Source organism: Neisseria sp. 83E34 (genome assembly GCF_001308015.1).
Taxonomy (GTDB): domain Bacteria; phylum Pseudomonadota; class Gammaproteobacteria; order Burkholderiales; family Neisseriaceae; genus Neisseria.
In genome coordinates this window covers 57,672-114,962 of the sequence record NZ_LGYH01000007.1, presented here as the reverse complement: position 1 = coordinate 114,962, position 57,291 = coordinate 57,672, and the positions used below count along the sequence as shown (strand labels likewise).

Genomic DNA, 57,291 nt, shown 5'->3' with positions numbered 1-57,291 from the left:
CCAATTCTTCTAAAACACCATAGCCCAAAGCCGCCGCCCGTGTGCCGCCGCCCGAAAACACCATAATCATATAGATGTTGTCGTTATTGCGTGCCTCCCAGTTTTTTTCCAAACGGTAGCCCTTGCTAGTGTCGATTTTGTTGATGCCGGCTAAAGGTTGGTATTGCACCAGTGTACAGGCAGACAAAAAAGAGGTGGCGGTAAGCGGTGCAAGGTATTTGATGAATCGTTTAATCAGTTTCTTTCGCATGGTGTGCAAAAATATGTCGGATAATCATGGAATCATTGTAAATCAAAAAATATTTGAGCGGCAGCCCGGCATCCGGTATTTTCAGACAGGCATTCTGAGAATTTTAAACTTTGCAAAGATGTTATCCCTATTGCCACATTAATGGTGTGTTAAATGTAAATTGAATAGATAAGTCATTGGGCTGTATTTGAATTCCTAAAGCATAAATTTCCCAGATATATCAATATAAGACCGATTGTTTTTGATAGGAAACAGGGTGAAAATGTTTTGATAAAATTTAGTTAACTTGCAGATAGTCAAGCAATTGTAAAGCGCATCATAAATGCATTTATATTAGGGAATTCTTTAATCATTTAAAATAATCAATAAAAACAATATGCTCACTTTACTTATACTGGTCTCGCTTACCGGCTTTCTGATGTCTAAATATCGGAAACTCGGTGCGTTTAATCCATTCACACTCTTTTTCGGCTTGTGGTCGGCGATTTTTATCGCATATAGTTTCTTTCAGGATATTTATTATCTGGTTTCTTCCGAATATCTCTTGATTCAGATATGCGTTCAGCTTGGCGCGCTATTTCTTATGTTGTTCGCGCGCCCTCCGGTTTATTCGCCGAATGCAGCGCTATTACCTGTGTATAAAGTGAATAAGCCGGTGTTTTTTATCGTGCAGCTTATCTTGCTGATAGGTCTTCCGCTGATTTATCAGAGGGCTACGGACCTTGCCGGCGGCAATATCTTTACCAGTATCGGCTACACGCGCTTGCGTTATGCTTTTAATATGGAAGGCGCCAGCGTGGGCTTTTTGCGCTACTTTACGCCGCTGTCGTTTGTTGCTTCAGCCATTGCGGTGTATTTCGCTTCCAAAAAGCAGATAAGCAAGTTCAGCGCGCTGCTGACGGTACTTTCCGGCTTGTGTTATGCGTTTCTTGCGACAGGCAGAACCTTTTTCCTGCTGATTTTTATCCTGATTGTCGTTCCGTTGGCGGTGAGTGGGAAAATCAAGACGAAAACCATGGCTCTATTGGGTGCTTTGCTGATAAGCGTATTCTTTTTAATCGCCTGGTTAACGTCGAAAGGCACGTCGGTAAACGCTTCATTCGGAGAAAACGTAGCCGGGTTTGTCGACAGTATGCAAAGCTATTTGGTGGCGCCTTTTGTGGCTTTGTCGATGTTGTTTGATAAGCTGTCCACCATGCACTACGGCGACTATTCTTTGCGTTTTGTGCTCAGCCTACTTTCCTCTCAAGGCCTTACAGACCCGCCCGCCCCGATTGTGAAAGGCTATCAGTTTACGCCCATTCCGACCAACCTTTACACGGTTTATGAGGTTTATTTCAGGGATTTCGGCGTGTTCGGCTTTTTCATTCCGCTTATTTTCCTGCCGGTGCATTGGATCATGTATAAATCAGCAAAGCGCAAGAATGATTTCTTTGTGATTGTTTATGCCATATCGGTGTACCCTTTGCTTACTCAGATTCTGCAAGACCAATATATGACTTTGATTTCAACTTGGATTCAAATGGCGCTGGCGTGTATTCTGTTGATTAAAAAAGACCGGTTCAGGTTGTAACATTAATAAAGTAAATGCCTGTCTGAAAAGTGTGTAAGATTTTTCAGGCAGGCATTTTTTATTGGCGGCTATATTTTGAAATGCGCCCAAACCGGTTGGCAGATGTCAGGCAATTCGGGGCAGGTGCCTAGAATGCCGCCGCTGAAATCGCCGAGGCGGTGGAAGTCGCTGCCGACGCTGGATAATAAGCCGTAACGCTGGGCGAGCAGGGCGTAATTTAAGCGGTCGTTTTTATCGCAGCTGCCGCTGTGTATCTCGATGGCGTGTCCGCCCAGCGTTTTGAATGCTTCAAACAGATTGCGCTTGGCAGAGGCGGAAAAACCGTAGCGCATGGGATGGGCAATCACGGCCAGGCCGCCGGCGCCGAGTATGGCGGCAACGCTTTCTTCCAAGCTTGCCCATTCGTGTTTAACCGAAGCGGGCTTGCCTTCACCCAGATATTTGGTAAATGCCTGCTGTTTGTTTCTGACATGGCCTTGGCTGATTAAAAATTCTGCCAGATGCGTGCGTGAAACCATTTCAGGGTTGGCGGCCAAGGCAAGTGCGCCTTCGTATACGCCGCTTATGCCTTTTTTCGCCAGCTTGCCGGCGATGGCTGCCAGTCTTTCTAATCTGCCTTGCCGCACTCGGGCAAGCAGGGTTTGCAGGGCTGTGTCGTGTTCGTCGAAATCCAAGCCCACAATGTGCACGGTACGGCCGCGCCAGGTTACGGAAATTTCTACGCCGTTGATGAAGCGGATGCCGAGCTTTTCAGCTTCCGCACGCGCTTCGGCTAAGCCGCCCGTATGGTCGTGGTCGGTGAGTGAGAGCATGGTGCAGCCGTTTTGTGCGGCCAGCCGAACCACTTCGGCAGGACTTAATGCGCCGTCGGACACGGTGGAGTGGCAGTGCAGATCAATCATGCGGTTTTTCATCGGATTGTTGCGCGGCGCGGGCTGCTTTCAGGCGCTGCTGTTGTGCATCGTAAGCGGCTTTTTCGTTGTAATAAATCGTTTGGATGCAGGCTTCGCCGCATTCGCTGCCGCAGCATTCCCACGCTTCAGGCTTTACCGGCTCCGGAAGCAAGGGTTCAGACAGGCATTCATGCTCAGGCTTCAGAGTCGTATCCATCGCAAATCTCCAAAGTGCAGCCGTTGAATTCAATGGTTTCCCCGCCGCGGATTTTGGCGGTTTTGCGCGTTTCTACCGCACCGTTGCGCAATACTTCGCCGGCAGCAATCAAGGCTTTGGCCTGACCCCCGCTTTCTACCAATCCGGCGAGTTTCAGTAAGTCACATAAAAGGAATGTATTCGTCGTTTTCCAGATAGACGGTTGCTTGCATGATGTTTTCTTTAAAAAAATAGACTTGCAGCTTCATGCTGCTTTTCAGACAGGCATATTTTACACGAATGTTTTTATTTAATCTTTTAAAACAAGCACAATGATGCTTTGTTCAATATATCCGGATGCCTGTCTGAAAAAGTCGCCGGAGATAATGGCTGTATCTGATTTTTCAGAAAGGCATTGCTGTATTTCAACCCTGTTATAATATCCTTTTACGTTTCCCATCACCTTCCCGCCATGACCGACCCCATCTACATCCCCCTGCGCCTGCACACCGAATTTTCGATTACCGATGGCACGGTGCGCATCAAAGATGCCGTAAAAAAAGCCGTTTCAGACGGCCTGCCTGCATTAGGCGTGAGCGACCTGATGAACATGTTCGGCTTGGTGAAATTCTACAAAGCCTGCCGCGGCGCGGGCATCAAACCGGTGGCGGCAGCGGACGTGTGGATCGAAAACCCCGCCGCGCCCGACAAACCGTTCCGCGCCATGCTGATTGTAAAAAACAACAGCGGCTACCTGCGCCTGAGCGAGCTGCTTACCGCCGCCTATGTGGGCAAAGACCGCAACGTCGATCATGCCGAACTGCGGCAGGCGTGGCTTGCCGAAGGCGACAACAGCGGCCTTATCTGCTTATCAGGCGCGCATTACGGCGAAGTGGGCGTCAACCTGATCAACGGCCACACCGATGCGGCCAAAGCGGCCGCGCAAAAATACGCGGCGTGGTTTCCCAATGCTTTTTACCTTGAACTGCAACGCCTGCCCGAACGCCCGCAATGGGAAACATCGGTTTCCGGCAGCTTGGAAATCGCCGCGGAATTGGATTTGCCCGTAGCCGCCACCCATCCGACCCAGTTTCTCAACCAAGAAGACTTCAGCGCCCACGAAGCGCGGGTGTGCATCGCCGGCGGCTGGGTGCTGGCCGACAAAAAACGTCCGCACGAATTCACGCCGAGCCAGTATTTCGCTTCGCCGGAGCAGATGGCGGAGCGTTTCGCCGACGTGCCCGAAGCGTTGCAAAACACGGTGGAAATCGCCAAACGCTGCAACCTCACCCTCACGCTGGGCAAAAACTTCCTGCCGCTGTTCCCCACGCCCGACGGCATGTCGCTCGACGACTATCTGACCCAGCTTTCCAACGAAGGCCTGCAAGAGCGCATGGTGCAGCTTTACCCCGACGAAGCGGAACGCGCCGAAAAAATGCCCGAGTATCAGGCGCGCTTGGATTTTGAATTGGGCATCATCATCCAGATGGGCTTTCCGGGCTACTTCCTCATCGTACAAGACTTCATCAACTGGGCGAAAAACAACGGCTGCCCGGTGGGGCCGGGGCGCGGTTCGGGCGCAGGCTCGTTGGTAGCCTACGCGCTGAAAATCACCGACCTCGACCCGCTGAAATACGCGCTGCTGTTCGAGCGGTTCTTAAACCCCGAGCGCGTTTCCATGCCCGACTTCGATATCGACTTCTGCCAAAGCAACCGCGGCCGCGTGATTGAATATGTGCGCGAAAAATACGGCGCCGATGCCGTGAGCCAGATTGTTACCTTCGGCACCATGTCGTCGAAAGCCGTAATCCGCGACGTAGGCCGCGTGCTGGAGCTGCCGTTCGGCCTGTGCGACCGTTTGTCGAAACTGATTCCGCTCGAAGCCAACCGCCCCGTGAGCTTGGATAAAGCCATGGAAATGGAACCGGAAATCAAAGAGCTGATTGAAAGCGAAGGCGCGGAAGATTTGATGGTGCTGGCGAAAAAGCTGGAAGACCTCACGCGCGGCCTCGGCATGCACGCGGGCGGCGTATTGATTGCTCCGGGCAAAATTTCCGACTTCAGCCCCGTGTACCAGGCCGACGAATCCGCTTCGCCCGTGTCGATGTATGACAAAGGCGACGTGGAAGACGTGGGCTTGGTGAAATTCGACTTCTTGGGCCTGCGCAACCTCACCATTATCGAAATGGCGCAGGAAAACATTAAAAACATCGTCGGCGAAGAAATCGACGTCAACACCATTCCGCTCGACGACCAAGCCGCCTATAAAATTTTCCGCGATGCCAACACCACCGCCGTATTCCAGTTTGAATCGACCGGCATGAAAAAAATGCTGAAAACGGCGCACACCACCAAGTTTGAAGAGTTGATCGCTTTCGTATCGCTCTACCGCCCCGGCCCGATGGACAACATTCCCGATTTCGTCGCCCGCATGAAAGGGAAAGAGTTTGAATATATCCACTCGCTGCTGGAGCCGGTGCTGGAGCCGACTTACGGCATCATGGTTTACCAAGAGCAAGTGATGCAGGCGGCGCAGGTTATCGGCGGCTATTCGCTCGGCGGCGCGGATTTATTGCGCCGCGCCATGGGTAAGAAAAAACCCGAAGAAATGGTGAAGCACCGCGAAATCTTCGCCAAAGGCGCGGAAGAGAAAAACATTTCCCGCAAAAAAGCCGACGAAATTTTCGACTACATGGAGAAATTCGCCGGCTACGGCTTCAACAAATCGCACGCCGCCGCCTACGCGCTGATTTCCTACCAAACCGCATGGCTGAAAGCCCATTATCCCGCCGAATTTATGGCCGCCACTATGTCGAGCGAGTTGGACAACACCGACCAGCTCAAACATTTCTACGACGACGCGCGCGCCAACGGCATCGAATTTCTGCCGCCCGACATCAACGAATCGGATTACCTGTTCACGCCGAACAGCCAAAAACAAATCCGCTACGCCCTCGGCGCAGTCAAAGGCGTGGGCGAAGGCGCGGTCGAAGCCATCATGCAGGCCCGCAAAGAGAGCGGCAAATTCAAAGACCTGCTCGATTTCTGCGAACGCGTCGACAAAGCCCACCTCAACAAACGCACGGTGGAATCGCTGATACGCGCCGGCGCGTTCGACCACCTCAACCCCAACCGCGCCATGCTGATCGCCAATATCGACTTAGCCATCAGCAACGCCGAACAAAAGGCCGCCAACGCCAATCAGGGCGGGCTGTTCGACTTCGTGGAAGATGCGATTGAAGCCGTGCAGTTGGTGCATGTTCCCGCCTGGGGAGAAGCGCAAAAGCTGGCGGAAGAAAAACAAGTAGTCGGTTTTTACCTTTCCGGCCATCCTTTCGGGCCGTTTGCCGGAGAGGTGCGCCAGTTTGCGCCGGTTAAACTGAATAAGCTTAAACCGCAAGAAAGCGTGCGGGTAGCGGGGTTTGCCACGGTTGTGCGCTCCATGATGGGCAAGCGCGGGCGGCTGGTGTTTGTAACGCTGGAAGATCCTTCCGGAAGGGTGGAAGTGATGGTAACGGGGCAGGCTTTGGAGCAAGGTTCGGCCGAATTGAAACCCGACCGGGTGTTGATTATGGAGTGCAAAGTCAGCCGCGACGATTATGGCGGCGAGGGTGGTTTGCGTATCATTGCCAATAGTGTGATGACATTGCAGCAGGCACGCGAACGGTTTGCCCGCAATCTGACCCTGCGTTTTAATCCTCAACATGATATAGAAGCGACGATAGCGGTTTTGCAATCTTACCGGGCTGCCGATACACACATACCAACCGTGCCGGTGCGCATATTCTTCCGTAACGACGGTGCGCGAGGCGAACTGAATGTCGGAAGGCAATGGCATGTTGCCCCGAAGGCTGAATTGTTTGACCGGCTTACCGATATTTTAGGCGAATATCATTTGACGGTGGGTTGGTAGCAGTCTGTATAAACTTGGCAGAGAAAACAATGCCTGTCTGAAAAGCTTTAATTTCTTGCTTTTCAGACAGGCATTTTGTTTAAAAACAGAGAAATATCAGGGGAGTATAGTGAAATTATACGGTGATTGTAGAAAATAATGTATGACATTAAAGTAATTTCATTGTATTATTGCATATGATTAATTATCAAAAGTGTCTGTAAGTTAGTTGATTATTTCATAATATATAAACCCTATAGTTGTTTACTTATTTATAATTCATACCGTTTATTTGGTTATGTACTCGTCATTGTTCGTTATGTGTTTATATTACGGACGCAATATTTTTTGAACCTTTTGACGCGTATCCCCTCAATAGACGAGTGCAAAATTTAATCAATCAAAATAATGCAATTTGAATAAAAAGTAAATAACAAGTCATAAAAAACAACACATAAACCGATTGTCGAGTTTTTGAGCCGATTATCTTTAGTTTTGTGGTGAAATAATAACGGAAGTGTTGTACTATTTGGGAGCTTTGTAGATTATGAAATCAGAATCGACAACCATGAATAAGACCAATATAAAGGCTTTTGAATTAAGCCAAAATCACATTACAACTGATGAAGACATTCCATTTTTTACTGCTTTCGAGCCTGATCTGGCATTAAGTCTGCCGCAAGAGGGGCCGGAAGCAATTGAAGCCATGCCGGCTACGAAGTTTGACGGTACGACATTATCGGGCAACGAGTATGCGGCTAATGAGCTGAATGCAGCCGTGATTGACTTGCCGCAAGAGGCGCAGATAGAGGCAACTGAAATACAGACGGCAGAAGCTGCCGGTTTTTCGCCTTATCCGTGGCTGGCCGGTTTGGGCTTGGGCGGGGGCTTGATTGCAGGCCTTGCTTCTGCCGGAGGCTCCGGTTCGGACGATAAAAATACGGATGCAGCAGATGGCAGGAAGCACAGAGCTGCCGCAGTTATACCTGACAGACCGGCAGCAACCCTGTCTGAAAATATTGCTGCCCAACCTCAAGCAGATACAGAGGTTCCTGAAAATCGTCCGGCTGATGAAGCAATTAATCCGCCAGGCGTGGAGGAAAGCAAGCAAGAAGCTGCAATTGCAGAGAAAACCATGCAAGCAAATGCGCCGGAAGAACCGGCTCATCCGCAAGGTAACGCAGAGCAGCCGGCTGCCGAGCCGGCGCTTGCTGAAGAACAACCGCAAGAAACGGTTCAACCTAATAACAATGAAAAGGATGCGCCTGATTCTGTTGAATGGAAATCGGAAACAGATTCAAGCAGCAAGCCCAGTATTACTGAAGAAGTAGCCCAACCTAGCGGAAAAACCGAAGTGGTTGAGGAAACTTCTGATGAAGTAATACACAGTACGCTTCAAAACAACGAGAAGGTTGTTGCAGAACCTTCCATCAACGGCAGTGTAGCAATTGCTGCGTCGGAGGCGGAGGGCCTGACCGGCAGCCCTGCCAACACACAGAATGAAGGAAACTCAAATACTCTTGCTGGAATACCCAAAAAACAGGAGATCGATTTGACTACTACTGGCCCAAAAACAGTAACCACGAGTGCATTCGTAAGCAGCAATGTACCATCAGGCGCTTCATATACTGTTGTGAAAAATGCGGCGGAAGCAGCAAAAGCTGCCGCAGGCAACAGCGGTTTGAAACATATTGTGATCAGCGACGGCAGCCACCATACTTTGTTTACCAAAGACACAGGCGGAGACTATACGACCAAATGGGGCTCCGGTACATGGGGTGCTACGTTTAAAGACAGTGTATCAGTGGCGGCATTTCACAATGGCGGCGGTGATATTACTTCGGCTTTGCAATCAGCGATTAATGTAGCTGCTAAAAAAGGCTTGGGCGTGGAGATGCCTTCTAACGGCACTTTCGTTCTGAGCGGAAAAGGCGCCGTTGTTTTAGCGGGCACCGACTATGTAAGCGGCAATAATTCCACTTTGGTTTATAAGGGAATTACCAGCGGTTTCAAGAGCGGTATCACGCTTGCGAAAAACGTGAAAGATGTGGAAATCGAAGGATTCACTTTTGATTTACAGAATCTGGAAGGCGTGCGCGGGATTGCCGGCATCAACAGTAGCGGCGTTACCATTGAAAACAATAATTTTGTTAATGTGAAAAACAGAGCCATCAGCTTTGTAACACAAGATGGCAACATTGATGATCTGACCATCAAAAACAATAATATTGTTTTGAAAGAAGGTGTACAAAGTGATGCAAATTCCAATTATGCCATTGTTCTTTATAATCAGTCTGAATCCAGCCTGTATTCGGGCAGTTTGACCAAATGGCATGAATACCGCGGTGATAAGAAAGTTGCCGACAATAAGTATCAGATTACCGATGCTCTGATTACCGGCAATAAAATTACCGGCGGCTATTATGGTATTTCCTTCTCGGGTGTGACCAACAGTACCATCAGCAACAATGTTATCAGCGAGAATATGCGTAATATTTCTATGCAAAACCGAAGCGATAACAACAAGGTGATCAATAACTACCTGACTGAAGGCAAATCTTCTGCTGTACATATTGCTTACATGTCGAACGACAACACCGTCAGCAAAAACATTGTTTCCAGCTCCAAAGCGAGCGGACAGGGTTTGTTACAGGCATATCAAGGCAGCCAAAACAACAAATTCACCCATAATGAAGTGAATATCACTAGCAAATTCGGTACCGGCTGGATGCTTTATACCGGCACGGATTCTAACGGCACTGTGTTCAGCCACAATACCCTGAACGGCAACGTTAACCGTAAGGTGGTAGGTGTTGAGTCGATCTGGGACAGCAATTCCTCTAAAAACGTAATTGGTGCGTATATGCCGCGCCCGTTGACACTTTACGATATTGTGACCAAGAAGAGCCATTACACCAATTACAACGGTGGTACCGGTGATTTGAACGATGTGCGCGTAACGGACAACATTATAGCGAGCACTGCAACCAACAAGCGGGTTTCCGTATTATTTATGGGTGCGGAAAGCTCGAAAGGTTTGTATGGCAATGAGCATTTGGTGGGCGATATAAACGATTTGAAGTTTACCGGCAATCATGTTATGGGCGGCGGCTTCCATCAATTTGTTGAAACCCACACGAATGGCGCCGATATCAACGGATTTGTGAATAAGAGCAACGGCGATATGAAAGGCACGGTGCAGAGCTATGTAGGTTCTGCAGCCGATAACACCTATTTTATCGACAACGTCAAAGATACCATTAAAGAATCTGCCAACGGCGGAAAAGACACGGTGTACAGCACAGTCGATTACAAATTGCCCGATAACGTAGAAAATCTGGTATTGCTCAATATCAAGTCTATTAACGGTACGGGCAATGATCTGGACAACATTATCAAAGGCAACGTAGGGGATAATAAGCTCGATGGCGGCTTGGGTAATGACACATTGATCGGCGGCGAGGGCAGAGACATTCTAACAGGCGGCGGCGGTGATGACACTTTCCTGTTTAGTGCCCAGTTAAACGGTGAGGTAGACAGAATTACCGACTTCACTTCCGGCAGTGATAAGCTCGGCTTGAGCACGCTGGTGTTCGGTGCACTGGAGGGCGATTGGTTTGCCCAAGCAAATGCCGTAACCGCAGAAACACGCGTGATTCAAAACGGCAATAAGCTGTTTTATGATGCAGATGGTTCCGGTAAATATTTCAGCGCGGTGCAGTTTGCCGAGCTGGATGGTGTGAATTACGAATTAAACGCTTCTAATTTCACCATTTATTAATACCGCGCAACAGCCGGTAAACCGAATGGTTTTATCATGCCAAACTTGATTTAATGATTCGGCTTATCGGTTGGTTTAATGGCGATGCCTGTCTGAAAACGTTTTTCAAAGTTTTCAGACAGGCATTCTTAATTTGATTGACTATATAATCCACACACATTGAATTTAATCAGAATCATCCATTATGCCTTCAACACCGCAGATAGCTGCCAATGCAGCCTCCCCGTTTTATTTCGATACACTGATTATCGGCGCAGGAGCTGCCGGTATGATGTGTGCTGTCCGCATCGGGCAGCACGGTAAAAGCGTGGCTTTATTGGACCACGCAGTAAAAATCGGAGAAAAAATCCGCATTTCCGGCGGAGGACGCTGCAATTTTACCAACCGCAACCTCGATGGCGGCGACGGGTCGTCTTATTTTGTATCACAGCAACCGCGCTTTGTACGCCATGCATTGTCGCGTTATACCAGTCGGGATTTTATTAATCTGGTCGAGCGGCACGGTATTGCGTATCACGAAAAACATAAGGGGCAGATGTTTTGCAACAGCAGCGCTGTTGAGATTATCTCCATGCTGAAAAGCGAATGTGGAAAAGGGCAGGTTCAGTGGTACACCGGCTGCCGTGTTGATTCCGTACATGTTTTTCAGACAGGCATCGCCAGGTTTGAGATACGCAGCAGCAGCGGCGTGTTTCATTGTGCCGATCTTGTGATTGCCACAGGCGGTTTGGCCGCGCCTGCTATCGGGGCCACGCCGTTTGGTTATGAGCTCGCCAAACAGTTCGGCCACAGCATCGTACCGCCCGAAGCCGCTTTGGTGCCTTTGCGTTTCGAACATTGGGAGCAACACGGCTACCATACGCTTTCCGGCATCGCCTTGCCCGTGTGCATCAGCACCGGCGAGGGGAAACGCGTAACCGTTTTCGATGAAGATTTACTGTTCCGCCACAAAGGCTTAAGCGGCCCGGCCATTTTGCAGATCTCCAGCTACTGGCAGCCCGGCCAAACCCTGCGCATCGACTTGTGCCCGCACACCGATCTGGCGCAAACTTTATGCGAGGGCAAAACCGGCCGTAAGATCCAGCTTAACACCGCACTCAAACAACTTTGCCCCGATTTGCCCGACAGGCTGTTGGATTTCTGGCTGGCGCAAGAAGCATTCGCACCTTATGCCGCGCAGAAATGGGCCGACATACCCAACGCAGTTTTACAGAGGCTCGGACACAGCTTGAATAACTGGACATTGCTGCCCAGCGGCAGCGACGGCCACAAAAAAGCCGAAGTGACCCGTGGCGGTGTGAATGTAAAAGAAATCGATGCCAAAACCATGCAAAGCAAGCTGCAACCCGGCTTATATTTTATCGGCGAAGTAATGGACATTACCGGCTGGCTCGGCGGCTATAATTTTCAGTGGGCATGGTCGTCGGCAGTGTGTGCGGCGGAAGCGATTTGTGCGGAATGAGTATAAATAGTCGGATACAGGTATCCCGGCCTACAACAAAAGCCTGATCATAACAGTAAGCGTTTACAATAATAAAAATGCCTGTCTGAATATTTTCAGACAGGCATTTTGTTGTGTTGTAGCAAATAACCTTATTTTTTGTCATGCTCGGGCTTGACCAGAGCATCTCCTAAAATTTCTGGAACTTAAGATATTCGGGTCAAGCCCGAGCATGCCGGCCGTACTATTTTTTAAGTTTATTTGTGATACAAACCATCAGCGCCCGATGGCTTTATCTGCAATATCCGTGCGGAACTGCATGCCGTCAAACGAGATATGCCCGAGCGCCTGATAAGCTTTGGCTTTGGCTTCGGCCACGCCGTTGCCCAAGCCTACCACGCAGAGTACACGGCCGCCGTTGGTAAGGGTTTCACCGCTGCTGCCTTTGATTGTGCCTGCATGGAACACTTTGCCGACGCTGTTGGCTGCGTCCAAGCCGGAAATGGCGTCGCCTTTTTTCGGGCTTTCGGGGTAATTTTGCGCCGCCAGCACCACACCCACTGCGGTTTGCGGGCTCCATTCCGCTTCAACGCTATTCAGTTTGCGCTCGAGTGCGGCTTGGATTAAATCGGCAAAATCGCTGTTGAGGCGGCTCATAATCGGTTGGGTTTCGGGGTCGCCGAAGCGGCAATTGAACTCGATGGTATAAGGCGCGCCGCTTTCGTCTATCATCAGGCCGGCATAGAGGAAGCCGGTAAATTCGTTGCCGTCGGCCTTCATGCCACGCACGGTGGGCAGGATGATTTCGTTCATCACGCGCGCATGCACGGCATCAGTTACCACAGGCGCGGGGCTGTATGCGCCCATGCCGCCGGTGTTGGGGCCTTGATCGTTGTTTAACAGGCGTTTGTGGTCTTGGCTGGTGGCCATCGGCAACACATGCTCGCCGTCAACCATCACAATAAAGCTGGCTTCTTCGCCCTGCAGGAAATCCTCAATCACCACGCGCGCGCCGGCGTTGCCCATTTTGTTGCCGAGCAGCATATCGTCGATGGCGGCATGCGCTTCGTCCAAAGTCATCGCCACAATCACGCCTTTGCCTGCGGCCAGGCCGTCGGCTTTAATCACAATCGGCGCGCCTTTTTGGTTCACATACTCATGTGCCTGCTCGGCTTGTTCGAAGGTTTGGTATTGCGCGGTGGGGATGCCGTGTTTTTTCATAAACGCTTTGGCAAAGTCTTTCGAGCTTTCCAGCTGCGCGGCAGCGCGGGTGGGGCCGAACACGGGCAGGCCGGCGGCGCGGAAGTCGTCTACAATGCCGGCGGCCAGCGGCGCTTCGGGGCCGACCACGGTAAAGGCGATATGTTCGGCTTGGCAAAACGCGATTAAATCTTGATGCGCAGTTTTATCGAGATTCTGCAATTTAGGCTCTTGCGCCGTGCCCGCGTTGCCCGGGGCGACAAAAACGGTTTCCACTTTGGGCGATTGCGCCAGCTTCCAAGCTAAAGCGTGTTCGCGCCCGCCGCTGCCGATAACGAGAAGTTTCATAGTTTTCCTTTGTGCGGTAAGGTTTCAGACAGGCATTATAGCGGATTTCACGATATGCCTGTCTGAAAGCCCGCCGCTGCCGAAAGCATTTTATTCTTCTTTTTTATTATGCATTTTCTTAGCTAACTTAAGCATAGTTACCCTGACTGTAAGAATTATCAGCGTGAAGCCTGCGCTAAGCAGCACTGAGTTTAAGAAGCTGTATCCCGATGCAAAATAAAACATAAGAAACAACACCATCAATACAATCGCAAACATTATTTGCTCGCCGGGTTTGAGTATGCTTTCTTTTGTATTCATATAAGCTCCAAAATAACATTTGATATTTGATCTGTTATACAACCGGGCAAATGAAATGTTCCGCATTTGCCCGGCTGGTTTTCAAAAATTTTCATTTAATATGTTGAAGGCTAATCTACTTCAGCCCCATTAAATTTAACCCCTTTAACCTGTGGGGAAGTCGCCAAACCTATCAGACAGAGCATACACAACGAGGCTGTCTGAAACCATCAAACCAGTTTCAGACAGCCTCAAAAGCGCGTACAATCACGCTATTTTTCCTATTGCATTCAATACCATGATTTACCCCAAAACCTATGATGTCATCGTAGTCGGCGGCGGGCACGCCGGCACCGAAGCCGCCCTTGCCGCCGCGCGCATGGGCGCGCAAACTTTATTGTTGTCGCACAATATCGAAACCCTCGGCCAAATGTCGTGCAACCCTTCCATCGGCGGCATCGGCAAAGGCCATCTCGTGCGCGAAGTGGATGCACTCGGCGGCGCCATGGCGCTGGCTACCGATATGTCGGGCATTCAGTTCCGCCGTCTGAACGCCAGCAAAGGCCCGGCCGTTCGCGCCACCCGCGCCCAAGCCGACCGCATTCTTTACAAAGCCGCCATCCGCGAGATGCTGGAAAATCAGCCTAATCTCGAGATTTTCCAGCAGGCGGTGGAAGACATCACCGTAGAAGGCGACCACGTTTCCGGCGTCGCTACCGCCATGGGCGTCGAATTCAAAGCGCGCTCCGTGGTGCTCACCGCAGGCACATTCCTCGCCGGTAAAATCCATATCGGCTTGGAAAACTATGCCGGCGGGCGCGCAGGCGACCCGGCCGCGCAAGGCTTGTCAGGCCGTCTGAAAGAATTAGCATTACCCGTGTCGCGCCTCAAAACCGGCACCCCGCCTCGCATTGACGGGCGCACTATTGATTTCTCACAACTTACCGAGCAGCCCGGCGACACGCCCGTTCCCGTGTTTTCCGTGCGCGGCAGCGCCGAATTGCACCCGCGCCAAGTATCCTGCTGGATTACCCACACCAACCAGCAAACCCATGATATCATCCGCTCCGGCTTCGACCGCAGCCCCATGTTTACCGGCAAAATCGAAGGCGTCGGCCCGCGCTACTGCCCCTCGATTGAAGACAAAATCAACCGCTTCGCCGACAAAGACAGCCATCAGATTTTCCTAGAACCGGAAGGCTTGACCACCAACGAATACTACCCGAACGGCATCTCCACCAGCCTGCCGTTCGACATCCAGCTTGCCCTCGTGCGCTCCATGAAAGGCTTGGAAAACGCCCACATACTGCGCCCCGGCTACGCCATCGAATACGACTATTTCGACCCGCGCAACCTCAAAGCCAGCCTTGAAACCAAAACCATCAACGGCCTGTTTTTTGCCGGACAAATCAACGGCACCACCGGCTATGAAGAAGCCGCCGCACAAGGCTTGCTGGCAGGCGCGAACGCCGTACAATACATCCGCGAACAAGAGCCGCTTACCCTGCGCCGCGAACAAGCCTACCTCGGCGTGTTGGTGGACGATTTAATCACCAAAGGCGTGAACGAGCCTTACCGCATGTTCACCAGCCGCGCCGAATACCGCCTGCAACTCAGGGAAGACAACGCCGACATGCGCCTTACCGAAGCCGGCTACAAAATCGGCCTCGTTACCGAGCAGCAATGGCAACAGTTCGACCGGAAACGCGAGCAAATCGAGCGCGAAATCCAACGCCTGCGCAGCACATGGTACACCCCAGCCAAACTGCCGGTGAGCGAGCAAGAGCGCGTGTTCGGCCAAAAGCTCTCCCGCGAAGCCAGCCTGCACGACCTCTTGCGCCGCCCCAATATCGACTACGCCTCACTGATGACGTTGGAAGGCGCGCAGCCCGAACAATGCCTGTCTGAAAACGTGATCGAACAGGTAGAAATCCAAGTGAAATATCAGGGCTATATCGACCGCCAAAACGAAGAAATCGAAGGCCGCCGCGATATCGAAACCCTGAAACTGCCGTCTGAAATCGATTACAGCAAAGTTAAAGGCTTGTCGGCGGAAGTGCAGCAGAAACTCAACCTCAACCGCCCCGAAACAGTAGGCCAAGCCTCGCGCATTTCCGGCGTAACCCCCGCAGCCGTTGCTTTGCTGATGGTGCATTTGAAGCGTGGGTTTAAGGATGCGAAGTAAGGAGGAGTGTCTGCATCTATCGTGAATCAACTTAAAAATAGTAGCTCGCCATATTCTGGCTTGAACCGAGTATCTTCCGAATGCTCTAAGATCGGCCTTGTCTCCCGAAAATCTCACTTCTTTTGGCGGCACCGGCGGGTAGAGTGGATATAGCTAAGGTTTCAGATAGTCTTAAAAGCGTTTATTATTTAAGTTGCATGGAGATAAACTGCAGAATATACGATCAATAAAAATGCCTGTCTGAAAATTTTTCAGACAGGCATTTTATTTCGACATAAACTATTTCCTTACCACTACCGTTCCCGCTATTTTGTCATGCCAACCTTGCTTGCGTTTATCAAAAGCTATCCAGATCAGACCTAAGAACAAAGGCAAAATGGCGATAAAATAGCCTACGTAGCGGATAATGGATTGGCGTAAATCAATATCCTTGCCCGTTTCCGCATCCACTACCTTCAAAGCCAACAACATTTTTCCGGGCGTGGCGGCAAACTTGTTCCAGAAAAACAGAGTAAAGATGGCGGGAAAAATGTAATTTAGGAAGGTATCCCAAAAACCAAACGAATACCGTATTTCTTCGCTCATGACAAAATAAGCGTCACCATAAATCAGATACATCAACGGTAGAATCACGATCATTAAAATGATGGTATCAATAATCCCTGCAGCCGTACGAATCCAAAAACCTGCGTAGTTCATTTAACTTTCCTCCTGCAATTGGTTGGTTTTTTCCATTATTCAATCAATCATTTACTTGAGTCAACAAGGCATTGTCTTCCTTGTATGAAATTTGTATGAAAAATTAAGGAGCCGAAGCAGATTAGTTATCACATTAATCTGCTTCAGCCCCTTTTTAAATTGCGCATAGATTCTTACATTTGCTGCTATTTTTTTAACTACTTGATATTATTTTTTTTGATAATTTACGTGATTTGTATATATTAAAACCCCATAGAAATATAAAAAAATTGCTAAAAAATTTGAGAAAATCACAATATAAAAAATAATTCTCTGTTGTTTCTTATACTGAAATTCTAATTCCTTTTCATTGTTTTTATTGTTAATTATTACTTTATTGTTGTTTTTAGGATTAATGAATTCTATATATGAAATAAAACCAGAATTTCCAACCATTCTAATAAATTTTAACTTATTTACTGATATAGATTTATTGAAATAACTATCACAAATAGAATTAACCACCCCAAGACAACTAGCCTTGTATTCATTTACTGTATCACTAATTAATAAGGATTTATCATATGGCCTGCCCAAAATACTGATAGAAACATTATTTATATATATTTCTTCACGATCATATATGCCATAGATCGACTTATATCCGATAAAATATATACAAAATAAATTTAATAAGATTGAAAAAAATACCCAAAATAAAGCTAATTTCTTTATGTTATGAAATCGGGTAGAGTTATTCAAACAGGTAAATATTTTGTTTACCATAATTCTATTTGTCATTAACTGTATGAAAAGATTAAACAAATCAAAAATAACATCTTGCTAATCTAATTTCAAATATTCAAAAGTTTCAACAACCTTGATTATTTTGTTTAAAATAAATTAATTTATGCAAAGAGAATTACTTGTCCCAATCAAAACATTTTAAAAATGCCTGTCTGAAAACAAGCTGCGCGAGTTTCTGCGAAGCTCAAACTTTCAGACAGGCATTCCTTTTCCCCATAACAAAAAACCGCCTGAATTCAATCAGGCGGTTTGGCAACACAGTAGCAATTAAAAATGGTCGTGCGGCTGCACGGCTTCTACTGCGCCGGTTTTTGCGTTAACTTTCACATATTGTTTTTGGCCGTTGTTTACGGTTTCCACTTTGTAAAACACTTCGCCGGCTCTGTGTTTCAGGTCGGCTTCTTTGGCGTGACCGCCGGTTTTAGCCAATGCTGCTGTAACGGCTTGTTTGAGGGAAACGGCAGGTTGTGCGGCGGGTTGGTTGTAATAGGGGTTTACTTTTTCTGCCAGAATGTTGCCGCTGGTTGCATCTATTTTGATTTCGTGTTTTTGGCCGTTGGCAATGATGTCGACTTCGTAATAGTTGCTGATGCTTTTGTGTTCGAAATTCACTTCTTCAGCATAACCTTTCACTTTTTTAGATGCGATATCAATGGCTTGAACGGTGGAAGTTTTGCTTTGTGCCAAGGCGGCATGCTTGGGGGAAACATATGCGTCGGCGGCGATGGCGCCGGTGGAAGCGGTTGCGAGAATCAGGGCGGTGGCAACAATCAGTTTTTTTGTTGTGTTAAACATTGATTTATTCCTTTCACGTTTTTCATGCCGTTATATTGCAGGCTGATATTTAGTGGGAAATTAGGGGGAATGTTAATTTTTTGTAATGTATGATAGTTAAACCACTTACATAGTCACAGCGCCGTCATGCTCGGGCTTGACCCGGGTATGACGAGCGTACTGTTTTTCAGTTGATGCACTATAGCGGATGCCTGTCTGAAAGATATGTTTTCAGACAGGCATTTCGATAGCAGTGCTTTATTTTTTGTCTTCTTCTATAAAGCCTTCGAATTTGCGGTCGATTTCGGGAACGTCGTTTACTTCTTTCATCGCATCGCTCACGGTTTGGGTAATCGGGTTGATGCCGCTTTGTTCGCGTACGATTTCTTTCTGCCGCTCGGTTAATGGCTCGTGCACCTCGGTGGCTTCTTCTTCGCGCCGGCGCTCGGCTTCTTCAAAGCTTTCATAGGGTTGTGGTTTGATTTTGCTCAGATCCACATCGTCTTTTTTAAACAGGCTCATGGTAAAGCTCCTCTTGGTTGTGGAATGAATACCATACAGCATTTTATGTGTATTGACTATCGTATGCCTGTCTGAAATGTTGTTCAGACAGGCATTGTGTTTTACAAGCTTTTTGCCTTTATGTTTTAATCGTTTGAAATTAAACCGCTGCTTAGGAGCCGTATAATCATGATTTCCGTTGCCGATATGGTTGCCGCCGTGCGCCGCCGCAACCCTTTGGTTCACAACATTACCAACTATGTCGCTGCGCCTTTTCAGGCCAATGCTTTGAGCGCAGTCGGAGCGTCGCCGATTATGGCCGACGCGGTTGAAGAGGCCGCAGAAATGACCGGCCTTGCCGATGCGCTGGTTGTTAACCTCGGCACGCTCAACCGGCATACCATCGCCGCCATGCAGCTTTCCATGCAAGCGGCGGCAGACAAAGGCATTCCGGTGGTGTTCGACCCCGTAGGCGTGGGGGCGACGGCGTTTCGCCGAGAAACCGCGCTATCGCTGCTGGCGCAATATCCGGTAAGCATCATTCGCGCCAATGCCGGAGAAATTGCCGAGCTTATCGGCGTGGCGCACCAAAGCAAAGGCATTGATGCGGGCAGCGCGCCCAAGCAGGCGCTGGAACTTGCCCGTCAGGCCGCCGAACGCTATTGCTGCACCATCGCCATGACCGGCGCCACCGATTACATCACCAACGGCACCGAAACCTACGCCTGCCGCAACGGCCACCCGATGATGGCGGCACTGGTGGGCACAGGCTGCACATCTTCATCCGTTGTGGCTGCTTTTGCTGCCACCTATTCCGAAAACTTGCCTGCTACAGCGGCCGCCGCGCTCGCGTATTACGGACTGTGCGGTCAAACCGTTGCCGCAACCGCACGCGGCCCGGGCAGTTTGCAAGCCGAATTGTTAGATGCTTTATATACCTTGCCCGAACCGGCTATCCGGCAAGGCTGCCTGCTGGAAGCTTTATCGTGAATCAGCTTTTATAACCGTAACCTGTTATGCTCAGGGATAACCCGAGCATCCCGCAGTATTGCCGAACATGAAGATACCCGGGTCAAGCCCGAGTATGACGGTAAGCGGACACTGTAAGCGGTTGAACTATTATGATGCTTGCAAATGCCTGTCTGAAAAAGACTTATTTTTCAGACAGGCATTTGCAAGCATCCGTGCTTTATGTTTTAATCGGCCTTAAGAAACAGGGGTGCTGCCCGAATAAGGCGGCTGAGAGTTACCCTTTTACCCGAACAAGATAATACTTGCGTGGGGAGTTTTCAGCGAAGCTGCTTTTCAGACAGGCATAAACCGAAACCAAAGCCTTTACTTGAAAACCCGACACAACGCTCCTGTTTCATCACCCCAACCGAGAAACAGGAGCATTTTTATGGCCACCAAGACTACCGGCAACGAAGCCAAGCAACTCGACCAGCTTTCCCATGATTTAGGTATTCAGTTTGCCTATCCCAATTCCACCAAAGTTTATCTCTCAGGCAGCCGCGCCGACATCCGCGTGCCGCTGCGTGAAATCGCCCAAGACGACACCGTTACCGACAAAGGCCGCGAACCCAACCCGCCGATTCCGGTGTACGACACCAGCGGCGTGTATGGCGATCCGTCGGCCAAAATCGACCTCAAACAAGGCCTGCCCGATGTACGCGGCGCGTGGATAGACGAGCGCGGCGACACCGAAATACTGCCCGGTTTGTCGAGCGAATACGGCCTCGAACGTGCTCATGACCCGAAAACCGCCCATCTGCGCTTCAATCAAATTACTCAGCCGCGCCGCGCCAAAGCGGGTAAAAACGTTACCCAGATGCACTATGCGCGCCAAGGCATCATCACGCCGGAGATGGAGTTCGTCGCCATCCGCGAGCGCATGAAAATGGAAGAAATCTGGCGCGACCCGCGTTACGCTAAAATCATCAAGCAGCACGCGGGCGAACATTTCGGCGCCAACCTGCCCACCCACCCCGACCAAATCACGCCCGAATTCGTGCGCAGCGAAATCGCCGCCGGCCGCGCGATTATTCCTGCCAACATCAACCACCCCGAGTTGGAGCCGATGATTATCGGCCGCAATTTCCGCGTGAAAATCAACGGCAACTTGGGCAATTCCGCCGTTACCTCTTCGCTTACCGAAGAAGTGGAAAAAATGGTGTGGTCGCTGCGTTGGGGTGCCGACACGATTATGGACTTGTCCACCGGCGCGCATATTCACGAAACGCGCGAATGGATTATCCGCAACGCGCCCGTGCCCATCGGCACCGTGCCGATTTATCAGGCTTTGGAAAAAACCGGCGGCATCGCCGAAGACCTGACTTGGGAGCTGTTCCGCGACACCTTAATCGAGCAGGCAGAGCAAGGCGTGGATTATTTCACCATCCATGCGGGCGTGCTGCTGCGCTATGTGCCGCTCACGGCCGAGCGTATTACCGGCATCGTGTCGCGCGGCGGTTCGATTATGGCGAAATGGTGTTTGGCCCACCATCAGGAAAACTTCCTCTACACCCATTTCGACGAAATCTGCGAAATCATGAAGGCTTACGACGTGTCGTTCAGCCTCGGCGACGGCCTGCGTCCAGGCTGCATTGCCGATTCCAACGATGCCGCGCAGTTCGGCGAGTTGCACACGCTGGGCGAACTTACTGCCAAAGCGTGGAAACACGACGTGCAAGTGATGATCGAAGGCCCCGGCCATGTGCCGCTGCAACGCGTGAAACAAAACATGACCGAAGAGCTGCAACACTGCTTTGAAGCGCCGTTCTACACCCTCGGCCCCTTGGTTACCGATATTGCCCCCGGCTACGACCACATCACCTCCGGCATCGGCGCGGCCAATATCGGCTGGTACGGAACGGCCATGCTTTGCTACGTAACCCCGAAAGAACACTTGGGCTTGCCCGACAAAGAAGACGTGCGCACCGGCATCATCACTTACAAACTGGCCGCCCATGCCGCCGACTTGGCCAAAGGCTGGCCGGGCGCGCAGTTGCGCGACAACGCTTTATCGAAAGCCCGCTTTGAATTCCGCTGGCGCGACCAGTTCCGCCTCGGCCTCGACCCCGAGCGCGCCGAAAGCTATCACGACCAAACCCTGCCCGCCGAAGGCGCGAAAATCGCCCACTTCTGCTCGATGTGCGGCCCCAAATTCTGCTCGATGAAAATCACGCAGGAAGTACGCGACTACGCCGCCGCGCAAAAAGGCATGGAAGAAAAAGCGATTGAGTTTATGAAGAAAGGTGCTGAGATTTACAGCTAAGCAACATGAATAAGCAAATGCCTGTCTGAAAATGAGCAATATGAGTTTTCAGACAGGCATTTTGTTTTTTCAGCCGCTTTGTTATAGTTAATCCACTTATATAATAACGATTCCGTCATACTCGGGCTTGACCCGAGTATCTCCTAAAGTTATTGAAACTCAAGATACTCGGGTCAAGCCCGAGTATGACGAGTGTACTATTTTTTAGTTGATTCACCATACCGCCAAGTTTGCGGCTTGCTGCCTTGTATCAAAAATAAGTTTGTCTGCTATATATACCGATTTTTATTTGCTTGGGTATATGTCGGTTTTCTAATGCAATGCCTGTCTGAACAACTACTGTGTTCAGACAGGCATTCCTATTATTTCCGCCATACTCACAATCTTCAGCAACCTATTTATTGCCTACAAACCCAGCTCCCAAGTGTTTTGGATTGAGATGTTGCAAAAGCCGTTTTGCGTGCGTTCGTAGTGCTCGAAAATATAGGCGACGATTTCGTCTTCATCGTCCAATAGCCGGATTAAATCCATATCTTCGGGGTTGATCATGCCTTTGGCGAGCAGCTGCTCTTTAACCCAGTCAATCAGGCCGCGCCAAAAAGTTTCGCCTACGAGGATAATCGGGCGGGTGGGCGTTTTGCCGGTTTGCACGAGCGTGAGGCTTTCAAACAGTTCGTCCAGCGTGCCGAAGCCGCCAGGCATGGTTACATAGGCTACGGCGTGTTTGACAAACATCACTTTGCGCGGGAAGAAATGCTGGAAAGTGACCGAAAGGTCTTGGTAGGGGTTGGCCGCCTGCTCGTGCGGCAGCGTGATGTTGAGGCCGACAGCCGGGCTTTTGCCTGCAAATGCGCCTTTGTTGGCGGCTTCCATAATGCCGGGGCCGCCGCCTGAAATCACGGAAAAGCCGGCATCGGAAAGTTTGCGGGCGAGCCGTTCGGTGAACAGGTAATCGGGGTGGTCGGCAGGTGTGCGTGCGCTGCCGTAGATGCTCACTGCCGGCTGGATGGCACGCAGCTCTTCACCCGCTTCTACAAATTCCGACATGATTTTGAGCAAGTGGTAAGACTCGCGTGCGCGGATGTCGGAACGGATTTCTTCGGGTAGTGAGGGTACGGGCAGTTTGTGATTCAGGCTCATGATGGGTGCTTGGATAATGTTTTGAATTTTGGGCTATTATAGCCATGAAATCTAAATTTTCATACCGCGCGCCCCGCATTGACTATATTACGCAGATATTGAATGAAAGGTTTGCAATATGTTTACCGTGCAACGTATTTATGCGTTTCATACGCTGCCTGAGCGGGCTTGTGCCGTATGGGTTGACCGCCTGTATCCGCGCGGGATTGCCAAAGAAAACATGCGGCATGTTATCCGGCTGAACGATCTAACGCCATCGTCGGCTCTACGCCGTTGGTATCACGAGGCGCCGCAAGCGCGATACGGTGAATTTAGCGTCCGTTATCTGGCCGAGTTGCAAGAACCTGCGGCGCAGCAGGCCTTATCGGAATTGCGCCGCCTGGCAGAGCAATATGCCGAAGTGCGGCTGCTTACTGCGGTGAAGTCGCCTAAGCAATCGCACGTGGCTGTGTTGCTGCATTATTTGGGCGAACCTTTTATTGAAGCGGATAATTCAGTTTGACAACCATGCCTGTCTGAAAGGCTGCGGTAATCCCGTGAGTTTTCAGACAGGCCTATGTTTTCCGGCTAATGTTACAAGCCCAAAGCATCGGCATGAAATTCAATATGCACATCGATAAAGCTGGCGATAAAGAAATAGCTGTGGTCATAGCCTTTGCGCATATTAAGTTGAACATTAAAGCCCTGATTGCGCGCGGCGGCCACGAATTTTTCCGGTTGCAGCTCTTCGGGGTAGAAATCGTCGGCATCGCCCTGGTCAATCAGAATCGGCAGTTTCTTTTCGGCATGCTTAACCAATTCCGTGCTGTCGTATTGCGCCCATGCCGCCGGGTTGTCGCCCAGATAAGCCGCAAATGCTTTTTGGCCCAAAGGCGTTTCACTCGGGTTTACAATCGGCGCGAAAGCAGACACGGCGGCATAACGCCCCGGGTTTTTCAAAGCAATCTGCAAAGCGCCGTGCCCGCCCATGCTGTGGCCGAAGATGCTGCGTTGGTCGGTTACCGGGAAGTTGGCTTCAACCAGCGCAGGCAGCTCGTGCACCACATAGTCATACATTCGGTAATGTGCCGCCCACGGTGCTTCGGTGGCATTAACATAAAAACCGGCGCCTTGCCCTAAGTCATCGCTTTCATCATCGGCCGCCTGAATGCCGCGCGGCGACGTGTCCGGTATCACCAGCGCGATGCCCCATTGCGCCGCAAAACGCTGCGTACCGGCTTTGGTGGCAAAATTTTCATCCGTGCAAGTCAGGCCTGAGAGCCAATATAAAACCGGCACCCGATAACCTTGCAGCGCCTGCGGGGGCAGATAGATGGCGAAAGTCATCCCACATTGCGTGCTCTTGGAAAAATGGCGGTAACGCTCGTGATGGCCGTTGAACATTTTATTGCGGGAAATCAGGGTTAAATCGCTCATTGTTTGTACTTTATCTATATTATCTATATTAAGTGGAAGATGCCTGTCTGAAAGTTTTCAGACAGGCATTTTGGTTTATGTTGTCGGCCATTTTCGGTGTTACTTTAAAAGCCGTATCTGTTATTTTCAACAGCAAGTTGGCGCTTGTGCGGTAAGGTAAGGGCATTTTGTGCGCCATGTTTTTAATTAGCAAACCGAATATAGCAGATTAATGCTTTTTGTTGCTTAATGTTTAAATTAACTGTTTGTTGTTTCAGTTTATTTTAAAAAAAATCAAGCAAGTATCTTATGGGGCTTAACACAAAGCCTGTGTGCTTTATACATAATCATACACAAGTTTATCCAATTTAAATATCCGCTAATTCTGTCATAACTTTACTTGCTTAGAATGAGCCCATAGAAATTAAAAAAGCTTATAAATTATCCCCCCAACGGGCAATGCGGGCTTTTCGTATGCAGCGATGATTATTCAAAGCTGTGGCAAGCGGCTTGCTAATGTCCATTACGTTAAGGAGTTCGTTATGAATATCAAAAAAACCGCGCTGACTTTGATGGCTGCTTTGCTGTGTTCAGGCGCTTATGCCGGTTCCGATTATTACTATCAAGATGCAGGCTGGGTGCCGGCTAAGAAAGTAAAATGGGGCAAACCGGCCTCTGAAGAAGTGGGCGAAAAATTGCTGAAAAAAGTAGCCAAAAAATCGCATGTTCACTACAAATATTTGAACCACTACCATGCCGGTGCCGACAAAAACGGTGTGAAAACCATTCATGCGCACAACCAAAAACATGGTAACTACATGGGTAAGTTCGCTTTCAACACCATTAAAAGCGGCGGTTCTGAAGTTTACTATGGCGAGTGGAACGGTAACGAATATGTGAAAGGCAAAAACCGCGGCGTTTTCTACTCCGGCGACAAACGTGCTACCGATATGCCGATGTCTGGTACAGCCACTTACAACGTGAAAGGCATCAACAACTACAACGGTAACAACCAGTTGCACGGTCAGCTGCATGCAGATTTCGGCAAACGCACCTTGGCCGGTTCTATGAAGAACTCAAATGTGAAAATGGATATCCATTCTCGCATCAACCCGCATAAAGCCTCATTCAAAGGCCATGCAGTTGCCAACGGCCACTACGGTAAAACCGAAGGCCACTTCTTCGGCAAAGGTGCATCCAGCCTGGCCGGTGTAACCAAGTTCAAAACCAACCGCAACTTGGATACAGCTTTCGGCGGCACCAAAAAATAATATCACGGAACTTTAATCTATAAAGATTAATCCATATAGAAGGCCTGCTTAATAAAGTGGGCCTTTAGTAGTTGAATCACTGAAAAACCAACCCCCAAACTTTTCAGACAGGCATATATGTTAAAAAAAACCATGTATCTTTGGCTGGCTGTTTCCCTGCCTGCTTTTGCGGCAGACGATACGGCGCAGCGTCTTTGGCAGAATACCCGGCAGGCGGTGCAAGTGCAGGAGAAAAAAAACGTAGACGACAACGCTTTTCAGACAGGCATCGAAACCCCTGGGCAAGCAACCCAACAAGATACAGGTGAAGCCCTGTTTCTCGCGGTCAACAACAGCGACTGGCCGACAGCGCGCCGCTTATTGGTGCAATACCGGCAAGAGCCGGATCATGATGAAGACATAGCCCTGTTTGCCGATGCCGCAATCAGCAAAGCCGACGGCAATATGAAAGCAGCGCGGCAAAAATACGAAACCCTGCTGCAACGCCAACCCGACTTCACCCGCGGACGCCTCGATTTGGCGCGCTTATTATTTGACGACCACCTAAACCGCGAAGCCGAAGCCGAATTTGCCAAAGCTGCGCGAGAGCCGTTGCCCGAACCTGTTTTAAGCAACATACAGTCTTTTCAGACAGCCATAGACAAGCGCCAAAGCTGGCAAGGTTCATTAAATGTGGGCGGCGTGTGGAACAGCAATGTCAACGAAGGAGCGGGCGGTTTTTATTGCGAGGAAGAATTTGAAGGAGAATGCATCGGCAACTATTGGCGTTCACCGGAGCCGGAAAGCGCTTTAGGTATCAAATACGAAGCCGCTGCGACCAAACATTGGCAAGTGCAGGGCCATCACGGCATCGCTGCGCGTGCGTTGGCTTTCGGCCGAGTTTACCGCAATCATCAAGAGCATAACGAACACACGCTCAATCTCAGCGCCGGTTACCAGTTTACCAATGCCCGCCGCTCATTCACCTTATCGCCTTTGTGGGAATGGAGCGCCGAAGGCAGCCATGCCTCACACCGCGCTTACGGTGCGCGTGCCGAATGGAACGAAAACAAAGGCAATTGGTCGTGGAACACTGAAACCGAGTGGAAAAAGCTCAAGTATTTCAACGAAGAAGATACGCATAACGATGGCACGTTGCTGGCTGTGTACAACACCTTATCCTACAGCCCGCGTGAAGACTGGGCACTCTTCGGCGGCCTGGACTGGCAACAGCGCAAAACCGAAGACGGCCAGGGCGACTACCGTCAGCCGGCTTTGCGCGTGGGTGCTGCCAAGCAGTTTGCCAATGGCTTTGACGCTTCCGCCCATGCAATTTTTCAGCACCGTTCCTACAAAAGTGAAGACGGCATATTTGAAAAACGCCGCCGCGATAACGAACAAATCTACATCTTAAACGTAGGCGCCGACCGCTGGAGCATTGCCGGCATGAAACCGACTTTTACATTCAAACACCGTCGGGTAAACAGCAACATCAAATGGATGTATCGATACCGGCAAAATGAAGTCGGATTATCATTGGTGAAAATGTTTTAAAGCACCGATTAAGCCATAGTTAATAAACATGCCTGTCTGAAAGTTTTTCAGACAGGCATTTGTTTAAACCGCTTCGAATCCCGCACCCGCATAAACCACGGAAACCAGCACGCAATCTTGAGTGCCCGTATTTTGCACACCGTGTATCAAGCCCGAGTCAATCACAATGCTTTCGCCTGCGCCGATTGTCCGGCGGCTGTTTGCATCATCCAGCAATTCGGCATGCCCCTGCAAAACCACCCAAATGTCCTCCCCTTGCGGATGGCGGTGGGCGGGCAGCTTGCTGCCCGGAGGAATCTGCCACAAAACCATATTCATTTGCCGCCCTTCATGCAAAACCGTGCGGACGGATTCGGCGGGGCGTTCGACCAGATAATCGGCGAAACGGATAATATCGGGGATATTCACAACGCGGCCTCCTGCGGTTTTTTCAGACGGCCTAAAAGGCTTAGGCTGTCTGAAAATATAAATCTTTGATTAAAATAATCAACTAAAACCGTTTATTGAATCAACACCGAAGTCATGCTCAGCGAGCCGCCGACGATTTCGTCGTTGAATAACTGTACTTCGTCATCTTCACCCCGCAGCGCTGTGATGTAGAGCAGCGGCAGATAATGTTCGGGCGTGGGCACGGATAATGCGGCCGCTTCGCCCAAGCGCGGGTAGTGGATCAGGGTTTCGGTGTCGTGATGCAAAATGGCTTGGTTGATGTCGCGGCGGAAAGTTTCCGCCCATTCGTAAGCCGCACCCGGCTGGTTTATATGTGCAAAGCTGATGGTGCGCAGGTTGTGGACGATATTGCCGCTGCCTACAACCAACACGCCTTGTTCGCGCAAGGGCTTGAGCTTTTGTGCCAACGCGAAATGCCATTCGGCGGGTCGGTGCCGATGAAGGCTCAGTTGCACCACGGGAATATCGGCATCGGGGTAAAGATGCTTGAGTACGCTCCAAGTGCCGTGGTCGAATCCGCGCTCGTTATCTGCGGATACCGGCTCGGGCACAAGCAAACGCTGCACTTCTGCGGCCAGTTCGGGGCTGCCGGGGGCAGGGTATTTCACTTGGCTCAGGGCTTCGGGAAAACCGTAAAAATCATATATCATGCCCGGGGAATTGCTGCCGGAAACTTGCAGGGCGTCGCTGTACCAATGGGCGGAAATCATCAATATGGCACGGGGCTTGGGAAACTTCTCAGCTGCTTGCCGGAAGCCCCGGTTAAACGGGTTATCGGCTTCGATGGTATTCATCGGGCTGCCGTGGCCGAGAAATAGGGCGGGTGTTTTGTTCATAAGGCGGTCTGAAAAATGTTTGGAAGCAGTTTTCAGTTTATTTTGCAATAACTATGCCTGTCTGAAACGGATCGGGTTCAGGTTTTTCAGAACTTCACGCCGTTCGCTTTCAGACAGGCATAATCAATCAAACAGCTTACAGGCCGAATACTTTCAGACGGCCTTCCAGCGGTTCAAACGTTTTTTCACCGGCGGGCGTTTCAATGCCGCCGAACACCATTTGCGCGCGCAATGTCCAGCTGGCGGGAATCGACCATTCTCGGGCAACGGCGTGGTCAATCAGCGGGTTATAGTGTTGCAGGTTGGCGCCGATACCGGCTGCGGCCAGCGTGGTCCACACGGCATATTGGTGCATGGCGTCGGTGTGCTCCGACCAAACGGGGAAATTGTCGGCATAGCCGGGGAAGCGTTCCTGCAAGCCTTTTACTACGTTTTGGTCTTCGAAAAACAGCACCGAACCGGCTGCGGCTTTAAAACCATCCAGCTTTTGCTTGGTCGGTTCGAATTTTTCGGCGGGCACGATGGCGCGCAAAGTTTCTTCGGTAAGCTGCCACAGTTTTTCGTGATCCGCACCGAACAGCACCACCACGCGGGTAGATTGCGAGTTGAAGGCAGAAGGCGTGTGCAGCACGGCGTGTTGGATGATGTCCATCACCTCGGTAGCAGGCAAGGGCAGGTTTTTGTTTAAGGCATAAACAGAACGGCGGGTTGCCGCGGCTTTTTGGATTGTTTGGTAAGTCATGATGTTTTCCTTTGACAGGGAAATAAATATCGGGAGGCCTGAGGGTTCAGACAGGCATTATGCCTTCTTGTTCAATTGATTATCCAGCGCCCAAGCACCGCCGCCGGCCACTGAGAGATACAGGAAAATAAAGCAGAACAGCGCCGCCGCTTCGCCATTGTTCATCAGCGGGAATAAAGGTGTTTTGGCAGCGTGGAACATAAAATAAGCCACCGCCATCATGCCGGATAACACAAACGCCACAGGGCGGGTAAACAAACCCAGCAGCAGCAACGCGCCGCCGAACACTTCAAGCACGCCGGCCAAGCCTAATACCGACATCAACTGCAAGCCGTCAAAACGCTCGATATGCGGCAGCGCAAACAGTTTCGCCGTGCCGTGCAGCATGAACATATAGGCCGAAGTGATGCGCAGCACCGACAGTAAAATGGGTTGGAAACGGGCAAAGTTGTTGTGTGAAGCGGTCATTTTAATTACTCGGGTTATTGATTAACAGTGTGCAGTATAGAAGTTTCTTATTGGTAGATATATACTTGTTTTATTGAATAACCGTTTCCTATCAAGAAATCATGGATACCCTGTTCAGTCTGAAAGTTTTCCGCCAAGTGGTTGAAAAAGGCAGTTTTACCCGCGCCGCCGAACATCTCGGCATTTCCAACGCCATGGCCAGTAAGCATGTGAGCCACTTGGAAAACACCCTTCAGGCCAAACTTCTGCACCGCAACAGCCGCAACCTGCACCTTACCGAAACAGGCGAAGCATACTACCGTCAATGCTGCCACGCCCTCGAAACCCTCGAAACCGCCGCCCAAAAAGCCGCCGGCGTTACCGAAAAGCCGCAAGGCATTCTGCGCATTACCATGCCGCAATGGTTTGCCAACCCGCGCATCAGCCGCTGGATCAGTGAATACAAACAGCTTTATCCCGAAGTATCGCTTGATTTGGTGCTCACCAACCGCCGCACCGACCTGATTGCCGAAGGCTTCGACCTTGCCTTGCGCGTTTCCAGAGCCCCCCACCCCTCGCTGATTGTCAAGCCCTTGGCCGATATTGAATTTCTTCTGCTTGCCTCGTCGGATTACCTGCGGCGCAACGGTGTCCCGCAAACTCCCGAAGAAGCAGCGCAACACACCGCTGTTTTGCCTTCCTACACCGATATGAGCCGCATCGAAATCCAACATAAACCCAGCGGCGAACGCAGCCTGCTCGAATTAAATGCCACCATACACAGCGACAGCACACTCATGGTCGGCAGTCTGATTAGGGCGGGTTGCGGCATCGGTTTCCAGCCCGAATGGTGTGTGGATGAAGACTTGACCACCGGCAAAGTCGTGCGGCTGCTGCCGCAATACCGTTTCGTTACCTCGAAACTCTACGCCGCTTATGTTGACCGCACGTTTTTAAGTGCTAAGGTGAGAAGTTTTATTGATTTTTTGAGTGGGAAAGTTGGGATGCCTGTCTGAAAACCGGGCTTGCAGGCTTAATGGAAATAGGGTGCAACCTGTTTTATATTCTTAATAGATTTGTGAACCAATTGGCCAGTTGTTTGTGAGGGATTCTCTTGGTTTTATAGTAACAATGTTGTCATACTCGGGTTAAGTCCGAGTATGACGTGTGTTTTTTCTTAAGTCGATTCACCATTCCGAATAAGGATGTTTGCTCAGATAAGCGTTTGTGTATTTTCCGTCAGATGTGATTTCTTCACCGAGCCAATCGGGTTTGGGAAAAGGGGTTTCTTCCGAAGGCAGCTCCAATTCGGCCACAATCAGCGGGGCATTTTCTCCGAAATATTCGTCTATCTCAAAAGTAAACCCTTCATATACTACTTCGTGGCGGCATTTTTCCAGTTTGAAGGGGCACATTGTATCCATCATCGTTTGGGCGTCGGCCAGTGGAATTTCATATTCAAATTCGCTGCGGGTAACGTCGGAAATATAACCTTTCAGCGTTAGCCATGCTTGATTTCCGATAATGCGCACGCGGATTGTGCGTTCTTTTTCAACGCTTAAATAGCCTTGGCTCATCAGTTTCGGTTCGGAGGCCGAGGCTTTCCAATGGTCGTTTTTAATCAAAAAGCGGCGCTCTGTTTCGATATTATTCATGTTTTTCCTTGTTTGGATCGGCAGTTAGAAAGGCTTGAACACCACTAAATAAAGCGCGACAATCATTAATATCACGGGAATTTCATTGAAAAAGCGATACCATTTATGACTGTGGCGGTTTTCTTTGGTGCGGAAGGCGCGCAAAAGCACCCAGCAGTAAACATGGTACACAGCCAGCAGAAGCCCGACGGATGTTTTCGCATGTACCCAGCCGTTGCCCCACCAATGAACGGTAAAAGGCAAAATGATGCCGCTAAGCAAGGCGCCTATGCCCAAGGGTGTCATGAACTTAAACAGTTTTTCTGCCATGACCATCAGCCGGCCATATTCGTTACTTTCCGGCGCCGCCATTGCCAGATTCACATAAATGCGGGGGAGGTAAAACAGCCCGGCAAACCAGGAAATAATGAAGAAGATATGGATGAATTTGAACCAGAGATACATTTTCAGACAGGCATTGGAAGAAAACAACATTATATCGTTAAAGTTTGTTGTAAGCACCACGGCGGCCGGTTAAGTTTGTTAGAATGCCCTCCGCATTATTGATTACGCTAAACGAAGGAAAACGAAATGATCGGACAATTTGAAATCCACGGCGGTGTGAAAAAATCGCTGCAAGAATATCTTGACGGTAAAGGCATCGACCTGCAACAGGCGATGGATGCCGAGGAAACCAATAAGGAAGTGGCAGCCATTATTCATGCCGGTTTGCCGGCCATGGTGCGCAAAATTTATTCGCTGTCGAAAATGGAAACTTTTTTCTGGGAAAAGAAAGGTTTGATGGTTGAATTTGTGGCGCAGCGTTTGGCTGCGGCAGAAAAAAAGCCCAAAGGCAGTAAAAATACCAATAAGAAAAAACGTTAAACGGCTCAATAAACCATGCCTGTCTGAAAACACATTTTCAGACAGGCATGGTTGTTATTAAGGTATGTTTGTTTATAGCTATAAATGCAGGGCGCTCAAAACACGCGTGCTCCAATGGTTCCAGCGGTAATTAAACAGCGCATAAGTTTCCTGCATTAGAAACCGGCGGCGCTTTTCGCTGTCTGTGAAGCGGCTGGTCGGAGTGGCGGAGGTGGCGGCATTGATGCCCAAATCATGAGCCATTGTGCGGGCGCGCGCCAGATGGTAGGGGTCGCTCACGAGAATAACGGTGTCGATATCGTTGTCGCGCAAGAGCTTGCGGATGTTTTGCAGGTTTTGAAATGTATCGCGCGAAGTGTTTTCAAACAAAATATCTTTTTTCGGCACGCCTTGCTTCAAGGCATACCGCCTGCCGACTTCCGCTTCCGTCATGTAGCCTTCTTTCGGCGAACCGCCGGTGAAAATCAGCTTTTCTACCCGCCGGCTCTGGTAAAGCGTGATGGCATGATTGATGCGTTCGCGAAATACGGGGGAAGGATTTTTGCCCCAGGCGGCGGCGCCGAGCACCACGGCGGCATCGGCGTATATCGTTTGGGGCTTGGCATTGCCTGTTTGGTAAACATCAAAAGCGCAATAAAGCATCAGCAATATGGGCAGCATCAGGCTGGCGAATATGCCGACGAAAAAATAGCGCAGCAGGCTTTTGCCGGTTTTGAATGCGTTCATGCAGATTTTTTAGGGTAAAATCGCTTCGATATTATTTAATGGGCGGACGATGGCAGCGCGGTTGCCGACAACGGCAATCGGGCGCTCCAACAGGGCAGGATGCTCGGCGATGGCTTGCAAAAGCTGCTCGTTGCTGAGTTCGGCTTTATCCAGCCCGAGGGTTTTGTACAATTCGTCTTTCACGCGCATCATACCGCGAGGAGAATCCAGCCCGAGCTTTTGGAAGACGGTCTTCAGAGTGGCAAAGTCGGGCGGCGTGTCCAAATAGCGGATAACCTCGGCCTGAATGTTGCGGCTTTCCAAAAGGGCGAGTGCGTCGCGCGATTTGGAGCAGCGGGGATTGTGGTAAAGAATGATGTTTGCCATAGTTTTTTGGTAAAGTTGTTTTTCAAGAATCAAGCTGTTTTCAGACAGGCATTACAGGTTGCGTTATTGTATGCCAGCGTTAATGTTTTGTCGCGTGCAATCTCCCGCTTGATAAACAGGATTCAGTTTAACAAGGATATATGATGAAAAAATTAATGATGCTGTTGGCCGCCGTGTGCGCCGCGCAGGTATCGGCTGCCGATCTGCAAGACTGGAAAAGCAGCAAGCCGCAAAATTTCCAGGCTTTGCCGGGGCAGGTTAAAGTGGTCAATATCTGGGCGACATGGTGTGCACCCTGTCGTAAAGAAATGCCGGCCATGTCGGCATGGTATCAAAAACAGGATAAGAAAAAAGTGTCGCTGGTTGGTGTGGCAATTGACAAGCGCGAAAGCATCGGCCAATTTTTGCAGAAAACGCCGGTGGCTTATCCGATATGGCATTATTCCGGCAACGACAGCCGCGCGTTTATGAAAACACTCGGCAATCAATTCGGCGGGGTGCCTTATACCGTGGTCTATGCCGATAAATGCGATAAGCGCCAAGACATTGCCGGGGAAGTGAATGCGGCTAAACTGGATGCGGCGGTAAAGGCTGTGCGGGCACAGTGCAAGCTGGGTTGATTAGAAGATTCGGCCTAAAAAATCACAACCATATTTTAAGAATGCCTGTCTGAACATGTTCAGGCAGGCATTTATGCTGCCTATATGCTTTTAAAACGCACCGAACCGGCGTAAAATACACGGTTTGATTTTATTAACAGGCGGTATGTAACTGCCTGAATTTTCGGAAAAGCAGAATGAGTCAACCACACAATCCCCAAACCGAAGAACCCCAATTAGACGAAAACCAAATCATCGCCCTGCGCCGCGAAAAATTAAACGAAATCCGCAAACACGGCATTGCCTTCCCCAACCAATACAAGCGCGATGCTTTTGCCGGCGATTTGCAGGCGCAATACGGTTCGCTGGAAAAAGCCGAGCTTGATCCGCAGGAAATCCCCGTCAAAGTGGCCGGCCGCATGATGCTGCAACGTGCCATGGGCAAAGCCAGCTTCGCCACCATCCAAGACGTGAGCGGCCAGATTCAAGTGTATGTGAACAACCAAGGCGTGGGCGAAGACGTGCACAACGCCTTCAAACATTGGGATTTGGGCGACATCATCGGCGTGGAAGGCACGCTGTTCAAAACCAACCACGGCGAGCTGACCGTGCGCGCATCCAAGCTGCATCTGCTTACCAAATCGCTGCGCCCGCTGCCCGACAAGCACAAAGGCTTGACCGACCAAGAGCAGAAATACCGCCAGCGTTACGCCGACCTGATTACCAACCAAGATTCGCGCGACACCTTCATCAAACGCAGCAAAATCATCCAAGCCGTGCGCAATTATATGGTCAACGAGCGTTATCTCGAAGTGGAAACCCCGATGATGCACCCGATTCCCGGCGGTGCCACGGCCAAGCCCTTCGTTACCCACCACAACGCGCTCGATATGCCGCTTTACCTGCGCATCGCCCCCGAGCTTTATCTGAAACGCTTGGTTGTGGGCGGCCTAGAACGCGTGTTTGAAATCAACCGCAGTTTCCGCAACGAAGGCATGAGCACCCGCCACAACCCCGAATTTACCATGATGGAATTCTACGAAGCGTTCTGCACTTACGAGCGCATGATGGAAATGACCGAAGGCGTGATCCGCCATGCCGCCAAAGAAGTGTGCGGCACCGCCAAAGTGAGCTACAACGGCAAAGAAGTGGATTTGGAAAGCCCGTTCGAGCGTTTGACTATTCTCGAAGCCATCAAAAAATACAACCCGCAATATACCGACGAGCAGTTGAACGATGCCGAGTGGCTGAAAAAAGAAATCGTGAAACACGGCGAAAAAATTCCGCCGTCGCCCGGCATCGGCAGCCTGCAACTGGCCTTGTTTGAAGGCTGTGCGGAAAGCAAACTGTGGAACCCGACGTTTATCATCGACTATCCTGTGGAAGTGTCGCCGCTGGCACGCGCATCCGACACCAAACCCGGCCTGACCGACCGTTTTGAGCTGTTTATCGTCGGCCGCGAGTTGGCCAACGGCTATTCGGAGCTGAATGACCCCGAAGACCAAGCCGCCCGCTTTAAAGCGCAAGTGGCACAAAAAGATGCCGGCGACGACGAAGCCATGCACTACGATGCCGACTACATCCGCGCCATGGAATACGGTCTGCCCCCCACCGGCGGCAGCGGTATCGGCCTGGATCGCTTGGTGATGCTGCTTACCGATGCGCTGTCTATCCGTGATGTGATTCTGTTCCCGCAAATGCGCCCTGAATAAATCAAGGTAGCCAAATGCCTGTCTGAAAAGCTTTTTCAGACAGGCATTCTTTATCCTATCACATAACCCAAAATGCCTGTCGAAGCCACGGCAATCAATACGGTCGGCAACATGGAAAGCTTGCTTGCGGCAAGCAGCGTGATTGCCAGAGCAATCAACTTGTGCGGTTTGTCGGATACAAAATGCGGCGCAATCACGGCAATCAGTACGCAGCCGGGCGCCGCTTCCATTACTCTTGCGGCACGTTTGCTGAGTGTGCGGTTGCGTAGGGCGAAAAAGCCGATTAGGCGGGTGGAATAAGTGGCGGCCAGCATACCCAAAATCGTTAGGAAAGAAGCCCAGCTGATCATGCGTCTTCCCCAGTCAGATAAGCTGTAGCCAATCCGGCGAGCGCACCGGCGGGCACATACCACGCACCGTCAACCATGAGATAAACCGCAGCCGCCGCAATCAGGCTCACGAGCCAGGGCAGGGCGGCTTTAAAGCCTTTCCACATACCGCGCAGCAACACCAGAAACACCGCCGGAAATGCCATGCCGAAGCCCCAGGCTTCCACGTTGCCGAATTGCGGGCCGACGGCTGTGCCCAATGCGGTGAACAATACCCACATCACATACAAAGTCAGTGCCGTGCCCATGTAATAAGGCAGGCTGAACGCAGGCAGCCCTTGCGACTTGCGTTTCAAAGCATCGGCCATACCCAGCGCCCAGCTTTCATCGGTCATAAAAAACAGAGCGGGTAAGGCTCTTTTCATCGGCAGATGGCGTAGATAAGGCGCCAGAGCCGCCCCCATCAAAATATGGCGCGTATTGATCATAAAGGTAACGCCGATAATCAGCAGCACCGGCAGCGGGTCTCCCCACAACCCGACAGCGGCAAATTCCGAACCGCCGGCAAAGTTCAGCCCGGTCATCAAAGGCATTTCCAAAACGCTCATCCCTTTTTTCGCGCCCTGCACGCCTAATATCAGGGCAAACGGCAGCATACCGATCAATACCGGTGTTACTTCTTTCACGCCGCGCATAAATTCGGATTTTGGGGAAGGTTGGGGCGGAACCATAGGAAGCTTTCGAGGGGCAATTTGAAGAAAATGCGCCATTATAACGGATACAATTGTGAGAGCCCGAGAAAATGCCGTTTTTGTACTGCGCGGGGGCGGATTGAATCTGTTAAAATCCCAATTTTCTGTTTTGCATTTCAAACAGACAATGCCTGTCTGAAAACTTGTTTTGATTATGGTAAGGATAAACCTATGAACCGCAACGAAGAGCTTTTCAACCGCGCCAAAGCCATCATTCCCGGCGGCGTGAACTCGCCTGTGCGCGCATTCGGCAGCGTCGGCGGCGTGCCGCGTTTTATTAAAAAAGCGCAGGGTGCGTTTGTGTGGGACGCGGCCGGCAAGCAATATATCGATTATGTCGGCTCATGGGGGCCGGCGATTGTGGGGCACGCGCATCCCGAAGTGCTCGAGGCTGTGCGCGAAGCGGCTTTAGACGGTTTGTCGTTCGGCGCGCCCACCGAAGCGGAAATCGTGATTGCAGAAGAAATCGCCAAAATCCTGCCGAGCGTGGAGCAGCTGCGCTTGGTGAGCTCGGGCACGGAAGCCACCATGAGCGCCATCCGCCTGGCGCGCGGCTATACCGGCCGCGATAAAATCGTGAAATTCGAAGGCTGCTACCACGGCCATTCAGACAGCCTTTTGGTCAAAGCCGGCTCGGGCCTGCTCACGTTCGGCAACCCCAGCTCCGCCGGCGTGCCTGCCGATTTCACCAAGCATACCGTGGTATTGCCTTACAACGATACCGAAGCGTTGAAAGAAGCGTTTGCCGGGTTCGGCCACGAAATCGCCTGTGTGATTATCGAGCCGATTGCAGGCAATATGAATTTAGTGAAACCGAACAGCGAATTCGTGCAAACCCTGCGCCGGATTACCGAAGAAAACGGCAGCGTGCTGATTTACGATGAAGTGATGACCGGTTTCCGCGTGGCTTTGGGCGGCGCGCAATCGCTGCACGGCATCACGCCCGATTTAACCACCATGGGCAAGGTTATCGGCGGCGGTATGCCGCTGGCGGCGTTTGGCGGCAAAAAAGAAATCATGGCCTGCATTTCGCCTCTAGGCGGCGTGTATCAGGCGGGCACTTTATCGGGCAACCCCGTTGCCGTGGCGGCCGGTTTGAAAACGCTGGAGATTATTCAGCGCCCCGGTTTTTATGAAAACCTTACCGAGCGTACCAAACAGCTGGTGAGCGGCCTTGCAGAAGCTGCTTGCGAGGCGGGCACGGTGTTTACCGCCGATTCGGTGGGCGGCATGTTCGGCCTGTATTTCGCCGGGAAAAAGCCCGAAACCTACGCCGATATGACGGCCTCAAATATCGATAATTTCAAACGCTTTTTCCACGGTATGCTGGAAGAGGGCGTGGCATTCGGCCCGTCGGCTTACGAAGCCTGTTTTATGTCTGCCGCGCACACGCCTGAATTGATTGAAGAAACTGTGAACGCCGCCCGAAAAGTGTTTGCCGCCATGTCGGTTTAAGCGGTGAATGCCTGTCTGAAAGCGGGTAACGCGGCTTTCTGAAAAGCCGAAACGTGTTTCAGACAGGCATTCAAGTTTTTTCCGCTACCGCCCAGCCGAGCCGCCTTTACCCGGCCGGGCCCAATCAAGCATAATCACATAACACATTAATAAATCCAATCCGACTACTAAGGAATCAAAATATGGCATTTCTAAAACTCACCGAACAAAACGTACAAGGCAAAACCGTATTGATCCGCGCCGATATGAACGTGCCGTTTAAAGACGGCAAAATCAGCGACGATACCCGCATCCGCGCATCGCTGGCATCCATCAAATACGCGTTAGACAACGGTGCTGCCGTAATTGTGATGTCGCATCTCGGCCGCCCGACAGAAGGCGAATTCAACCCCGAAGACGATGTTGCACCCGTTGCAGCGCATTTGGGCAGCCTGTTGGGCAAAGAAGTGAAAGTGTTGAACGATTGGCAGGAAAACAAACCCAATTTGGCTGCCGGCGAAGTGGCCATGCTGCAAAACGTGCGCATCAACAAAGGCGAGAAGAAAAATGCCGCCGAGCTCGGTAAAGCCTATGCTTCATTGTGCGACGTGTTTGTGAACGACGCATTCGGCACCGCACACCGTGCGCAAGCTTCCACCGAAGCCGTTGCCACCGCCGCGCCGCTTTCCTGTGCCGGTATTTTGATGGCCGAAGAATTGGACGCTTTGGGTAAAGCCCTTAAAGAACCCGCCCGCCCGATGGTAGCCATTGTGGCAGGCAGCAAAGTGTCCACCAAGCTGACCATTTTGGAAAGCCTGGCTGATAAAGTGGATCAATTGATTGTGGGCGGCGGTATTGCCAACACTTTCTTGCTGGCGCAAGGCAAGCCCATCGGCAAGTCGCTGGCGGAAGCCGACTTGGTGGACGAAGCGAAAAAAATCATGGAAAAAATGTCGGCCAAAGGCGGCGCCGTGCCGCTGCCGGTTGATGTGGTGGTGGCCAAAGAATTTGCCGAAAATGCCGAAGCGACCGTGAAATCAATCGATGAAGTGGCAGCCGACGAGATGATTCTCGACATCGGCCCGAAATCAGCCGGGCAATTGGCCGATTTGCTGAAAAAAGCCGGCACCGTGGTGTGGAACGGCCCGGTCGGCGTGTTTGAGTTCGACCAGTTTGCAGGCGGCACCGAAGTGTTGGCCAAAGCCATTGCCGAAAGCCCGGCTTTCTCGATTGCCGGCGGCGGCGACACTCTGGCGGCCATTGCCAAATTCGGCATCACCGACCAAATCAGCTACATTTCCACTGGCGGCGGCGCGTTCCTTGAGTTTTTGGAAGGCAAAGAATTGCCCGCCGTAGCCGCGCTGGAAAAATTTGCAGGCTAAATCAAACGGTTTTCCGCTTGGCGGGAACAACATATACAATGCCTGTCTGAAAGCCTTTTCAGACAGGCATTGTTTATCAGTATAGTTAATTGATTTAAAAAAATCAATTGCTTAAATCATTAACAAATCTTGGCTATTACTGCCTGTCCGCTGGCGCCGCCGAACGGAGCGGGCTTTTCGGGGGAATAAGGTCGCTCCCGGAGCGTAGCGACTAGCGGCCGCCCCGAAAAGCCTGCGCAGTGAGGGCAGTTTGCGTAGCAAACCGGCAACCGCGGTCGCCTTTCTTTGCTTACTTTCTTTGGCGAAGCAAAGAAAGTAAGTGGCCGCGCGGCCATGAAGCGCAATCTTAAGTAACGGGAAGACAGAAATTCAAGGCGCGCATCGTCATACCAAATTTTAAGTTTATTTGCTATAAATAATAAAGAAATGCCTGTCTGAAAATATTTTTTCAGACAGGCATAAACACCAAACCGGGTAATATCAGGAAACCATCATGCTGCATAGCAAACATGAAATCCGCCGCCGGCTGCGGCGGGCACGCAAAAGCCTTTCCGACCGCGAACGCCGCCGCGCCACGCTCGCCGCCAATCGGAATATGAAAAAGCTGCTCAAACGCGGTAAAAAAATGGCGGCGTATTGGCCGGTGGGCAGCGAGCTGGTGTTGGATGAACTAATCCGCAGTGCGTTCAAGCGAGGTGTGCGGGTTTATTTGCCTTATATTGAAAAACGTAGCCTGCGGCTTTGGTTTACTCCTTACCATGTCGGATTGGCGCCCGAACGCAACCGCAAAGGCCGTTTGGATATTCCCCAGTTTTCAGGCAGAAAAGTGCGCGCCGAACGGATGGATATTATGTTGCTGCCGTTGGTGGGCGTGGATGAGCAAGGCTACCGTTTGGGGCAGGGCGGCGGGTTTTATGATGCTTCGCTGGCGCGCGCGCGTTTTGGCAAGCCTCTGAAAATCGGTGCGGGCTTTGCTTGCCAAATGGTGCAGACATTGCCGTGTGAAGTACATGATATGCGCTTGGACGGCTTTGTGTCTGAAAACGGTATTGTTTGGTTTTAAAAAGACTTCAGAATGCCTGTCTGAAAACAGCTTCAGGCCTCATGGAAAATTGAGTTGCTTGTTTTCAGACAGGCATTTTGCTGTATTTGCTTTTCTTTACTGAAAAAACTCTTTAAATCTGCGAGATAGACGGAATATTGGAAGCCGGACGGGCCATCATAGCCTATGCTTGACTAATGATTAAGTTTTTCGGTTATAGCCCTTTATGAATGTATTTGAAAAGGAAATCCAACCATGCAAACGGTTTCTTACGCCGCAACTTATCCCCACACTTGCAATAAAGCCCTGTATGTGGCAATGGCGCTTTTGTTCGGCACGTTCGGCGTGCATAAGTTCTGCGCCGGCCGTGTGTGGATGGGCATACTTTATTTTTTGTTGAGCTGGACGTTTATTCCCACTGTTATCGGCATCATCGAAGGTATTCTGGCTGCGTTTAAGCCGACGGATTCTTTCGGAGCAATTGTGGTTTGAATCTGATTGGATACGGTTGATAGTGAATCAACTTAAAAAAATCGAACGCTTAAATCATTATTTGAAGTTGACTCACTATACTGATAAACAATGCCTGTCTGAAAAAAGTTTCAGACAGGCATTTGCTATGGGAAGAGCAGCCTTATCTTTGGCGCTTCAATTCATTTTGAATGGCACGCACGTTGGCTTGGCGGTCGCGAACCGTTTGCTCCAATCCGGAAGTGTCGCCACCGGACTTGCGCGCGCGTTCGAGTTGGGCTTGTGCTCTGATGAGTGCGGCCTGCTCGCTGGCAATTTCGCGTTGGAGAATCTGCTTGCGGGTCAGCTTGGGTTTGGGCGGCGGAAGGGGTTTGTAGTTTGCCGGCATACGGGTATTGGCTTGCACGGAGCGCGAAGCAGGGGTTTTGCTTTTATCGATTGGTTGGTTGCGGATTTTTACGTTCATGTCGGCCGGTTTTTCAATGTCGGCTCGCGGCATGATTTTGATGTCGTCGTAAGAACCGAATTGTTCTTTTTCCCAGATTTGGGCGATTTTGTCGGTTTCGCTGATGTTGGCGAAATTGAAAGAGGGCTCGCCGTAAAGTTCTACTTGGGTATTCAATGCAATGGTGGCAGGGGTTTTGCCCATGATTTCTGCCATGCTGGGGGTGGAGGTGCGCTCTACCGATACGGTTTCTTCGGAGATGCCGTTCATTTCTGATACTTGGCAGGTGTTGTTGATTCTTTGTGTGGTGTAGACGGCTTTACCGTTTAGCTGGCAGATGTAGTTGGTTCGCGCCAGAGTTTGCTGGCTCAACAGCAGGCCCAACAGGCCGGTGGAAAGAAAAAGGATTTTTTTCATTAGATTGTGTGGTTTATCAGGGTTAAATTTTCGGGGATTATAGCGAAATCCTGTGTAAATTTGGGTTTTATCTATAACCGGAAAGCTTAAAAAAATAAACAGGTTTATGCGGTTTGCACTTTTGTGTTGATGTAATTTGATTGGTTATATTTGTTTCTTGAATTAAGAACAATGCCTGTCTGAATTTTTCAGACAGGCATTGTTTTTATTATGGCTTAGAGTAAAGAAGCCAAAACGAATGTCCAGATACACACGAATACCAATAGCCCGATACTGTATTTTAAGGTCATTTTCAGCAGAGCGGATTCTTGACCCGCTTTCCCCACGGCAGCCGTGGCGATGGCAATGGATTGTGGTGATACCAGCTTCGCCATCGTACCGCCTGCGGTATTGGCTTGCACCAGCAGGGCGGGATCGATGCTTAAGTGTTGCGCAACAATGGATTGCACCGGTGCGAACAAGGTGTTGTTGTTGACAACTGATCCGGTCATAAATACGCCGATCCAACCTAACACGGGCGAGAGCAGCGGGAATACGCCGCCGGTTACGGCAACGGCTTCTGCCAATGCTTTAGTCATGCCGGTGTAGGTAGTGAGCTTGGCAATGGCAAGAATGAAGCAGATGGTGGCGATGGAAAGCCATAATTCCTTGCAGGTTTTCTTCAGGTCGCTTACTGCGCGCGCCACGCCCAGCGATTTGCCGGAAACCAGAATAGTGGCAAGCACGGCCAGTAAAATTGCGGTGCCGGTTGAGTTGATCAAACCTAAGCCGACCGTGATTTTTTGATCACCGGCGGCAGCCAGTGTCCAATTCAGGTTGGTAAAAGCCAGAGGTGCATCGGCTTTGAACAAGGCTTTGAAAAACGGCATGCTCCACACGATCACGAATGCACTGAGGATATAAAACGGCGACCAAGCCGAAATGATGGCGCTAAACGAATGGCGGGCGGTTTCTTCTTCGTCTTCCGGTGAGATGCGGAAGATGTTTTTCGGTTGCCATTTGGTTGACAGTGCGGCCAATGCGATTAAAGACAACAAAGGCGGCAGGATATCGGCCAATTCGGGGCCGACAAAATACGTTACAGCCATCTGGCATGAAGTAAACACACCGGAAGTGACCAGCAGTGCAGGCAGCGTTTCCTTAATGCCTTTGAAGCCGTCGATAATCCATACCAACAAAAACGGCACGCTTGCCGCGATAAAAGGCAGCGTGGTATTGGTGGCCTTGGAAACATCCATCGCGGTTACGCCTTCCAAATGGAAAGTGTCGATAATGGCAACCGGAATACCGATGGCTCCGAACGCGCCGGAAGCTGCGTTGGCAATCAAGCACAGCATTGCCGCTTGTAAAGGATTAAAGCCCAATGCTGCCAGCATCACGCCGCAAATGGCAATAGGCACGCCGAAACCTGCTGCGCCTTCGAGAAACGCGCCGAAGCAGAAAGCAATCAGCAGAAGCTGGATACGCTGGTCGGGCGAAATCATGGCCAAGCTGCCTTTGATGACTTCAAATTTACCTGAGGCTACCGTGAGTTTATAGAGCCAAACCGCCATGATGATGATATAGCCGATAGGCCACATCCCTTGCACAATCCCTTGTACGACCGAGGCCAGCGCAACATCGGCAGGCAGGGCGAACGGAAAAAACGAAAGAACCAAAGTAACCACCAGCGTAAGCAGGGCGGCATGGATACCTTTCATTTTCAACACGGTCAGGCTGAGCAGGAAAAGGATGATAGGAGCGGAAGCAACAGCGGCGGAAAGCCAGATGTTGCCTAGGGGGTCGAATGTGGGGGAAAACATGTTTATCTTCCTTAATTAAATGAAGCGAAACGAGCCATGCAAAATACGACGGCTAAACTACCGGGAAGCCTTATATGTCAGGCGGCGCGATTTTTATGCAAATATTGTTTTGCAGTACGGCCGCCTTGTATGGGTTTGATTTCACAGCTTACAACGGTTTGATTACTTCAAATACTCACCGACTTTTTGCTGATAATCACGCAGAATATTGGCGGATTTTGTAAATTGAACTGCTTCTGTTTCATCGAGCGGTTTTTCAATCACGCGGACAATACCTTGGCTGTTGATAACAGCAGGCACACCGATATAAACACCATGTTCGCCGTATTCGCCTTCCAGTAGGGCGGAAATGGTTAGCACCACATTTTGATTGTGCAGAATCGCTTTGGTAATACGGGCCAAACCCATCGCAATGCCGTAGTAAGTGGCGCCTTTGCCTTCGATGATGGAATAAGCCGCATCACGTACGTCGGCATGGATTTTTGCCATACGAGCCTCTCCGTCGGGCTGTTTTTTCAATGCTTCTTGCAGTGACATCCCGGCAATATTGGCGGTGCTCCAGGCAGCAATCACGCTGTCGCCGTGCTCGCCAATCATGTGGGCATCCACGCTGATGGGCGCCACACCGAAAGCTTTGCCCAAGCAGTTGCACAAGCGGGCGGTATCCAAAATGGTGCCCGAACCAATCACGCGTTCTTTGGGCAGGCCGGAGAATTTCCAAGTGGCATACGAGAGTACGTCTACCGGGTTGGTGGCTACCAAGAAAATGCCGTCGAAACCGACATTCATCACTTCACCCACGATGCTGTGGAATACTTTCAGGTTGTTATCAATCAAATCCAAACGGGTTTCGCCCGGGCGTTGAGGCACGCCGGCACAGATGCACACAATATCCGCATCTGCACAATCGGCATACGTGCCTTGTGTTACTTTCATCGGTGTGGGCGCATACAGTACGCCGTGGCGTAAATCGCGCACTTCCGCATGTGCACGTTTTTCGTTTAAGTCGATCAGCACAAGCTCATCACAATTGCCTTGATTAAGCATGGCAAAGGCATAGCTGATGCCCACGGCACCCGTGCCGATAATCACAACTTTGCTGCCTGTTTTCCGAATCATTTTGCTGCTCCTTAAATAAACGTAATAAAGAATTTGATGAAACTATATTACAATTATTTGTAACAAAATACCATTTTCTGTATTGATGTCGGTCAAGAAATGGCAAAAAATAGAGATTCAGGCAATGGTTGGGAGCTGGTTTGTGATGGTGGAGTCTAATTATTATGAAAAATCAGGAGGCTGGAAGCAGTGTGGTTGGTGTGGTAAATCAGGCTGGGTAATATTGTATGGTTATTAAGTTTCTCAGCCATAAAATTATAGTGTTGAATTTAAGTGTTTGATTTGTAAAAATTACAAATGCCTGTCTGAAACTTATTCAGACAGGCATTTGTGCAGACTAGTTCGGATTTTAGCTTGATTTTGCCATATAACTATGAAACTGAATCTTCAAATCTCTATCAGAGATGGCCGGTGCGCTGGCGGCCCATGTCGGCGGCGGCAGTGAAGAGCACGTCGGTAGAAGAATTCAATGCGGTTTCGCAAGAATCCTGTACCACGCCGATAGCAAAGCCTACGCCTACAACCTGCATCGCGACATCGTTGGAAATACCTAATAGGTTGCATGCCAGTGGAATCAGAAGCAGAGAGCCCCCTGCCACACCGGAAGCGCCGCACGCACTGATGGTGGCAACCAGGCTTAACAAGAGGGCGGTCATAAAGTCGACCTGAACGCCTTCGGTGTATGCCGCAGCCAGCGAGAGCACCGTAATCGTAATCGCTGCGCCAGCCATGTTGATGGTGGCGCCCAAGGGAATAGACACAGAATAAGTGTCTTCGTGCAGATTCAATTTTTTGCACAAAGCCATGTTAACCGGAATATTGGCAGCGGAAGAGCGTGTGAAGAACGCGGTAATGCCGCTTTCACGCAGGCAGGTAAACACCAGCGGATAGGGATTCTTACGGATTTTCCACCATACGATAATCGGGTTGACCACCAATGCGATAAACACCATACACAGCACCAATACAGCCAACACTTTGAAATAGCTGAGTAAGCCGGAGATGCCGGAAGTGGCAACCATTTCGGCAACCAGGCCGAAAATGCCCAAGGGTGCGAAGCGGATAATCCAACCTACGATTTTGGCTACGGCAGCAGCCAGATCGGCAATCATCAGGCGCGTGCTGTCAACTGCGTGACGCAGGGCAAATCCCAGCAGCAATGCCCACATCAGAATACCTACATAATTGGCATTGGCAATCGCATTAATCGGATTGGCCACCAGATTCATCAGCAGGGTTTTGAGTACCTCGCCGATACCGGCAGGTGGGGTGTTCGATACTTCGTGCTGCACCAATGCGATTTCGCTCGGAAACAAAAAACTGGCGGCCACTGCTATTGCCGCGGCGCTGAAGGTGCCGATAATGTAAAGCAGGAGAATCGGTTTAATATGTGCTTCGCGGCCTCTCTGGTGGCTGGCAATGGCGGAAGTTACCAACACAAACACCAGAATCGGTGCAACTGCTTTGAGCGCACCGACAAACATACTGCCCAAAAGCGACAGCAAAGGCACTGCAGATACAGGAAGTATGCCGACATCCGGGTTGGCCAGATAGCCTAAAGCCACGCCGAATAACAAACCGATGATAATCTGCTGAACCAGGCTGACGCGGTTTACAGCATCAATGACAGGATTTCCGGTAGCCATAACCGCTCCTCATAATTATAACGAATGTAAAGATTAAGTTGCCATTGTAAATAAAACATAATTATCCGTAAAGTAAATGCCCGATGCCCATGCCTGTCTGAAACTTTTCAGACAGGCATGGCTGTTTTAGCGCAAACACATTTTGATTTTCCAACGTTTTGGTTTTACTATTGAAATATTCAAACATACATTAAGGATCAAGCGTTGAAGCTGCTACGGGTTATCTTAACTGCTTCGGCCCTGCTGGTTTCTGCCGGCAATCATGCCAAAACGCCGCAAGCGTCTGTTGTGCCGGTCGGGCAGGCGGCCAAAGCAAAAGGCATCTGGATTGATGTGCGTACGCCGAAAGAGTTCAAAACAGGCAATATAGAAGGCGCACTCAATATCCCTGTTGACCAAATCACCGAGCGGATTCACAGCGTCAGCCCCGACAAACACGCGCCCCTCCACCTTTATTGCCGCAGCGGCCGCCGCGTTGGAATTGCCATAAAGCAATTAGAAGAGCTCGGTTATACCGACATAACCAATCACGGCGGTTATCAGGATTTGCGTCGGCAAGGTATCCGCTAATCGTAACGCCCTTGAGGGTTTGCTTTTAATTTAACCAAGAGGAACCAAAGATGAAATTGATGAAACCGATTTTCCTGCTGGCGGCAGCCGCCGCACTGTCCGCCTGTACACTCTCGCCGAAAGCCCAACATCCTGCACATCACAGCGAGCACAAACAAGCAATGAATACCACACACACGCTGGTCAGCAAATACAGCTTTGACGAAACGGTAAACCGCCTCGAACAGGCTATAAAATCTAAAGGAATGAAGATTTTTACCGTTATTGATCATCAAGCGGCAGCGCAACAAAACGGCCTGCAGATGCAGCCGGCAAAAGTAATTGTGTTCGGTACACCGAAAGCCGGCACGCCCCTTATGGTAAAAGATCCTGAGTTTGCATTGCAATTGCCGTTGCGCGTGTTGGTTACCGAAACGGACGGCGCGGTAAAAGTGGTCTATAACGACACCCGGGCTTTAATCGAGGGCAGTAAAATCCATTACCAAGATGTTGAAAACACTCTTGCTAACGCCGAAAAACTGATTGCCAAAACGGTAACGGAATAATCGGGTCAAGCAGCAATGCCTGTCTGAAAAAATTCAGGCAGGCATGATTTTCCTGTCAATATTCTCCAAAAACAATTTGTATGAAACATATGCCTGTCTGAAAGCGCCGGGGTTCTTTTTCAGACAGGCATATGCATTACAAGCCTTGAAAACAATGCTAAAATTTCCCGCATCCTAAAGACATAAACCGGTGTTTGCCGCTCAACACGCATCAGAGACTCATGAAACCGCATACCGCCCTCACCCTTACCATTCTCACACTCGCTTGCCGCCAAGCGTTTGCAGAGCCCGTCTTTGAGCCCAAAGCCGAAGATTACGTTGCCGTGCCCGTGGCCAGCCACTATGAGCCTGAAGATACCGAAGGGCGGAAACTGGAACCGAAATACCCTGTTCAAATCAGCTCCGATGATGAAGAAGTTAAAGAAATGCTGCAGGAGCACCTGCCGCTGATTACCGAGCAGCAGCAAGAAAATCTGGATAAAGAGCAAGTGGGGTTTCTGGCGGAAGATGCACCCAATGATGTTCAGACCATGTTGAAAACCAAAGGCTATTTCAATGGTGTGGTAAATGTGGTTCCGCAGGGAGAAGGTTACCGCGTAGACGTGAAAACCGGCCCGCGCACCAAAATCGACAATGTAAATGTGGCATTGTCCGGCCAGATAGTGTCCGATAGCGAATTGGGTGTGTATTACAAAAGAGCGCTGGCAGATTGGGCCTTGCCCGTGGGCGCACCTTTTGAACAACCCGGCTGGAGCAGCAGTAAAAATTCCGTGCTTTCCGCCGTAGTGCGTAAAAAATACCCGATGGCGCAGCTGTCTAAAACAGAGGCTTTAATTAACCCCAATACCAATAAAGCCGATTTGAGTATCGAAGTAGACAGCAAACAGCCGATTTATTTCGGTGAAATCGACATCACAGGCGTGGAGCGTTATCCGGAAAGCGTGGCGCGCGGTTTGGCGCAGTTCAACCCCGGCAATCCTTATGACCTTGATAAACTGTTGGATTATCAGCAGGCACTTGAGCAAGACAGCCATTATTCCGGCGCATCGGTTTATCCTGATTTCAATAATATGCAGGGCGACCGCGTTCCGGTGAAGGTAAACGTAAACGAAATGAAGCGCCAGAAATTTGAAATGGGTTTACGTTACGATTCCGAATACGGGCCGGGCATCCGCATGGGTTACGACCATTACAACCTGTTGAACCGCGGCTATGTCGGCTCCGCCGTGTTTGATTATGATAAATACGAAACCACGGTGGCCGTGGGTATCAGCCAACCGCGTAAGAGCAACGGCAAATATTGGACGTCCAACCTTTCCTATAACCGTTCGACCACACAAAATCTGGAGAAAAAAGCACTGACTACCGGCGTATGGTATGTGCGTGACCGTAACGGCATTGAATCCCGCCTCGGCGTCGAACATATTAATGAAAACCGCAGGGTGCCAGGCACCAATTATGATTTAGGCCGTAGCGCCGCCACTATGCTGACTGCTTCTTGGCGGCGCCAGAACATCGAAACCCTGCTGCGTCCGGCCAACGGTTATTATCTCGACGGCAAGATCGGCACTTCAGTGGGTAAACTTTTGTCTTCTACTTCCGTGCAGCGTGTTACTGCCTCGGCAGGCTATTACTTCACGCCGGAAGAGAAAAAATACGGCACCTTCATCGCGCGCGGCCAGCTCGGTTATGTGTATGCCAGAGACGATGAGGAAGTGCCGTCCTCTTTGCAGTTCCGTACCGGTGGAGCCGGTTCGGTACGAGGCTACGAGCTTGACAGTATAGGTCTGGAAGGCCCCAACAATTCCGTGCTGCCGGAGCGTGCTTTGGCAGTAGCCAGTCTGGAGTACCAATATCCGATAGGTAAAGATTTTGCAGCTGCCGTGTTCCATGATATGGGTGATGTTGCCCATAACTTCAAATCCATGAATCTGAAACACGGCACCGGCTTGGGCGTGCGCTGGTTCAGCCCCGTTGCTCCTTTTTCATTCGACATCGCCTATGGCCATCAGGATAAAAAAATCCGCTGGCACATCAGCTTAGGAACCCGTTTCTGATGACACAAGAAACCACAGCACCCGCTCAGACTGTTGCCGAACAAGGCCTGTCTGGAAAACAGCCTGCTCCGAAAAAACGCGGCAAAAAATGGTTGAAAGCCATTTTGCTGGTTTTCGTGCTGGCTGTGTTGATGCTGGGCGGCATTATCGCGTGGCTGGTGTTCACCGAATCCGGCCTGCGTTTCGGCTTATATAAGATTCCCGCCTGGTTCGGCGTCAATATTACCTCCAAAAGCCTGAACGGCACTTTGCTCAAAGGATTTGACGGTGATGGTTGGCGCATCGAAACGGAAGGTGCCGATATAGACATCTCCAGCTTGGTATTCAGCTGGCAGCCCGGTGAATTACGGAATAAAAAGCTGCATATACGCCGCATTGCCGCCGGTGATATTCATATTCAGGACAAACCCACCCCGCCCAAACCTAAAACCGAAGCTAAAATGCCGGAAAGTATCAGCTTGCCTTTTGAAGCGGTAATCGACAGTGTAGAAACGGGGCAGATTACAACCGGTAAAAACAAAACCGTTATCGTCAGACATGTGCGCTTAAACTACGGTTATGACCACAAGCAGCATCAATTAAACGTGGTTTCACTGCAAAGCCCGTGGAGCGATGCAAACGGTACGCTGAAAATGGCCACTGCATCGCCGTTTGCGTTGAACGGCAGAATTCACAGTGAAGGCGTGCTTGAAAATATCGCCATTACCAACGATGTGCAGCTGGGTGGCAGCCTGCAAACCATAACACTGAAAACCGACATGAAAACGGCGGCCACGGAAAATGCCTCCGACCAAGCTGCAAACGGCATCAACAACATCAAACTCACGGTCGATACACGCGTAAGCCCGTTTGGCAAAGGTTTGGACGAAATTATCGACCATGTGCAGGTTAAAGGATACAACATCAACCCGCGTGCATTTCTGGCTTCCGCTCCGCAAGCGCATTTCGATTTTGATGCCACCGTGGTGCCGTCACAGCTGCATGGTGTTGCGCTGGAAGGTTCAATCGACTTGGCTAACTTGACCGCTGCCGAAGCAGATGCAGGCGGCATTCCGGTTCGTTCCCTGCTGGCTGATTTTGTGATTAATGAAAACGGTATGCTGCTTTTAAAAGAAGCGAATGCGAATTTATTGAAAAAAGGCAATATCGCATTAAGCGGCAGCACCGATACGGCCAAGCAAACCCTAAATCTCGATACCCACATCCAAGATGTGGTATTGGCCGATGTGGTGAAGCAGAAGTTTGCAGAGCCGATAAACGGCAAGCTCCAATTGCGCGGTACATACAGCAATCCCCAAGCTTTGCTGGATTTGACGGTTGGCAAAACAGCAGCCGGTGGTGAAGTGATGCTGGTGTCGGATACACGGAGCGGCCAAAGAAGCGTTAGCCTGAAGAATATTGCCATCAGACCCGAAAACGGTGGCGAAATCAAAGGAAACGGTACCTTAGAGCTGTTTAACAAACAAAACCTTGCGGTTGAGTTTGACAGTAAAAACTTCAATCCCGCGCGCATGTATGCGGACTTGCCGGAGGGTAGGGTAAACGGCAGTTTCAAAGTAAACGGCAGGCTTGCCGATCAGTATATTGCCGCTAACCTCAATTTCGGCCAAAGCACCCTGTCTGATGTAAACCTCAGCGGCAAAGCGGATGTGGTTTACGATAAAGACCATCTGAGCAAAATTGCTTCCAATATCCAGCTCGGCAATAACCGGCTGTTTGCTAACGGCAGCTTCGGCAAGCGGGGCGATAAATTAACGCTGGACGTGAATGCGCCTGATCTGAGCCGTTTCGGCTTGGGTATGAGCGGCCTTTTGATTGCCAAAGGCACGATTGCCGGCGATCCGAAGCATCTGGAAGCCAACGTAGCGGGCAGGGCGGAAAACTTGCGTATCCAAAAAGCTGTTCAAATCAGCCATCTTGATTTTCAGGTGAATGGTTCGCCCGATATAAACCGCCCGTTCAATATCAAGGCAGACGGCCGGCAAATCATCATCCCGGGCGAAACCGAACCGACGCGCATCGATAATATCCAGCTTACGGTTAACGGCACGGGCAAAAGCCACAGTATCAACGGCAACAGCAGCATGAAGCTGGACGGTAAACCCTACCGCCTGCTTGTGTCTGCAAACGGCGGTTTGAACAGTAAAAACCAATGGCAGGGCTATGTAGATACTTTAGACATCAATGGCGCGTTCAATCTGAAACTGCAAAACCGCTTGGCGCTGGAAGCCGGCGCCGAACGTGTCAGTTTGGGTGCGGCGCGTTGGAGTGCGATGGGCGGCAGTTTGAACTTGCAGAATTTTGTATGGGATAAAAAGCAGGGCATTGTAACCAAAGGCAGCACAGACAATCTGCATATATCGCAACTACACAATTTCTACACACCGCCGGTTGAGCATGATTTAGTTTTGAGCGGCGATTGGGATGTGGTATACGCACAAAATATGCGCGGCTATATCAATGTGCGCAGACAAAGCGGCGATGTGGTGATTCCTTACCGCAAGCAAGCTTTGGGGTTGGGTAATCTCACTTTGCAAACCCGCTTCCAAAACGGGCGTATCGACAATACGATCGAAGGCTCTACCCGCTACGGCAAAATCGGCGGCAACCTTGTTATCAGCCAAAATTTCGGTAACGCCATTGCACAGGCACCTGTAAGTGGCAAAATCAGTCTGAATGCTCCTGATCTGGAGGCATTCCGCCACTTGATGCCTGTGGGGCAGGTTTTGAAAGGCAAGCTGGTGGGTGAAGCGGTGATTTCAGGCAGGCTTGGGCAGCCGCAATTAAACGGAACGCTCAACGGCGACAATCTGTATTACCGCAATCATGCACAAGGCATTATTTTGGATAACGGTACTTTGCGTTCACGCTTGGCGGGCCAGCGCTGGCAGATTGACAGCCTGACCTTCCACCGGGGCGGCTCGGCAAAACTTAGCGGCAGCATCAGTTTGGCGGCGAATAATGCGCCCGATGTTGACGTGGTTGCCGTGTTTGACCGCTATCATATGTTGGACAAGCCCAACCGTCGGTTGACCGTCAGCGGCGATACCAAGCTGCAATATAACGATGCCTCGGGTGTTACGTTGACCGGTTTGCTCAAAGTTGACAACGGTCGTTTCGGTTTTCAGGATTCCGGTATGCCTGCACTAGACGATGATGTGATTGTGATAGGCGAGGTAAAAGAGAAACCGGCTGCCGCAACACCGGTTAATATGAATCTAACATTGGATTTGAACGACCGTTTCCGCTTCAGCGGTGAGGGCTTGGATGTGACTCTAGGCGGCCGGTTGGCCTTAATTGCGCGGCCGGGTGAAAGCGTTCAGGGTGTCGGCACGGTGAACGTAGTTAAAGGCAAATACAAAGCCTATGGGCAGGATTTGAATATTGAAAAAGGCAAAATTTCGTTTGTCGGCCCGCTCGACAATCCCAACCTCAATATCCGTGCAACACGCAATCTTTCGCCGGTGGGTGCGGGTGTCGAAGTGTTGGGCAGCCTGAACAAACCGCGCGTCAGCCTGGTGGCGAATGAAGCAATGAGCGAGAAAGACAAACTTTCCTGGCTGATCCTCAATCGAGCCAGCAGCGGCAACGACAGCGATGAAGCCGCGCTGGCTACGGCAGCGGGTGCTTTCCTGGCCGGTAAAGTTAACGACAGAATCGGTTTGGTCGACAATTTCGGCCTCACCAGTCAGCGTACCCGCAATGCGCAAACGGGCGAGTTGAACCCTGCGGAGCAAATTCTGACCTTTGGTAAGCAGCTGACCGGCGAGCTTTATCTGGGTTATGAGTATGGCATGAATAGCGCCAGCCAGTCGGTGAAGCTAATGTATCAGCTAACCCGTTCGCTCCAAGCCGTGGCGCGCGTCGGCACGCAATCTTCGGGCGGAGAATTGAAATACATTATCCGCTTTGATTGATGGTTTAAGCGCCCGGTATTGGAATAGCCGATAATCCGGCACAGCGTAATTAATGCCTGTCTGAAAAATACTTTCAGACAGGCATTTCTATATAGTGAAACTACTTACATAGAAACAGCATCGTCATACTCGGGCTTGACCCGAGTATCTCCCAACATTACTAGAGTTAAAGATACTCGGGTCAAGCCCGAGTATGACGAGCGTACTATTTTTAATTTGATGGATACGTTGTTTTACACGCCGCGCAATAATTCGTTTACGCTGGTTTTGGCGCGGGTTTGCGCATCTACTTTTTTCACAATCACCGCGCAATACAGGCTGTGCGTGCCGTCTTTGGCAGGCAGGCTGCCGGACACCACTACCGAGCCGGCAGGTACGCGGCCATAGTGGATTTCACCGGTTTCGCGGTCGTAAATTTTGGTGGATTGGCCGATATACACACCCATAGAGATCACGCTGCCTTCTTCCACAATCACGCCTTCCACGATTTCCGAGCGCGCGCCGATAAAGCAGTTGTCTTCAATAATGGTCGGGCTGGCCTGCAACGGCTCCAACACGCCGCCGATGCCCACGCCGCCGCTCAAATGCACGTTTTTGCCGATTTGAGCGCATGAGCCTACGGTGGCCCAAGTGTCAACCATGGCGCCTTCATCCACATACGCGCCGATGTTGACATAAGAAGGCATCAATACCACGTTTTTGGCCACGAAGCTGCCGCGGCGGGCAACGGCATTGGGCACCACGCGGAAGCCGCCGGCTTTGAATTGCTCTTCGCTCCACCCTTCGAATTTGGTCGGCACTTTGTCGAAATATTGGTTTACGCCGTCGTTCAGCACTTTGTTGTCGGCGATGCGGAAAGAAAGCAACACGGCTTTTTTCGCCCATTCGTTCACTTTCCATTGGCCTACGCCCAAACGCTCGGCCACACGCAAAGCGCCTGAATCGAGCTGGCGCAAGGTTTCTTCCACAGCTTCTTTCACTTCGGGTGTTACGCTGGCCGGCGTGATATTTGTGCGGTTTTCAAAAGCGGTTTCGATGATGTTTTGTAATGACATGGTTTTTTCCACAGTTAGTTGAGAATCAAGGCTGGATTGTACCGCAAAGCGGAAACGAATGCCTGTCTGAAAAAGTTTCAGACAGGCATGGGTCATGTTGCACGATATCGGCTAAAGATTAACTTTTGTCTTCTTTATCGTCGTCTTGGCCTTTGGCTTCTTCGATTACCTGCTTGCAGTTTTCTTCCTGCTCAGCCGGAGTGGCTTGTTTCAAGCTGGCCAACCATTCGTCGCGACGTTGGATACGCTCTTCTTTTTCCGCGCCGCTCAAAGTTTCAATGTATTTGTTTTCCAGCGTTTCTGCTTCTTTACACAAGGAAACCATCTCGCCGGCAGGTGTGGCGGCAGCGGCTGAAGAGGCTTTCGGTTCAGCCATGTCAGCTTCAGAAGCCGCTTTATCTGCTGCAGGAGCCGATGCTTGGGTTGCAGGCTCGGGGGCAGATGCCGGAGCCGCAGGTTGGTTTTCGTTGCCGCCGCAGGCAGCCAATAGTAAAGAAAGTAAAATGGCAGGAATCAGGGGATGTTTCATAATTTTCCTTCGAATAGTTTTTGTTTAGAAAATCTTAATAAAATGAAATCGATTACGTTAAGCGGGAAACAAAAAAAATAGAATAGTGAGGGTTGAAAATTCCCTTAAAAGCTATTCAGCTTAACCAAAATTAGACAAGCTTAACGTATGTTTTGTTCCCGTAACACGCCCTGATTTATCGGCTGTTGTAAGTCACTCAGGCTGAGGCGCAGCGCGGTTGCCTGAAAATCGTTAAATTCCATCTGCTCTGAGCCAAACCGTGCCAGATGAGGCGTATCCTGCTGGCAGTCTATCAACTCAATACCGCATTCCGCCAAATAAGGTACGGCGCAGGCAAACGCGATTTTTGAGGCATCAGGCTGCGCGGCAAACATGGATTCTCCAAAAAATGCGCGGCCGATTTGTACACCGTAAAATCCGCCGGCTAAGTTTAAATTTCCCTGGTCATCGGGATACCAGCATTCAAATGAATGCGCATGGCCTGCTTTGTGCAGCTCGGTATAGGCCTGTCTGAAAGCAGGGCCTATCCAAGAGCTTTCCTGGCCGGGCCGTTCAATCCGGCTGCAGGCGGCGATAACTTCAGGGAAGTTGCGGTTAACCGTAACCGCATAAGGCTTGTTGCGCAGTGTTTTGGACAGCGAGCGGCCGATATGGATTTTTTTAGGAAAGAGAACGGCGCGCGGTGCAATCGAAAACCAGAAAAATACCCCGTTTTCTTCAAACCAAGGAAAAATGCCTAAAGGATAAGCAGCCAGCAACCTCGGCACGGCCAAATCGGTGCTCACGCAAACCAAGCCTTCGTTTTCCGCCAAGGCAGGACGCGGGTCGGGAAAACGGTGGTCGCCGGGGGCTAAAAACGGAATCTCCATATCCGTTACCTGTTGAAGATTTAGATATAATCCAAGCACTCAAATATTTGAGTATAAATGCATTCAGACAGGCATCGAAACACAATGCCTGTCTGAAAAGGTAAAGATGCAAACTTGCTGCTCAGCGTTTTTCTTTTTTCTGGCAATCGCTGCACACACCATACATATACAGCGCGTGGTCCACAATGCGGAAACCGTTTTCATTGGCAATTTTATCTTGCAGCTTCTCGATTTCTTCGTTGTGAAATTCGGTAACCTTGCCGCATTTGACACACACGATATGGTCATGATGGCCGCCGGCATTCAATTCATATACGGCTTTGCCTGTTTCAAAATGGTGGCGCAGTAAAATGCCGGCCTGCTCAAATTGGGTCAGCACTCGATAAATGGTAGCTACGCCGATTTCAATGCCTTCATCAAGCAAAATGCGGTACACATCCTCCGCGCTCAGATGCTCTTCGGCGTGGGTTTCAAACAAATCCAAAATCTTCAGGCGCGGGCCGGTAACTTTTAAACCGCTGTCTTTTAATTGTGCAATATTGCTTTCCATAGTATCTTTCCATCCGTACCGAAGTTGTGTGAATGCCGTTATAATACGCATTTTTAAGCATTTTGCCCACTATTGGATAATTAAAGGTTTTTAATCATAAGCCTTTACGCAACAGAGTCCACAATACACTCGATATCAATCGGAAAGGTAAAAGCGTGAACAAACCCCTCATAATCGCCCTGATGTTTGCCGCCGGCTTGGTCGGCTGTAGCGCCGAACGCATCTCCAATATCCCGTCCTACAAACTCAAAGTCATTCAAGGCAACGAGCTTGACCCGCGCGCAGTGGTTTCGCTGCAACCGGGCATGAGCCGCCAGCAAGTGCAGTCTTTATTGGGTACACCGCTGCTGCGTCCAGCATTTCGCGGCGACCAATGGGATTACACCTACGAAGTCAGCCGCAACGGCATCGTTCAGGAGCAACGCAATCTCAAGCTGACATTCCAAAACGACCAACTGGTTAAAGCAGAGGGCAATGCTATCGAATACGCCGTTGAGCAGCTTAAAGAGCGTTATGGAGAGCAGATTGAACAGCAACCCGCTGCGCCACAAC

General features: G+C 50.3%; 53 protein-coding genes, 1 pseudogene and 1 riboswitch (2 of these 55 running past the window's edge). Of the genes and pseudogenes, 23 read left to right on the top strand and 31 right to left on the bottom strand.

Annotation, left to right across the window (positions count from 1 at the left end; translation table 11 throughout):
• Positions 1–250: the 5' portion of a patatin-like phospholipase family protein gene (locus AKG09_RS08445; RefSeq protein WP_054619005.1), read on the bottom strand. Its footprint begins 1,214 nt before the window's first position; 250 of the gene's 1,464 nt are visible here — the first part of the coding sequence; it begins with the start codon at positions 248–250; its stop codon lies beyond the left edge, outside the window.
• 376 nt (positions 251–626) lie between these two features.
• Here AKG09_RS08445 and AKG09_RS08440 point away from each other — a divergent pair, with 376 nt between their 5' ends.
• Entirely contained in the window at positions 627–1,823 is a 1,197-nt protein-coding gene (locus AKG09_RS08440; protein ID WP_082391903.1) for an O-antigen polymerase, read from the top strand.
• 68 nt (positions 1,824–1,891) lie between these two features.
• Here the strand turns inward: AKG09_RS08440 and AKG09_RS08435 are convergent, their stop codons facing one another.
• From AKG09_RS08435 to AKG09_RS11935, 4 genes and pseudogenes are all read right to left on the bottom strand, one after another.
• On the bottom strand, positions 1,892–2,725 hold the full coding sequence (locus tag AKG09_RS08435) for a PHP domain-containing protein (protein WP_054619044.1): 834 nt from the start codon (positions 2,723–2,725) through the stop codon (positions 1,892–1,894).
• Positions 2,718–2,933, bottom strand: coding sequence for an oxidoreductase-like domain-containing protein (locus AKG09_RS08430; RefSeq protein ID WP_054619003.1), 216 nt, complete (start codon positions 2,931–2,933; stop codon positions 2,718–2,720). The genes AKG09_RS08435 and AKG09_RS08430 overlap by 8 nt, the downstream gene beginning before the upstream one ends.
• Positions 2,911–3,145, bottom strand: a pseudogene (locus AKG09_RS08425) (RNA-binding S4 domain-containing protein). Before AKG09_RS08425 ends, AKG09_RS08430 begins: the two are co-directional and overlap by 23 nt.
• A gap of 77 nt (positions 3,146–3,222) precedes the next feature.
• The gene (locus AKG09_RS11935) at positions 3,223–3,372 is read right to left on the bottom strand and encodes a hypothetical protein (RefSeq protein ID WP_156320828.1); all 150 of its coding nucleotides are present in this window, start codon (positions 3,370–3,372) and stop codon (positions 3,223–3,225) included.
• Positions 3,373–3,384: 12 nt separating this feature from the next.
• Here AKG09_RS11935 and dnaE point away from each other — a divergent pair, with 12 nt between their 5' ends.
• The 3 genes from dnaE to AKG09_RS08410 all read left to right on the top strand — a co-directional run bounded on the left by dnaE (position 3,385) and on the right by AKG09_RS08410 (position 12,047).
• The gene (dnaE, locus tag AKG09_RS08420) at positions 3,385–6,825 is read left to right on the top strand and encodes a DNA polymerase III subunit alpha (RefSeq protein WP_054619002.1); all 3,441 of its coding nucleotides are present in this window, start codon (positions 3,385–3,387) and stop codon (positions 6,823–6,825) included.
• Positions 6,826–7,372: 547 nt separating this feature from the next.
• The gene (locus tag AKG09_RS12365; protein ID WP_197272135.1) at positions 7,373–10,585 is read left to right on the top strand and encodes a right-handed parallel beta-helix repeat-containing protein; all 3,213 of its coding nucleotides are present in this window, start codon (positions 7,373–7,375) and stop codon (positions 10,583–10,585) included.
• Between the two features lie 184 nt (positions 10,586–10,769).
• Positions 10,770–12,047: an NAD(P)/FAD-dependent oxidoreductase gene (locus AKG09_RS08410; protein ID WP_054619000.1), complete on the top strand. Its 1,278-nt coding sequence runs from the start codon at positions 10,770–10,772 to the stop codon at positions 12,045–12,047.
• Positions 12,048–12,302: 255 nt separating this feature from the next.
• On the opposite strand, the gene purD is transcribed toward AKG09_RS08410, so the two are convergent.
• Positions 12,303–13,574, bottom strand: coding sequence for a phosphoribosylamine--glycine ligase (gene purD / locus AKG09_RS08405; protein WP_054618999.1), 1,272 nt, complete (start codon positions 13,572–13,574; stop codon positions 12,303–12,305).
• Between the two features lie 90 nt (positions 13,575–13,664).
• On the bottom strand, positions 13,665–13,874 hold the full coding sequence (locus tag AKG09_RS08400; RefSeq protein WP_054618998.1) for a hypothetical protein: 210 nt from the start codon (positions 13,872–13,874) through the stop codon (positions 13,665–13,667).
• Between the two features lie 277 nt (positions 13,875–14,151).
• Here AKG09_RS08400 and mnmG point away from each other — a divergent pair, with 277 nt between their 5' ends.
• Positions 14,152–16,038, top strand: coding sequence for a tRNA uridine-5-carboxymethylaminomethyl(34) synthesis enzyme MnmG (gene mnmG / locus AKG09_RS08395; RefSeq protein WP_054618997.1), 1,887 nt, complete (start codon positions 14,152–14,154; stop codon positions 16,036–16,038).
• Positions 16,039–16,317: 279 nt separating this feature from the next.
• Here mnmG and AKG09_RS08390 read toward each other — a convergent pair whose 3' ends face one another.
• The 3 genes from AKG09_RS08390 to AKG09_RS08375 form a co-directional block, all read right to left on the bottom strand.
• A complete protein-coding gene (locus tag AKG09_RS08390) occupies positions 16,318–16,737 on the bottom strand; it encodes an RDD family protein (RefSeq protein WP_054618996.1) in 420 nt (139 codons plus the stop codon).
• Between the two features lie 1,053 nt (positions 16,738–17,790).
• Positions 17,791–18,318: a PepSY domain-containing protein gene (locus AKG09_RS08380; protein ID WP_054618994.1), complete on the bottom strand. Its 528-nt coding sequence runs from the start codon at positions 18,316–18,318 to the stop codon at positions 17,791–17,793.
• 237 nt (positions 18,319–18,555) lie between these two features.
• Positions 18,556–18,819, bottom strand: a complete 264-nt coding sequence (locus tag AKG09_RS08375; protein ID WP_231623920.1) for a cytochrome-c oxidase — start codon at positions 18,817–18,819, stop codon at positions 18,556–18,558.
• A gap of 168 nt (positions 18,820–18,987) precedes the next feature.
• On the opposite strand from AKG09_RS08375, the gene thiM reads away from it, so the two are divergent.
• Complete coding sequence (gene thiM, locus AKG09_RS08370) at positions 18,988–19,788, top strand: hydroxyethylthiazole kinase (protein WP_054618992.1); 801 nt, start codon at positions 18,988–18,990, stop codon at positions 19,786–19,788.
• A 215-nt stretch (positions 19,789–20,003) separates the two neighbouring features.
• Positions 20,004–20,100, top strand: a riboswitch (TPP riboswitch).
• A 97-nt stretch (positions 20,101–20,197) separates the two neighbouring features.
• A complete protein-coding gene (gene thiC / locus AKG09_RS08365) occupies positions 20,198–22,072 on the top strand; it encodes a phosphomethylpyrimidine synthase ThiC (RefSeq protein WP_054618991.1) in 1,875 nt (624 codons plus the stop codon).
• 405 nt (positions 22,073–22,477) lie between these two features.
• On the opposite strand, the gene AKG09_RS08360 is transcribed toward thiC, so the two are convergent.
• Positions 22,478–23,212, bottom strand: a complete 735-nt coding sequence (locus AKG09_RS08360; protein WP_054618990.1) for a TIGR00730 family Rossman fold protein — start codon at positions 23,210–23,212, stop codon at positions 22,478–22,480.
• Positions 23,213–23,330: 118 nt separating this feature from the next.
• Here AKG09_RS08360 and AKG09_RS08355 point away from each other — a divergent pair, with 118 nt between their 5' ends.
• Positions 23,331–23,714 carry a DUF488 domain-containing protein gene (locus AKG09_RS08355; protein WP_054618989.1) on the top strand — a complete coding sequence of 128 codons (384 nt, stop codon included), beginning with the start codon at positions 23,331–23,333 and terminating at the stop codon, positions 23,712–23,714.
• A gap of 71 nt (positions 23,715–23,785) precedes the next feature.
• On the opposite strand, the gene fghA is transcribed toward AKG09_RS08355, so the two are convergent.
• Together fghA and AKG09_RS11930 are read right to left on the bottom strand one after the other, a co-directional pair.
• A complete protein-coding gene (gene fghA, locus AKG09_RS08350; protein WP_054618988.1) occupies positions 23,786–24,628 on the bottom strand; it encodes an S-formylglutathione hydrolase in 843 nt (280 codons plus the stop codon).
• Between the two features lie 28 nt (positions 24,629–24,656).
• Entirely contained in the window at positions 24,657–24,794 is a 138-nt protein-coding gene (locus tag AKG09_RS11930; RefSeq protein ID WP_156320827.1) for a hypothetical protein, read from the bottom strand.
• A 355-nt stretch (positions 24,795–25,149) separates the two neighbouring features.
• Here AKG09_RS11930 and AKG09_RS08345 point away from each other — a divergent pair, with 355 nt between their 5' ends.
• Positions 25,150–25,878 carry a Slam-dependent surface lipoprotein gene (locus AKG09_RS08345; protein WP_054618987.1) on the top strand — a complete coding sequence of 243 codons (729 nt, stop codon included), beginning with the start codon at positions 25,150–25,152 and terminating at the stop codon, positions 25,876–25,878.
• A gap of 117 nt (positions 25,879–25,995) precedes the next feature.
• A complete protein-coding gene (locus AKG09_RS08340; RefSeq protein WP_054618986.1) occupies positions 25,996–27,411 on the top strand; it encodes a surface lipoprotein assembly modifier in 1,416 nt (471 codons plus the stop codon).
• Positions 27,412–27,474: 63 nt separating this feature from the next.
• Here AKG09_RS08340 and AKG09_RS08335 read toward each other — a convergent pair whose 3' ends face one another.
• From AKG09_RS08335 to AKG09_RS08320, 4 genes are all read right to left on the bottom strand, one after another.
• Positions 27,475–27,819: a cupin domain-containing protein gene (locus tag AKG09_RS08335; RefSeq protein ID WP_054618985.1), complete on the bottom strand. Its 345-nt coding sequence runs from the start codon at positions 27,817–27,819 to the stop codon at positions 27,475–27,477.
• A 92-nt stretch (positions 27,820–27,911) separates the two neighbouring features.
• A complete protein-coding gene (gene ygiD, locus AKG09_RS08330) occupies positions 27,912–28,697 on the bottom strand; it encodes a 4,5-DOPA dioxygenase extradiol (RefSeq protein ID WP_054619043.1) in 786 nt (261 codons plus the stop codon).
• Between the two features lie 136 nt (positions 28,698–28,833).
• A complete protein-coding gene (locus AKG09_RS08325; protein ID WP_054618984.1) occupies positions 28,834–29,439 on the bottom strand; it encodes a nitroreductase family protein in 606 nt (201 codons plus the stop codon).
• Positions 29,440–29,496: 57 nt separating this feature from the next.
• Positions 29,497–29,907: a DoxX family protein gene (locus tag AKG09_RS08320; RefSeq protein ID WP_054618983.1), complete on the bottom strand. Its 411-nt coding sequence runs from the start codon at positions 29,905–29,907 to the stop codon at positions 29,497–29,499.
• 101 nt (positions 29,908–30,008) lie between these two features.
• Here AKG09_RS08320 and AKG09_RS08315 point away from each other — a divergent pair, with 101 nt between their 5' ends.
• On the top strand, positions 30,009–30,902 hold the full coding sequence (locus AKG09_RS08315; protein WP_054618982.1) for a LysR family transcriptional regulator: 894 nt from the start codon (positions 30,009–30,011) through the stop codon (positions 30,900–30,902).
• Between the two features lie 171 nt (positions 30,903–31,073).
• Here AKG09_RS08315 and AKG09_RS08310 read toward each other — a convergent pair whose 3' ends face one another.
• Both AKG09_RS08310 and AKG09_RS08305 read right to left on the bottom strand, forming a co-directional pair.
• Positions 31,074–31,541 carry a CYTH domain-containing protein gene (locus AKG09_RS08310; RefSeq protein WP_054618981.1) on the bottom strand — a complete coding sequence of 156 codons (468 nt, stop codon included), beginning with the start codon at positions 31,539–31,541 and terminating at the stop codon, positions 31,074–31,076.
• 24 nt (positions 31,542–31,565) lie between these two features.
• A complete protein-coding gene (locus AKG09_RS08305; protein WP_054619042.1) occupies positions 31,566–31,985 on the bottom strand; it encodes a CopD family protein in 420 nt (139 codons plus the stop codon).
• Positions 31,986–32,111: 126 nt separating this feature from the next.
• On the opposite strand from AKG09_RS08305, the gene AKG09_RS08300 reads away from it, so the two are divergent.
• Positions 32,112–32,405, top strand: coding sequence for a hypothetical protein (locus tag AKG09_RS08300; RefSeq protein ID WP_054618980.1), 294 nt, complete (start codon positions 32,112–32,114; stop codon positions 32,403–32,405).
• A 78-nt stretch (positions 32,406–32,483) separates the two neighbouring features.
• Here the strand turns inward: AKG09_RS08300 and AKG09_RS08295 are convergent, their stop codons facing one another.
• Together AKG09_RS08295 and arsC are read right to left on the bottom strand one after the other, a co-directional pair.
• A complete protein-coding gene (locus tag AKG09_RS08295) occupies positions 32,484–33,131 on the bottom strand; it encodes a YdcF family protein (RefSeq protein WP_054618979.1) in 648 nt (215 codons plus the stop codon).
• A gap of 9 nt (positions 33,132–33,140) precedes the next feature.
• Positions 33,141–33,497, bottom strand: a complete 357-nt coding sequence (gene arsC / locus AKG09_RS08290) for an arsenate reductase (glutaredoxin) (RefSeq protein ID WP_054618978.1) — start codon at positions 33,495–33,497, stop codon at positions 33,141–33,143.
• A gap of 143 nt (positions 33,498–33,640) precedes the next feature.
• Between arsC and AKG09_RS08285 the strand changes: the two genes are divergently transcribed.
• Positions 33,641–34,117 carry a TlpA disulfide reductase family protein gene (locus AKG09_RS08285; RefSeq protein WP_054618977.1) on the top strand — a complete coding sequence of 159 codons (477 nt, stop codon included), beginning with the start codon at positions 33,641–33,643 and terminating at the stop codon, positions 34,115–34,117.
• A 176-nt stretch (positions 34,118–34,293) separates the two neighbouring features.
• Positions 34,294–35,808, top strand: a complete 1,515-nt coding sequence (gene lysS, locus AKG09_RS08280; protein WP_054618976.1) for a lysine--tRNA ligase — start codon at positions 34,294–34,296, stop codon at positions 35,806–35,808.
• Between the two features lie 50 nt (positions 35,809–35,858).
• Here the strand turns inward: lysS and AKG09_RS08275 are convergent, their stop codons facing one another.
• The gene (locus AKG09_RS08275) at positions 35,859–36,158 is read right to left on the bottom strand and encodes an AzlD family protein (RefSeq protein ID WP_054618975.1); all 300 of its coding nucleotides are present in this window, start codon (positions 36,156–36,158) and stop codon (positions 35,859–35,861) included.
• Complete coding sequence (locus AKG09_RS08270; RefSeq protein WP_054618974.1) at positions 36,155–36,868, bottom strand: AzlC family ABC transporter permease; 714 nt, start codon at positions 36,866–36,868, stop codon at positions 36,155–36,157. The genes AKG09_RS08275 and AKG09_RS08270 overlap by 4 nt, the downstream gene beginning before the upstream one ends.
• A 192-nt stretch (positions 36,869–37,060) precedes the next feature.
• Between AKG09_RS08270 and hemL the strand changes: the two genes are divergently transcribed.
• From hemL to AKG09_RS08250, 4 genes are all read left to right on the top strand, one after another.
• The gene (hemL, locus tag AKG09_RS08265; RefSeq protein WP_054618973.1) at positions 37,061–38,344 is read left to right on the top strand and encodes a glutamate-1-semialdehyde 2,1-aminomutase; all 1,284 of its coding nucleotides are present in this window, start codon (positions 37,061–37,063) and stop codon (positions 38,342–38,344) included.
• 182 nt (positions 38,345–38,526) lie between these two features.
• Complete coding sequence (locus AKG09_RS08260) at positions 38,527–39,705, top strand: phosphoglycerate kinase (RefSeq protein WP_054618972.1); 1,179 nt, start codon at positions 38,527–38,529, stop codon at positions 39,703–39,705.
• 490 nt (positions 39,706–40,195) lie between these two features.
• Positions 40,196–40,768 carry a 5-formyltetrahydrofolate cyclo-ligase gene (locus tag AKG09_RS08255; protein ID WP_369814090.1) on the top strand — a complete coding sequence of 191 codons (573 nt, stop codon included), beginning with the start codon at positions 40,196–40,198 and terminating at the stop codon, positions 40,766–40,768.
• A gap of 234 nt (positions 40,769–41,002) precedes the next feature.
• On the top strand, positions 41,003–41,239 hold the full coding sequence (locus AKG09_RS08250) for a TM2 domain-containing protein (protein ID WP_009115214.1): 237 nt from the start codon (positions 41,003–41,005) through the stop codon (positions 41,237–41,239).
• Between the two features lie 142 nt (positions 41,240–41,381).
• On the opposite strand, the gene AKG09_RS08245 is transcribed toward AKG09_RS08250, so the two are convergent.
• The 4 genes from AKG09_RS08245 to sstT form a co-directional block, all read right to left on the bottom strand.
• A complete protein-coding gene (locus AKG09_RS08245; RefSeq protein ID WP_054618970.1) occupies positions 41,382–42,080 on the bottom strand; it encodes a hypothetical protein in 699 nt (232 codons plus the stop codon).
• Positions 42,081–42,295: 215 nt separating this feature from the next.
• Complete coding sequence (locus AKG09_RS08240) at positions 42,296–43,882, bottom strand: L-lactate permease (RefSeq protein ID WP_054618969.1); 1,587 nt, start codon at positions 43,880–43,882, stop codon at positions 42,296–42,298.
• A gap of 162 nt (positions 43,883–44,044) precedes the next feature.
• Entirely contained in the window at positions 44,045–45,001 is a 957-nt protein-coding gene (locus AKG09_RS08235; RefSeq protein WP_082391900.1) for an L-lactate dehydrogenase, read from the bottom strand.
• A 398-nt stretch (positions 45,002–45,399) separates the two neighbouring features.
• Positions 45,400–46,647: a serine/threonine transporter SstT gene (gene sstT / locus AKG09_RS08230; protein ID WP_054618968.1), complete on the bottom strand. Its 1,248-nt coding sequence runs from the start codon at positions 46,645–46,647 to the stop codon at positions 45,400–45,402.
• A gap of 204 nt (positions 46,648–46,851) precedes the next feature.
• On the opposite strand from sstT, the gene AKG09_RS08225 reads away from it, so the two are divergent.
• The 4 genes from AKG09_RS08225 (at position 46,852) to AKG09_RS08210 (ending at position 53,736) form a co-directional block, all read left to right on the top strand.
• A complete protein-coding gene (locus tag AKG09_RS08225) occupies positions 46,852–47,217 on the top strand; it encodes a rhodanese-like domain-containing protein (RefSeq protein WP_054618967.1) in 366 nt (121 codons plus the stop codon).
• Between the two features lie 59 nt (positions 47,218–47,276).
• On the top strand, positions 47,277–47,762 hold the full coding sequence (locus AKG09_RS08220) for a DUF302 domain-containing protein (RefSeq protein ID WP_054619040.1): 486 nt from the start codon (positions 47,277–47,279) through the stop codon (positions 47,760–47,762).
• Between the two features lie 221 nt (positions 47,763–47,983).
• A complete protein-coding gene (locus tag AKG09_RS08215) occupies positions 47,984–49,819 on the top strand; it encodes an autotransporter assembly complex family protein (protein ID WP_054618966.1) in 1,836 nt (611 codons plus the stop codon).
• Entirely contained in the window at positions 49,819–53,736 is a 3,918-nt protein-coding gene (locus tag AKG09_RS08210) for a translocation/assembly module TamB domain-containing protein (RefSeq protein ID WP_054618965.1), read from the top strand. The genes AKG09_RS08215 and AKG09_RS08210 overlap by 1 nt, the downstream gene beginning before the upstream one ends.
• Before the next feature lie 233 nt (positions 53,737–53,969).
• On the opposite strand, the gene dapD is transcribed toward AKG09_RS08210, so the two are convergent.
• From dapD to fur, 4 genes are all read right to left on the bottom strand, one after another.
• Positions 53,970–54,791: a 2,3,4,5-tetrahydropyridine-2,6-dicarboxylate N-succinyltransferase gene (gene dapD / locus AKG09_RS08205; RefSeq protein WP_054619039.1), complete on the bottom strand. Its 822-nt coding sequence runs from the start codon at positions 54,789–54,791 to the stop codon at positions 53,970–53,972.
• A gap of 118 nt (positions 54,792–54,909) precedes the next feature.
• Positions 54,910–55,320 (bottom strand): hypothetical protein, encoded by a 411-nt coding sequence (locus AKG09_RS08200; RefSeq protein WP_054618964.1) that lies wholly within the window; start codon positions 55,318–55,320, stop codon positions 54,910–54,912.
• A gap of 140 nt (positions 55,321–55,460) precedes the next feature.
• The gene (gene aat, locus AKG09_RS08195; RefSeq protein ID WP_054618963.1) at positions 55,461–56,189 is read right to left on the bottom strand and encodes a leucyl/phenylalanyl-tRNA--protein transferase; all 729 of its coding nucleotides are present in this window, start codon (positions 56,187–56,189) and stop codon (positions 55,461–55,463) included.
• Positions 56,190–56,310: 121 nt separating this feature from the next.
• Positions 56,311–56,739 (bottom strand): ferric iron uptake transcriptional regulator, encoded by a 429-nt coding sequence (fur, locus tag AKG09_RS08190; RefSeq protein WP_040666708.1) that lies wholly within the window; start codon positions 56,737–56,739, stop codon positions 56,311–56,313.
• 155 nt (positions 56,740–56,894) lie between these two features.
• Here fur and AKG09_RS08185 point away from each other — a divergent pair, with 155 nt between their 5' ends.
• Positions 56,895–57,291 carry the 5' portion of an outer membrane protein assembly factor BamE gene (locus tag AKG09_RS08185; RefSeq protein ID WP_054618962.1) on the top strand. It continues 44 nt past the right edge of the window, so only the first 397 of its 441 coding nucleotides appear in the window; it begins with the start codon at positions 56,895–56,897; its stop codon lies off the right edge, out of view.

What these genes read in the sequence shown, in the direction of transcription:
- AKG09_RS08310 (WP_054618981.1), bottom strand. Translation starts at nt 31,541, where the DNA reads ATGAATAATATCGAAACAGAGCGCCGCTTTTTGATTAAAAACGACCAT.
- AKG09_RS08325 (WP_054618984.1), bottom strand. Translation starts at nt 29,439, where the DNA reads ATGACTTACCAAACAATCCAAAAAGCCGCGGCAACCCGCCGTTCTGTT.
- AKG09_RS08320 (WP_054618983.1), bottom strand. Translation starts at nt 29,907, where the DNA reads ATGACCGCTTCACACAACAACTTTGCCCGTTTCCAACCCATTTTACTG.
- AKG09_RS08315 (WP_054618982.1), top strand. Translation starts at nt 30,009, where the DNA reads ATGGATACCCTGTTCAGTCTGAAAGTTTTCCGCCAAGTGGTTGAAAAA.
- arsC (WP_054618978.1), bottom strand. Translation starts at nt 33,497, where the DNA reads ATGGCAAACATCATTCTTTACCACAATCCCCGCTGCTCCAAATCGCGC.
- aat (WP_054618963.1), bottom strand. Translation starts at nt 56,189, where the DNA reads ATGGAGATTCCGTTTTTAGCCCCCGGCGACCACCGTTTTCCCGACCCG.
- AKG09_RS08375 (WP_231623920.1), bottom strand. Translation starts at nt 18,819, where the DNA reads ATGAGCCTGTTTAAAAAAGACGATGTGGATCTGAGCAAAATCAAACCA.
- AKG09_RS08260 (WP_054618972.1), top strand. Translation starts at nt 38,527, where the DNA reads ATGGCATTTCTAAAACTCACCGAACAAAACGTACAAGGCAAAACCGTA.
- AKG09_RS11930 (WP_156320827.1), bottom strand. Translation starts at nt 24,794, where the DNA reads ATGCCCTTACCTTACCGCACAAGCGCCAACTTGCTGTTGAAAATAACA.
- AKG09_RS08300 (WP_054618980.1), top strand. Translation starts at nt 32,112, where the DNA reads ATGATCGGACAATTTGAAATCCACGGCGGTGTGAAAAAATCGCTGCAA.
- dapD (WP_054619039.1), bottom strand. Translation starts at nt 54,791, where the DNA reads ATGTCATTACAAAACATCATCGAAACCGCTTTTGAAAACCGCACAAAT.
- AKG09_RS08240 (WP_054618969.1), bottom strand. Translation starts at nt 43,882, where the DNA reads ATGTTTTCCCCCACATTCGACCCCCTAGGCAACATCTGGCTTTCCGCC.
- AKG09_RS08210 (WP_054618965.1), top strand. Translation starts at nt 49,819, where the DNA reads ATGACACAAGAAACCACAGCACCCGCTCAGACTGTTGCCGAACAAGGC.
- purD (WP_054618999.1), bottom strand. Translation starts at nt 13,574, where the DNA reads ATGAAACTTCTCGTTATCGGCAGCGGCGGGCGCGAACACGCTTTAGCT.
- AKG09_RS11935 (WP_156320828.1), bottom strand. Translation starts at nt 3,372, where the DNA reads ATGGGAAACGTAAAAGGATATTATAACAGGGTTGAAATACAGCAATGC.
- AKG09_RS08215 (WP_054618966.1), top strand. Translation starts at nt 47,984, where the DNA reads ATGAAACCGCATACCGCCCTCACCCTTACCATTCTCACACTCGCTTGC.
- hemL (WP_054618973.1), top strand. Translation starts at nt 37,061, where the DNA reads ATGAACCGCAACGAAGAGCTTTTCAACCGCGCCAAAGCCATCATTCCC.
- AKG09_RS08220 (WP_054619040.1), top strand. Translation starts at nt 47,277, where the DNA reads ATGAAACCGATTTTCCTGCTGGCGGCAGCCGCCGCACTGTCCGCCTGT.
- AKG09_RS08235 (WP_082391900.1), bottom strand. Translation starts at nt 45,001, where the DNA reads ATGATTCGGAAAACAGGCAGCAAAGTTGTGATTATCGGCACGGGTGCC.
- AKG09_RS08410 (WP_054619000.1), top strand. Translation starts at nt 10,770, where the DNA reads ATGCCTTCAACACCGCAGATAGCTGCCAATGCAGCCTCCCCGTTTTAT.
- AKG09_RS08285 (WP_054618977.1), top strand. Translation starts at nt 33,641, where the DNA reads ATGAAAAAATTAATGATGCTGTTGGCCGCCGTGTGCGCCGCGCAGGTA.
- AKG09_RS08200 (WP_054618964.1), bottom strand. Translation starts at nt 55,320, where the DNA reads ATGAAACATCCCCTGATTCCTGCCATTTTACTTTCTTTACTATTGGCT.
- AKG09_RS08250 (WP_009115214.1), top strand. Translation starts at nt 41,003, where the DNA reads ATGCAAACGGTTTCTTACGCCGCAACTTATCCCCACACTTGCAATAAA.
- AKG09_RS08305 (WP_054619042.1), bottom strand. Translation starts at nt 31,985, where the DNA reads ATGTATCTCTGGTTCAAATTCATCCATATCTTCTTCATTATTTCCTGG.
- lysS (WP_054618976.1), top strand. Translation starts at nt 34,294, where the DNA reads ATGAGTCAACCACACAATCCCCAAACCGAAGAACCCCAATTAGACGAA.
- thiC (WP_054618991.1), top strand. Translation starts at nt 20,198, where the DNA reads ATGGCCACCAAGACTACCGGCAACGAAGCCAAGCAACTCGACCAGCTT.
- sstT (WP_054618968.1), bottom strand. Translation starts at nt 46,647, where the DNA reads ATGGCTACCGGAAATCCTGTCATTGATGCTGTAAACCGCGTCAGCCTG.
- AKG09_RS12365 (WP_197272135.1), top strand. Translation starts at nt 7,373, where the DNA reads ATGAATAAGACCAATATAAAGGCTTTTGAATTAAGCCAAAATCACATT.
- AKG09_RS08355 (WP_054618989.1), top strand. Translation starts at nt 23,331, where the DNA reads ATGTTTACCGTGCAACGTATTTATGCGTTTCATACGCTGCCTGAGCGG.
- AKG09_RS08245 (WP_054618970.1), bottom strand. Translation starts at nt 42,080, where the DNA reads ATGAAAAAAATCCTTTTTCTTTCCACCGGCCTGTTGGGCCTGCTGTTG.
- ygiD (WP_054619043.1), bottom strand. Translation starts at nt 28,697, where the DNA reads ATGAACAAAACACCCGCCCTATTTCTCGGCCACGGCAGCCCGATGAAT.
- AKG09_RS08380 (WP_054618994.1), bottom strand. Translation starts at nt 18,318, where the DNA reads ATGTTTAACACAACAAAAAAACTGATTGTTGCCACCGCCCTGATTCTC.
- AKG09_RS08440 (WP_082391903.1), top strand. Translation starts at nt 627, where the DNA reads ATGCTCACTTTACTTATACTGGTCTCGCTTACCGGCTTTCTGATGTCT.
- AKG09_RS08435 (WP_054619044.1), bottom strand. Translation starts at nt 2,725, where the DNA reads ATGATTGATCTGCACTGCCACTCCACCGTGTCCGACGGCGCATTAAGT.
- AKG09_RS08270 (WP_054618974.1), bottom strand. Translation starts at nt 36,868, where the DNA reads ATGGTTCCGCCCCAACCTTCCCCAAAATCCGAATTTATGCGCGGCGTG.
- AKG09_RS08430 (WP_054619003.1), bottom strand. Translation starts at nt 2,933, where the DNA reads ATGGATACGACTCTGAAGCCTGAGCATGAATGCCTGTCTGAACCCTTG.
- fghA (WP_054618988.1), bottom strand. Translation starts at nt 24,628, where the DNA reads ATGAGCGATTTAACCCTGATTTCCCGCAATAAAATGTTCAACGGCCAT.
- AKG09_RS08340 (WP_054618986.1), top strand. Translation starts at nt 25,996, where the DNA reads ATGTTAAAAAAAACCATGTATCTTTGGCTGGCTGTTTCCCTGCCTGCT.
- thiM (WP_054618992.1), top strand. Translation starts at nt 18,988, where the DNA reads ATGATTTCCGTTGCCGATATGGTTGCCGCCGTGCGCCGCCGCAACCCT.
- fur (WP_040666708.1), bottom strand. Translation starts at nt 56,739, where the DNA reads ATGGAAAGCAATATTGCACAATTAAAAGACAGCGGTTTAAAAGTTACC.
- AKG09_RS08295 (WP_054618979.1), bottom strand. Translation starts at nt 33,131, where the DNA reads ATGAACGCATTCAAAACCGGCAAAAGCCTGCTGCGCTATTTTTTCGTC.
- AKG09_RS08390 (WP_054618996.1), bottom strand. Translation starts at nt 16,737, where the DNA reads ATGAACTACGCAGGTTTTTGGATTCGTACGGCTGCAGGGATTATTGAT.
- AKG09_RS08345 (WP_054618987.1), top strand. Translation starts at nt 25,150, where the DNA reads ATGAATATCAAAAAAACCGCGCTGACTTTGATGGCTGCTTTGCTGTGT.
- dnaE (WP_054619002.1), top strand. Translation starts at nt 3,385, where the DNA reads ATGACCGACCCCATCTACATCCCCCTGCGCCTGCACACCGAATTTTCG.
- AKG09_RS08275 (WP_054618975.1), bottom strand. Translation starts at nt 36,158, where the DNA reads ATGATCAGCTGGGCTTCTTTCCTAACGATTTTGGGTATGCTGGCCGCC.
- AKG09_RS08400 (WP_054618998.1), bottom strand. Translation starts at nt 13,874, where the DNA reads ATGAATACAAAAGAAAGCATACTCAAACCCGGCGAGCAAATAATGTTT.
- mnmG (WP_054618997.1), top strand. Translation starts at nt 14,152, where the DNA reads ATGATTTACCCCAAAACCTATGATGTCATCGTAGTCGGCGGCGGGCAC.
- AKG09_RS08360 (WP_054618990.1), bottom strand. Translation starts at nt 23,212, where the DNA reads ATGAGCCTGAATCACAAACTGCCCGTACCCTCACTACCCGAAGAAATC.